Annotated in this window: 50 protein-coding genes and 1 pseudogene (1 of these 51 running past the window's edge); 9 read left to right on the top strand and 42 right to left on the bottom strand. The window is 58.0% G+C overall.

Translation table 11 applies throughout. The annotated features are described in order from the left end of the window. Positions 1–138: the 5' end (the start) of a helicase gene (locus ACW9IR_RS04480; RefSeq protein WP_039757355.1), read on the bottom strand. The gene continues 246 nt to the left of window position 1, outside the view; 138 of the gene's 384 nt are visible here — the first part of the coding sequence; its start codon is at positions 136–138; its stop codon lies off the left edge, out of view. A gap of 586 nt (positions 139–724) precedes the next feature. Between ACW9IR_RS04480 and ACW9IR_RS04475 the strand changes: the two genes are divergently transcribed. Beyond that, on the top strand, positions 725–1,096 hold the full coding sequence (locus ACW9IR_RS04475) for a DUF6124 family protein (RefSeq protein ID WP_034152070.1): 372 nt from the start codon (positions 725–727) through the stop codon (positions 1,094–1,096). Between the two features lie 62 nt (positions 1,097–1,158). On the opposite strand, the gene ACW9IR_RS04470 is transcribed toward ACW9IR_RS04475, so the two are convergent. The 38 genes and pseudogenes from ACW9IR_RS04470 to tssA all read right to left on the bottom strand — a co-directional run bounded on the left by ACW9IR_RS04470 (position 1,159) and on the right by tssA (position 46,059). Beyond that, entirely contained in the window at positions 1,159–2,178 is a 1,020-nt protein-coding gene (locus ACW9IR_RS04470) for a hypothetical protein (RefSeq protein ID WP_242207834.1), read from the bottom strand. 154 nt (positions 2,179–2,332) lie between these two features. Then, positions 2,333–3,304, bottom strand: coding sequence for a hypothetical protein (locus ACW9IR_RS04465; RefSeq protein WP_457461868.1), 972 nt, complete (start codon positions 3,302–3,304; stop codon positions 2,333–2,335). A gap of 71 nt (positions 3,305–3,375) precedes the next feature. Next, positions 3,376–4,131, bottom strand: coding sequence for a lysozyme inhibitor LprI family protein (locus ACW9IR_RS04460; RefSeq protein WP_457461866.1), 756 nt, complete (start codon positions 4,129–4,131; stop codon positions 3,376–3,378). Then, positions 4,128–4,976, bottom strand: coding sequence for a tetratricopeptide repeat protein (locus ACW9IR_RS04455; RefSeq protein ID WP_110718128.1), 849 nt, complete (start codon positions 4,974–4,976; stop codon positions 4,128–4,130). Before ACW9IR_RS04455 ends, ACW9IR_RS04460 begins: the two co-directional genes overlap by 4 nt. Then, positions 4,963–5,508: a hypothetical protein gene (locus ACW9IR_RS04450; protein ID WP_110718129.1), complete on the bottom strand. Its 546-nt coding sequence runs from the start codon at positions 5,506–5,508 to the stop codon at positions 4,963–4,965. Before ACW9IR_RS04450 ends, ACW9IR_RS04455 begins: the two co-directional genes overlap by 14 nt. A 4-nt stretch (positions 5,509–5,512) precedes the next feature. Further along, positions 5,513–5,968, bottom strand: coding sequence for a hypothetical protein (locus ACW9IR_RS04445; RefSeq protein WP_457461915.1), 456 nt, complete (start codon positions 5,966–5,968; stop codon positions 5,513–5,515). An 86-nt stretch (positions 5,969–6,054) separates the two neighbouring features. Next, positions 6,055–6,564, bottom strand: a complete 510-nt coding sequence (locus tag ACW9IR_RS04440; RefSeq protein ID WP_414894557.1) for a hypothetical protein — start codon at positions 6,562–6,564, stop codon at positions 6,055–6,057. Then, positions 6,561–9,011, bottom strand: coding sequence for an alpha/beta hydrolase (locus ACW9IR_RS04435; protein ID WP_457461863.1), 2,451 nt, complete (start codon positions 9,009–9,011; stop codon positions 6,561–6,563). Before ACW9IR_RS04435 ends, ACW9IR_RS04440 begins: the two co-directional genes overlap by 4 nt. Before the next feature lie 9 nt (positions 9,012–9,020). Next, complete coding sequence (locus ACW9IR_RS04430; protein WP_457461861.1) at positions 9,021–10,415, bottom strand: TIGR01777 family oxidoreductase; 1,395 nt, start codon at positions 10,413–10,415, stop codon at positions 9,021–9,023. 138 nt (positions 10,416–10,553) lie between these two features. Then, positions 10,554–11,921: a lysozyme inhibitor LprI family protein gene (locus tag ACW9IR_RS04425; protein ID WP_110718134.1), complete on the bottom strand. Its 1,368-nt coding sequence runs from the start codon at positions 11,919–11,921 to the stop codon at positions 10,554–10,556. Positions 11,922–12,021: 100 nt separating this feature from the next. Beyond that, positions 12,022–13,362, bottom strand: coding sequence for a T6SS immunity protein Tli4 family protein (locus ACW9IR_RS04420; protein ID WP_457461859.1), 1,341 nt, complete (start codon positions 13,360–13,362; stop codon positions 12,022–12,024). Between the two features lie 145 nt (positions 13,363–13,507). After that, positions 13,508–14,848, bottom strand: a complete 1,341-nt coding sequence (locus ACW9IR_RS04415; RefSeq protein WP_146033693.1) for a T6SS immunity protein Tli4 family protein — start codon at positions 14,846–14,848, stop codon at positions 13,508–13,510. A gap of 160 nt (positions 14,849–15,008) precedes the next feature. After that, positions 15,009–16,355 carry a T6SS immunity protein Tli4 family protein gene (locus tag ACW9IR_RS04410; protein WP_110718136.1) on the bottom strand — a complete coding sequence of 449 codons (1,347 nt, stop codon included), beginning with the start codon at positions 16,353–16,355 and terminating at the stop codon, positions 15,009–15,011. After that, the gene (locus ACW9IR_RS04405; protein WP_457461856.1) at positions 16,355–19,756 is read right to left on the bottom strand and encodes a hypothetical protein; all 3,402 of its coding nucleotides are present in this window, start codon (positions 19,754–19,756) and stop codon (positions 16,355–16,357) included. The genes ACW9IR_RS04410 and ACW9IR_RS04405 overlap by 1 nt, the downstream gene beginning before the upstream one ends. A gap of 458 nt (positions 19,757–20,214) precedes the next feature. After that, positions 20,215–22,233, bottom strand: a pseudogene (tssI, locus tag ACW9IR_RS04400) (type VI secretion system tip protein TssI/VgrG); the annotation flags it as partial. Between the two features lie 28 nt (positions 22,234–22,261). After that, positions 22,262–23,263, bottom strand: a complete 1,002-nt coding sequence (locus ACW9IR_RS04395; protein WP_457461854.1) for a serine/threonine-protein kinase — start codon at positions 23,261–23,263, stop codon at positions 22,262–22,264. After that, complete coding sequence (locus ACW9IR_RS04390) at positions 23,260–23,988, bottom strand: PP2C family protein-serine/threonine phosphatase (protein ID WP_038359322.1); 729 nt, start codon at positions 23,986–23,988, stop codon at positions 23,260–23,262. The genes ACW9IR_RS04395 and ACW9IR_RS04390 overlap by 4 nt, the downstream gene beginning before the upstream one ends. Next, entirely contained in the window at positions 23,988–27,527 is a 3,540-nt protein-coding gene (gene tssM / locus ACW9IR_RS04385; RefSeq protein WP_457461852.1) for a type VI secretion system membrane subunit TssM, read from the bottom strand. Before tssM ends, ACW9IR_RS04390 begins: the two co-directional genes overlap by 1 nt. Positions 27,528–27,540: 13 nt before the next feature. After that, complete coding sequence (gene icmH / locus ACW9IR_RS04380) at positions 27,541–28,416, bottom strand: type IVB secretion system protein IcmH/DotU (protein WP_016985783.1); 876 nt, start codon at positions 28,414–28,416, stop codon at positions 27,541–27,543. A gap of 5 nt (positions 28,417–28,421) precedes the next feature. Beyond that, positions 28,422–29,753, bottom strand: a complete 1,332-nt coding sequence (tssK, locus tag ACW9IR_RS04375) for a type VI secretion system baseplate subunit TssK (protein WP_007920300.1) — start codon at positions 29,751–29,753, stop codon at positions 28,422–28,424. Positions 29,754–29,755: 2 nt separating this feature from the next. Continuing rightward, a complete protein-coding gene (gene tssJ, locus ACW9IR_RS04370) occupies positions 29,756–30,256 on the bottom strand; it encodes a type VI secretion system lipoprotein TssJ (protein ID WP_007920299.1) in 501 nt (166 codons plus the stop codon). A 5-nt stretch (positions 30,257–30,261) separates the two neighbouring features. Then, positions 30,262–31,458 (bottom strand): type VI secretion system-associated FHA domain protein TagH, encoded by a 1,197-nt coding sequence (gene tagH / locus ACW9IR_RS04365; RefSeq protein ID WP_064116459.1) that lies wholly within the window; start codon positions 31,456–31,458, stop codon positions 30,262–30,264. Positions 31,459–31,476: 18 nt separating this feature from the next. Continuing rightward, complete coding sequence (locus ACW9IR_RS04360; RefSeq protein WP_007920296.1) at positions 31,477–31,617, bottom strand: hypothetical protein; 141 nt, start codon at positions 31,615–31,617, stop codon at positions 31,477–31,479. A gap of 93 nt (positions 31,618–31,710) precedes the next feature. Further along, entirely contained in the window at positions 31,711–33,231 is a 1,521-nt protein-coding gene (locus ACW9IR_RS04355) for a sigma-54 interaction domain-containing protein (protein ID WP_457461848.1), read from the bottom strand. Between the two features lie 10 nt (positions 33,232–33,241). Beyond that, positions 33,242–35,899, bottom strand: coding sequence for a type VI secretion system ATPase TssH (tssH, locus tag ACW9IR_RS04350; protein WP_457461846.1), 2,658 nt, complete (start codon positions 35,897–35,899; stop codon positions 33,242–33,244). 11 nt (positions 35,900–35,910) lie between these two features. Continuing rightward, positions 35,911–36,918 (bottom strand): type VI secretion system baseplate subunit TssG, encoded by a 1,008-nt coding sequence (tssG, locus tag ACW9IR_RS04345; RefSeq protein ID WP_457461844.1) that lies wholly within the window; start codon positions 36,916–36,918, stop codon positions 35,911–35,913. Continuing rightward, positions 36,882–38,669 carry a type VI secretion system baseplate subunit TssF gene (gene tssF / locus ACW9IR_RS04340; protein WP_007920286.1) on the bottom strand — a complete coding sequence of 596 codons (1,788 nt, stop codon included), beginning with the start codon at positions 38,667–38,669 and terminating at the stop codon, positions 36,882–36,884. Before tssF ends, tssG begins: the two co-directional genes overlap by 37 nt. A gap of 27 nt (positions 38,670–38,696) precedes the next feature. Continuing rightward, complete coding sequence (locus ACW9IR_RS04335) at positions 38,697–39,122, bottom strand: hypothetical protein (protein WP_110718143.1); 426 nt, start codon at positions 39,120–39,122, stop codon at positions 38,697–38,699. Continuing rightward, complete coding sequence (locus tag ACW9IR_RS04330) at positions 39,115–39,531, bottom strand: hypothetical protein (RefSeq protein ID WP_110718144.1); 417 nt, start codon at positions 39,529–39,531, stop codon at positions 39,115–39,117. Before ACW9IR_RS04330 ends, ACW9IR_RS04335 begins: the two co-directional genes overlap by 8 nt. Further along, positions 39,528–39,905, bottom strand: a complete 378-nt coding sequence (locus tag ACW9IR_RS04325; RefSeq protein ID WP_457461841.1) for a hypothetical protein — start codon at positions 39,903–39,905, stop codon at positions 39,528–39,530. Before ACW9IR_RS04325 ends, ACW9IR_RS04330 begins: the two co-directional genes overlap by 4 nt. A 22-nt stretch (positions 39,906–39,927) precedes the next feature. Continuing rightward, positions 39,928–40,335 carry a hypothetical protein gene (locus ACW9IR_RS04320; RefSeq protein ID WP_258014195.1) on the bottom strand — a complete coding sequence of 136 codons (408 nt, stop codon included), beginning with the start codon at positions 40,333–40,335 and terminating at the stop codon, positions 39,928–39,930. A 22-nt stretch (positions 40,336–40,357) separates the two neighbouring features. Beyond that, the gene (locus tag ACW9IR_RS04315; protein WP_102901484.1) at positions 40,358–40,702 is read right to left on the bottom strand and encodes a hypothetical protein; all 345 of its coding nucleotides are present in this window, start codon (positions 40,700–40,702) and stop codon (positions 40,358–40,360) included. Further along, the gene (locus ACW9IR_RS04310) at positions 40,692–41,516 is read right to left on the bottom strand and encodes a hypothetical protein (protein WP_095119780.1); all 825 of its coding nucleotides are present in this window, start codon (positions 41,514–41,516) and stop codon (positions 40,692–40,694) included. Before ACW9IR_RS04310 ends, ACW9IR_RS04315 begins: the two co-directional genes overlap by 11 nt. 14 nt (positions 41,517–41,530) lie before the next feature. Beyond that, positions 41,531–42,031 carry a PAAR domain-containing protein gene (locus ACW9IR_RS04305; RefSeq protein WP_095119779.1) on the bottom strand — a complete coding sequence of 167 codons (501 nt, stop codon included), beginning with the start codon at positions 42,029–42,031 and terminating at the stop codon, positions 41,531–41,533. An 11-nt stretch (positions 42,032–42,042) separates the two neighbouring features. Further along, positions 42,043–42,450 carry a type VI secretion system baseplate subunit TssE gene (tssE, locus tag ACW9IR_RS04300; RefSeq protein ID WP_007920274.1) on the bottom strand — a complete coding sequence of 136 codons (408 nt, stop codon included), beginning with the start codon at positions 42,448–42,450 and terminating at the stop codon, positions 42,043–42,045. Positions 42,451–42,459: 9 nt separating this feature from the next. Next, on the bottom strand, positions 42,460–43,935 hold the full coding sequence (tssC, locus tag ACW9IR_RS04295; protein ID WP_007920272.1) for a type VI secretion system contractile sheath large subunit: 1,476 nt from the start codon (positions 43,933–43,935) through the stop codon (positions 42,460–42,462). A 25-nt stretch (positions 43,936–43,960) separates the two neighbouring features. Continuing rightward, entirely contained in the window at positions 43,961–44,464 is a 504-nt protein-coding gene (gene tssB / locus ACW9IR_RS04290; protein ID WP_003229587.1) for a type VI secretion system contractile sheath small subunit, read from the bottom strand. A 32-nt stretch (positions 44,465–44,496) separates the two neighbouring features. Next, the gene (gene tssA / locus ACW9IR_RS04285) at positions 44,497–46,059 is read right to left on the bottom strand and encodes a type VI secretion system protein TssA (protein ID WP_038359349.1); all 1,563 of its coding nucleotides are present in this window, start codon (positions 46,057–46,059) and stop codon (positions 44,497–44,499) included. 716 nt (positions 46,060–46,775) lie between these two features. On the opposite strand from tssA, the gene ACW9IR_RS04280 reads away from it, so the two are divergent. The 6 genes from ACW9IR_RS04280 to ACW9IR_RS04255 all read left to right on the top strand — a co-directional run bounded on the left by ACW9IR_RS04280 (position 46,776) and on the right by ACW9IR_RS04255 (position 54,051). Then, on the top strand, positions 46,776–48,800 hold the full coding sequence (locus tag ACW9IR_RS04280; RefSeq protein ID WP_457461838.1) for a type VI secretion system Vgr family protein: 2,025 nt from the start codon (positions 46,776–46,778) through the stop codon (positions 48,798–48,800). Further along, positions 48,797–49,645 (top strand): DUF4123 domain-containing protein, encoded by an 849-nt coding sequence (locus ACW9IR_RS04275; RefSeq protein ID WP_102901490.1) that lies wholly within the window; start codon positions 48,797–48,799, stop codon positions 49,643–49,645. Before ACW9IR_RS04280 ends, ACW9IR_RS04275 begins: the two co-directional genes overlap by 4 nt. Further along, positions 49,642–50,433 (top strand): hypothetical protein, encoded by a 792-nt coding sequence (locus tag ACW9IR_RS04270; RefSeq protein ID WP_457461835.1) that lies wholly within the window; start codon positions 49,642–49,644, stop codon positions 50,431–50,433. Before ACW9IR_RS04275 ends, ACW9IR_RS04270 begins: the two co-directional genes overlap by 4 nt. Then, on the top strand, positions 50,430–51,266 hold the full coding sequence (locus ACW9IR_RS04265; protein ID WP_457461833.1) for a hypothetical protein: 837 nt from the start codon (positions 50,430–50,432) through the stop codon (positions 51,264–51,266). Before ACW9IR_RS04270 ends, ACW9IR_RS04265 begins: the two co-directional genes overlap by 4 nt. Continuing rightward, positions 51,263–53,599, top strand: coding sequence for a lipase family protein (locus ACW9IR_RS04260; RefSeq protein WP_457461831.1), 2,337 nt, complete (start codon positions 51,263–51,265; stop codon positions 53,597–53,599). The genes ACW9IR_RS04265 and ACW9IR_RS04260 overlap by 4 nt, the downstream gene beginning before the upstream one ends. 95 nt (positions 53,600–53,694) lie before the next feature. Next, positions 53,695–54,051: a hypothetical protein gene (locus tag ACW9IR_RS04255; protein WP_095119772.1), complete on the top strand. Its 357-nt coding sequence runs from the start codon at positions 53,695–53,697 to the stop codon at positions 54,049–54,051. 96 nt (positions 54,052–54,147) lie between these two features. On the opposite strand, the gene ACW9IR_RS04250 is transcribed toward ACW9IR_RS04255, so the two are convergent. The 3 genes from ACW9IR_RS04250 to ACW9IR_RS04240 all read right to left on the bottom strand — a co-directional run bounded on the left by ACW9IR_RS04250 (position 54,148) and on the right by ACW9IR_RS04240 (position 55,951). Continuing rightward, a complete protein-coding gene (locus ACW9IR_RS04250; RefSeq protein ID WP_003213368.1) occupies positions 54,148–54,423 on the bottom strand; it encodes an HU family DNA-binding protein in 276 nt (91 codons plus the stop codon). Between the two features lie 190 nt (positions 54,424–54,613). Beyond that, the gene (locus ACW9IR_RS04245; RefSeq protein WP_457461829.1) at positions 54,614–55,762 is read right to left on the bottom strand and encodes an NAD(P)/FAD-dependent oxidoreductase; all 1,149 of its coding nucleotides are present in this window, start codon (positions 55,760–55,762) and stop codon (positions 54,614–54,616) included. A gap of 21 nt (positions 55,763–55,783) precedes the next feature. Beyond that, a complete protein-coding gene (locus tag ACW9IR_RS04240; RefSeq protein ID WP_003437744.1) occupies positions 55,784–55,951 on the bottom strand; it encodes a rubredoxin in 168 nt (55 codons plus the stop codon). A gap of 201 nt (positions 55,952–56,152) precedes the next feature. Between ACW9IR_RS04240 and ACW9IR_RS04235 the strand changes: the two genes are divergently transcribed. Both ACW9IR_RS04235 and ubiA read left to right on the top strand, forming a co-directional pair. Continuing rightward, positions 56,153–56,713, top strand: a complete 561-nt coding sequence (locus ACW9IR_RS04235) for a chorismate--pyruvate lyase family protein (protein ID WP_102902464.1) — start codon at positions 56,153–56,155, stop codon at positions 56,711–56,713. Then, positions 56,713–57,603, top strand: a complete 891-nt coding sequence (gene ubiA, locus ACW9IR_RS04230; RefSeq protein ID WP_095119769.1) for a 4-hydroxybenzoate octaprenyltransferase — start codon at positions 56,713–56,715, stop codon at positions 57,601–57,603. Before ACW9IR_RS04235 ends, ubiA begins: the two co-directional genes overlap by 1 nt. The last annotated feature ends 68 nt before the right edge of the window (positions 57,604–57,671 follow it).

The raw sequence follows: 57,671 nt of genomic DNA, 5'->3' as shown, positions 1-57,671 counted from the left end.
CCGCGCCACCTTCCCGTCCAGCGTCTGCAGCTGAAACACCAGATCCTTGTCACCCAACTGCTGCTGGAACGCAGGATTTGTCCGGCTGGCCTTGCCCATCAACAAACCCATCATCCACAGAAGAAAACGAAATTTCATGCGCACAGCCTCAAAAGGAAAATGAACGGCCGAGGCAGTGTAAGGGATTCGGACGATAACGCCAGTATCTGACGCCTTTACAAGAGGATGCAGACCATTTCCCGCACGATGACCACCAAGTCACAATTCAGCGCTCGCCCACTGATCGTTCCCCCGCTCCGCGTGGGAATGCATCCCGAGACGCTCCGCGTCTCACCACTCACCTTTCCTACACCTGTTGAAACACATCCCTGTAGGAGCCGGCGAAGCCTGCGATCTTTTGATCTTTCGCCCCGCGAATCTATGGGAAATTTCCTGCAAAGTGCGGGGCTGTCCATGAACTAGGCGAGTTGGTGCGGTGGGGATAGGCTCTGTGGGTCGCCGCAAAATCGGTGATACGGACGTGCAAGTCCGGTTCAGGTGCACAATCGTTAGTGGCGTTTCGCCGAGCGTTTTCCTATGCTCCCGATCGTTATGGCGGCTGTGCGTCGGAGACCTTCGGGTCTGCCGGGTTCCTGGACCGGTCTTGCACACCTACGCACAGCTGCCACCTATTCGAAGTGCAAAGCGAATTGGTGTCGGCCCCATAACTTCAGGAAGCTGCACCATGATCAAACCAACACCCAATCCCCCAGAGAATCCAGACGTTTCGCCCTACGAAACCCTGGAATCAAAGAAATTCCACGAAGCCGCCGAGCGCGCCCTCGACCACCATTTCAAACCAGCCGTCGAACCACATCCCAAACGTGAGAACGGCCTCTTCAAACTCTCCCCCGGCACCGACGCCGAAGCCCTCATGGCCAACGCCTCCGAAGACCTGCTGTCCATCAGCGTCATCGCCTGTGACCTCGCCGACGACCTCCACGGCTCCCGCCGCTCGGTGGCACTGGCCCTGAGCAGAATGGCGGACGGGGTGAGATTGATGGTGGAAGGGACGCTCGACCAGATTGAAGTGCGAAGCGTGGCGGCCAAGCCGTAGCGAAGTTTGTGGATGAAAAAAGGGGACGTTAAGTCCCCTTTTCTAAATCTCGATAACAAAAACTAGCGAAAGTCCTCTGCGCTTTTTGGGCGCGTTTCCAACCCCTGGAGCGCCGCCCGGTTTATGTAGGCATTCCCTCCCTCACCGCAATACTGCCGGAACACCGCCTTGTCGTCCTTGAGCACCGTCAGATAACTCAGAAAGGCTTGATTAACGAGGTAGGTATAAGCACCGTTTTTGAACTTGATGATGTTCAAGTTCACGCTGCCTTCCGAAGCGTTCACGACAAAGAATTTGCCCTTGGGCGGCAAAGCCGTCTTCGGATAGACCATCTCTATTTTGCTCGGCACGCCGTAACGGTACTGAACAAAACCGGCCGTGGGCTTGTTGTTTCCCCGTGCACAAACGGAAACCGTCTTACCACCCTCCAACGGGCAACTGAAGTAAATGTCTTCGTCATCTGAACACAACGTTCCATCCTGCCCGCCCTTCAAAGGCGCTGTTTCTTGCGAGACGCGTTCTGGTATTTGAGTGACATCGGCGCAATTGGACAAACACACCAGCTTCGAAAGCTCCGGAACATCACTTTCAGTAAACAGGTACGTCGCTGAACCGTCACGGTTGCGGGCGTGGTACACGGGAACACTGACGGCCAGCCCCTTGGCAGACACCGGCACCTCGGTATTCCGACCCGAGACGACCCAGCCTTCGGCCTCCCCGCACAACTCCTCCAAAGCGACATCATTGAACGGATCTTTCGTGGGCACGGCGAACGGCTTGGCATCACCTCGGCAGTCGTAGCCATGCCAATAGGGCCCGGTGTTCATATCAATGTCGATCGAGAAAACATAAGCGCCGTCGAGCACCACTTTTCCGCTGTCGTAGGTGAATACCAGCCAGCGACGCGACTTCGCCTGTGAGGAGTTTTCCTCCTCCAGGATGTAGCGCTCGCCATCTCGATACAGCCAGAAAACACTCATCGCTCCGGCCGATACCGGCCTTTCGGAGAGACGTTGCCCGGACTTAGCGTCCACCAGAAAATCGTCTTTCAGCGCCAGCGCACAATCGCTGTCGGCGGCCATGCAAGACTCGAGTGACGGGAACATCGGCCCTGCCCCCACAGAGAAAGAACACAGCAATAACGCGATCAAGCCTAATCTTTTCAACTTGCTTCCCTGCTCATGATTTACGGATCTGATTGAACAGACTTCTTTCTTCAGCCCAGTTCTCTGCGTTTTAAAGCGAGTAATCCATCACTTCTCCCAACTGCCAGCATTGTCCACGGACAAACCGATACTCGAAGACGTAGTCGGTATCTGGCTTCTGCAGGATCGCGATCGCCTTGTCACCCCGCTGTTCCTTGACGGTCAACGTCAGGCCCTGGGCCTCTCGCTTTGCTTGATCCGGAATGACAGGAAACTTAAGTTGATCGCCGCTGAGACTGCGTTTTTCCATCTCAGGCTCAGGATCGCCGGCCACGGTCGTGGCCATTCTCAGCGGTCGTTGTACGAAGGCTTTTTGCACATCTGCGCGTTCGGAGAACGCTGAGAGGAACGCTGAAAAGTCGGTCGAAGGGCAAGCAACATTGGACGTATCAACCTCGGCTTTGAGTGGATTCTGGCCGATGTCCTGATGCAGTTTTGAATCCGCAATTATCTTTGCATCCAAGTCTGCCAAGCGCTTTTTAATGCTGGTCGCATCCTTGTAAGCACATTCGACCTTTACATCATCCGCCAGATTTAGACCGTCGAGGCAGTTCTCAAGCTCGGGATCTGGTGGGTCGCCGCTAAAAAACCGCAAGGCCAACTGATCGCCGTCCTTCACCAAAGGCAATTCCAGCACCGAATAGGAATCACCTTCGAATTGACTGTGCGAGACTTTTTGTTTTGTCAGAACAAACATGGACTTCCCCGCTTGCTCCGGGAATTTGCGCTCGAAGAAGAACACCGAGGCGATCTGCTCACCTTCGACTTTCCACACATAATTCAGCGAAGGCTTCACCGCATTCGTGGTGGTGTAGAAGATCTCGGCGTAAGGAACATGCCCTTCCCTCACCTGACCTTTGAGGTTGTTCTTCAAAAAGAACACGGTGATTTTTTGATCACCGAGCGAGGCAACTACAGGCGGATGCAGCTCACCGATGGTTTGTGGGTCACTCGCTATTGCCTGCTGAGCCAACAAGGCAACCACGAATCCGAGCGCACTCATACAACTTAAGAGCCTGGCCAATTCCACTCACTTCCCTGTTAATCAATCTTCAAATGTTTAGGCGGAGGGTTTTACGATGACTCAGGTGCGCCGCACTTCAGCTCTTTGATTTGCTCATTCTGGATCGGTATCACACAAGCGAGCCGCTTCTCTCTTTCCCCACGAAGCTCGAACAAGCTGAGCGTCAGGTGTAAACCATCAGTAGCGAACGCATGATCCTCAAACACCGCACTGGCATAGCCATCCCAAAACGACTTGCCCTCGAAACTGCAGAACCGCTTGGACGCCAGCACTCGCCAATTGCCATCGGGCGCGAGAAGCTGGACATTGAGGCAAGGGTTGCCAAACGTAGTGACGTAGCGAGCTACCACATCACCGAAACGTTGCGAGGCCGATGCAGAAACCTTGGCCACATCGACCACTTCACTCGGGCCGTCAGGCGCAATCGCATCCAGGTAGGCGGCACGCTCCAGACTCATTCTGGTGATGCACTTATTGAGTACTTGGGAATAAGCCTGCGAACCGGGTGCGACAGCCGTGGTTTCGAGGGGGCAGGTGGTGTCACGCAATTTGATCCAGGCACGTTGCGACTCTTTGGCAGCGGTCATATTTGTCTTGGTCAGTTCCGGTTCGGGGCTGGACTCAAACCGCGACATCAGTTTTTTGTAGCTGGCATTGAGTCGTGCGTCGGCATTCTTACGGTCGGCCTCCAAGCACTCATCGTATTGCCAGCTCACGTTGATGACTTTGCAGGTGTCCTCGGCATGCGCGATTGATGCGCACAGCGTTCCAAGAGGCAATGCGATAAAACGGACAATCCTGTTCAATTTTTCATTCCCTGATGTGCAGTTCGCTCAATCACTCTTTGCGGAATTTTCTGCGCCTTGCCGTCGGCGCTCATCGCGTCGCGGTACTCGCGGTAATAACGCTGCGCTTCTTCTTTCCGATCAAGGCGCCAGAGTGAATCGGCGATGTTCAACATCAGTACCGTGCGTTTACCAACGGCCTCAACGCCGCGATAAAACTTCAGCGCCAGCTCATCTCTACCGCCCTCGGCCAGATAAAAACCCAGGTCGTTGTACGCCTGAACATTTTGCGCCGGGGGATGGCACGCCATGTAGGACTCTGGACTCAAAAAAGGCAGGCTCGATTCGATGGAGTCAGCGCGGGACTGCGCAGCTTTGATGGTCGAGATATATTTCAACCAGTCCTTCGGGGACTCCGTTTCCAGGCTAGGTGCGCGGACTTCGCCATCTTCCGAAAACCACTGATTACCCACCCATTTGCCGAGACAAAAACGAGGGGAACGCTCGGCCAGCACGCAACCGGTTTCCATGGAGATCACATCGCAATGCTGTTGCGACACGAGTTTTTCTTCTTGATTCTCGTCCGACAACATGCCGAAGACCACCGGGTCGAGCAATAAGGTTTTCTTGTCAGGACTGAGCCAATCCGAGTGCCCATCAGCGCCAACATCGGCACTGAAGAGCGGGAAGGTTTTGCCGTTGGCGGTGAACCATGCGGTCGCCGAATCCACACCGGGCATCGTCCATTTTGTCGCTCTAAACGTCACGGTGTGTCCGTCGATGCCGACTATCGGTGGATCCTCGGCAAAGGCACTTGTGGCGGCAAGAAAGCTGCCGATCATCAACACCCACTTAAGGCTGGCCATAGACGATCCTCTTCACCGCCGGGCTTTCTGACATTAACTGTCTCTTCGTAACGCCATAGGCCTTGATCAGCTCGTCCCGAGATCCCTTCGAGCCAAAAGAGCGCTGGTTATTATCGAAGCTGTATTGCTCCAATCGCCCTGCTGTCGAGTAATACCCATGCCACTCCGCGCAAGCACCACAACCGCCATAGCCGCCTATCGAAACAAGACTGCCCTGGGTGCCCTCCACGCAATCCATCGCCACAACAACATTGCTCAACATTTTCGTCTTCGCACCGTCGGAAGTGAGTTGTGAAACTTTGCTGATATCGCGTCGAAGCACCTTGCTACCGATGTTGATGGTCTGGTCGGAGCAGACCGGGATGACGTGGGTTTGCGCACCATCCACCGTCACCGATCGGCAGGACGACACCAACACCACTTCAACACCGCCGCACTGCATGACATCGCGCTGGGTAAAGGCGTCCGAAGGCGCGGCGAAGGCTGGCAGAGAGAGCAGCAGCGAAAGGCTGCCCGCGAGAAGACGGTTCATCCACTCACTCCTCTTCCATCGGCGACGATTCCACGTCGGTCATGCTCAGCAGCCGGAATTCGTTTTTCACAAATTCGTAGTAACGGTCCCGGTTACCACTTTCCAAAGCATTCCCTTGGGCATCTTCTTCGCCGTCGAGCGTGATGCCGGACACGATAATCAAGCTGCTGTCGGGCTGGTAAACCATGCCGAACGTGCTGCCGTCGTAAGCATTCGGTAGACCGCCAACGACTTCCCCAGTCTGAGCGTCCAGCACTTCGCCGCAAATCGCGCTGCCGCCACAGCCGAGCCTGTGCAGGATGTAATGGCCGGCGAAGTTGACCTTGCCTTTCAGGGCTTGCACCCGTGCCTGATCCATCATTGGGCTGCTGTTTTCTTGCGGCACCAGCTTATGGTTGGGGCCGTTGAAAACTGGCGTGACGGTGTAATCCTTGAAGGTTGGATCGGCAGCGAATGCCATAGACGCGGCAGCCAATATCAAGCTGCCGAGAACAATCGAAAATCCTTTCACGTAGTAACTCCGTAAATGCCGTGGGGACCGTCGGCTTACTCAGCCTGCCCTTCGTAACGCTGTGTCTGCGGGTCGAATTGCCACAGATGTGGCCGGGTCATGGCCTTTTCACCCTTGTAGCGAATCCGCCCGCGCTTGTCCCTGATGTAGGAGTAGATCTCGATGTCCTTGAACTCACCTCCCCCCTTGGCTGGGCCGTCCAGAACTTTGACCCCGGCGAAGTAACCGCCGCCCGAATACCTCAAATAACCACGGCACTGGATCAGGAAGGCGAATGTGCTATCCATTGATGAGCCAATGCCGACGCGGGAATTGAAGATGAAGTCTTCGATGCCATCGCCATTTAGATCGCCGCGAAAAACCACGTGGCCCGGATCGATAGAAAATTCTTTTCCATCGAGACTGGAAAGTATGTCTTCCGGATGTTCACTGCTCTGCGACCATTGCGATAAGAAATATTTCGAGTCAGCTTCCTGATTGCAAACTTCTGCCGCCATAACAGCTATCGGCAACCAGCTCACACATAACACCAGCAATCGTTTCACTTCGCATCCTTCGAATTAATCAATTGCAACTCACCATCCCGATACAACACCTCACACCCCACCCACGCCGGATCAACCTGTGGCATCACCGCCGACGGCTTTCGCAACTCACGCAGCAACGTCGAGCCATGCGACAAGCGCCCACCCATCCGCGCAATCACCGCCCGCGCCGTTTGGTAATGCGCATGCCGCCCCGGATCGAGGGTGTCTTCGAGCAAAATATCCTTGCCCAGAATGCCCTGCACCTGCCCCGGATAAATCATGAACCCGGTGGCCTGCTCCGCACCTTCGCGACCGTCCTGCCAGAAGCTGCCGTCGCGGGTGCGCACGTCGGGATGCGGCGCGAACCAATGCTCGCGGTCCGCCAGCGGCATGGCGTGGTGCAGACGGAAGAAGATGCGCATCAGGTTGTCGCGATACCACTCGCGTACTTGCAGGTAGTAGCCGCGCAAGCCCGGCAGGCCGCTCGAATGGGCGAGGCGGATCAGACCTGGCCATTGCGGGAATGGTTGTAATGGCAGCTCACTCGACGCGGGTCGAGGGGTGGCCGGATCGGTTTCCCAAGGCAAGCGGTGAGGACTGTTTTCAAGGTTGTCGTAAGCGGTCGGCGGACGGCCCAGCCAATCGCCGCCGCTACTCGCCAGCGCCGTGGCGATGCACAGATTGCCTTGCACCACGAACACGTAAAACCGGGTGAACCAGTCCGCGAGTTGTTGGCCATCGGCAGCTTGGACGACGAGTTCGGCCAGTTCCCGATCAAAGCGCTGCAAGCCGTTTTCAAGGTTCAGCAAATGGCCGCGAGCCTTGCGTTGCATACGCCAAAACAACGGCAACGAACGCAACATCCTCAGTGGTTGCCACGGCAGATGTGGCGTCGCGCCGCCAACTTCACCAGCGTAGTTATCGGCGCTGATGCCCCAGTCGGCCAACCGGGCGAGAAACAGATCATTGTTGATGTAGGACGCGCCGCCGAACACCGCGGTGAACGGCTCGTTGTCCTGCAGCACCCGCGCATCCCAACGCGCCATGATCGCCGGAATACTCGCGGCGGCTCGGCGTTGGGCGTATTCCACCAACACGCTCGGTTGCGGCGGCAGGATCTCGGCGATGTTGGCGGCGGTCAGGTGTCGGCGCCAGCCGTAGTCGCTGATCGGTCGGTATTGCAGCAGCCACAATTGCGCACCGTCCCAGGCCCATTCGACGTCGCCGGGCACGTAGTGGAACACGCGCAGTACGTCTTGCAGAAAGCGCCAGAGCAGGTCTTCGGTCAAACCGTGGGACGGCGTGAACGTGCCGCTGCGCCAAGCATCGCCAAGCCGCGAAAGCGTTGCCCGCGAGGGGCTGACGCGACCGTCGGCGAGCGATTCGAGATGGCCTACAACCCATTCGAGCTCTACCGACAGATGCCGCACAAACGCGATCCCGGAAACCACCGGAGTGATGAAGCGCTGCACCACCACTTCCTCGACGCCTTCGGCCGTCAATTCAGCAATGCGTTTCGGCACATTGGCGGTCGGCTCGCGCAGATAGGTGGTGCTCAAACCGGCATTCGCGGAGTCGGCCTGATCTTCGCCATAACTGGAGGAGCGCACCGCCCAGGTCATATCAGGTTGGGCGGCGAGAAACGTCGGCAGACGCGGATCGCTGCAATCGTTGAGCGTCAGCGCTGCCGGTACCGCTTGCCGCGCCAGTTCAGCCAGGCGCAAACGCCCGCCCTTGGTGTGGGCGACAAACCCGCGCTCGCCCGACTCCAGCCACTCGGCGAATTCGGCGGGCGAGTCGATCCACGGGTAATGACCCCAACCAGATTTGAGGCTGATGGTCAGATCAGCGCGGGCGAGAATCGCCGACCACGCCGCCGCTTGCTCGATGCCGAGCACCGCGTCCTGATCGCCCCAAACCAGCTCGACCGGATCGGTGATCCACTCCAGCAGCGGCAGCGCAGTGTCGGCGCGAATCAGATCCCAGTGCGGCACGAACGCACGGCAGCGCGCATAGCCGGCGCCCATGCGCTGGTACTGCTCGGGCGTCCAAGTCTGGTTGGAAAACTTGCGCGCGAACAGCGTGGGTTTGTTCGACAGCAGCCAGTGGATGGTCTTGCGGATCGGCAGCGGTGACATCAGCGCCGGCAATCGACGCTGCCACAAAAACGCACCGACCGGCGCCAACAAAACGCTGCGGGAAAAGTGTCCGGGCCGACGCTGCAACGCATGCAATACAAGCAAAGCATTGACCCCGACTGCCATGATCGCGCTGCCCTTCTGCGTCATCGCCAACAAGGTCTGCGCGTAGTCCGCCAGATCCTCGCAGGTTGGCAGCGGATTGGCGCCGAAGCCCGGCAACTCCAGCGGCACCACGTCGTAGCGCTGAAAGTGCGGCAGCGCGTCGTCCCACCAATCGGCAGCGCTACCGTTGCCGGCTAGCAGGTACATCAACGGCTTGCTCATGAGCGATCCTCAGGTCAGATCGCGCAGAGCGGCGTCGAGGGTTGGATAGCGGAATGTGTAGCCAGCCTCGGTCAAACGCTGCGGCACCACGCGCTGACCGTCGAAGAACAGCTGCGCCATCTCCCCCGCCAATGCACGCACTGGCGCGGCGGGAATATGGAACCACACCGGACGCTTGAGGACCTTGCCGGCCTGCTCGGCGAACGCTGCCTGACTGACCGTTTCGGGCGCGACCATGTTGTAGGTGCCACGCAGAGTGTCGTCGTTGAAAGCCCGCGCGATCGCCTGAAGCACATCGTCGCAATGCACCCAGCTCATGATCTGCCGACCATCGCCCATGCGTCCGCCGAAACCCAGACGGAACGGCAGCAGCAACGGCGTCAACGCACCGCCGGGGCCGAACACCACGCCGAGGCGCAGCACCACCTGACGCACGCCAAACTCAGTGGCCGGTTGCGCGGCGGCTTCCCAACGCGCACAGAGTTCGGCCATGAAGCCGTCGCCCTTGCTGGCGTGTTCGTCGAGGCTTTCGCTGGCATCGCGTACGCCGTAGAAACCGATGGCCGAGGCTTGAATCCATAGCGTGGGTTTGTGCTTGGTGTTCTTCAGCCAGGTCATCAACGCTTCGGTGGTGCCGACTCGGCTGGCGAGCAGTTGCGCCTGACGCTTGGGAGTCCAGCGTGGGCCGGCGACAGGGGCGCCGGCGAAATTGATCACTACGTCGAAGGCTTCGTCGTGGCTAAGTTCGCTGAGCGAATGCACACAGCGGATGCGACCGTTGAATAGATTGGCCGCGGTCAACGGATCGCGCGTCAGTACGCTGAGCGAATGGCCCGCGTCGAGTAATTGATTGACCAAGGCTTCACCGATGAACCCGGTACCGCCAGTGATCAGCACGCGTTTGAAAGCGCTGCCGGCAAACGGGTTGGATTGGCTCGGAGTCTTTACTGCAGGAGACTTTCGGCGGTCATGCCGATAAAGCCAGAACAACGGCGGCAACAACACCAGCAATGCAAAGCCGTCGAGCCACAGGTGCGACCAGACCTGTTGTTGCGCAGACAGCCACATATCCTGCGGCGCCCATAACAGGATGCCGGCGCTCAACCAGCCCCAGACTCCCGGGGCTTTCAAGCGATTGCCCAAGTGCACCAACGCGAGCATGTACAGCGAATAACTTTGCAGCGTCGCGCCGAACAGCGCGAGCCACCAGACTTGTTGTTCGTGGCCGGCGGTGGGAACCGCATCAGCGCCCCAGAATGCGAGTTCGAGGGTGTGCAGATAGCCGTCGAGTAATCCGGAATGACCGGCCCAGGTCAGGGTGAGACCGGCGAGAATGTGCACGATTGCGGCGGCGTATAACCAGAGCACTAACGCGGGGCGAAGGGAGATAGAGGGGGCTGGCATTCCGTGTCCTGAGCGCATTCCTTGGGGGTGGGGAGTTTAAAGGAAAATCGCGGTCGTCAGATGCTCAAAAACTAAACGTTTTACCGGACGGATTCAGACTCAACGACTGCGAAAACGCATCAGACATGACCCGGCATTTCAGATGCAGTGACTGGCCTTGATAGGTTCAGCGCCCTGCGATCCCAATCGCCCCACGTTGAAGATGCCCAACTGATTACCTTTGTCAGCCGCCATCTGATAACAGGCTAACGCCCGGGACATATCCTTCGCTCCAAACTCGCCACCTTCAAAGGTCGAGGCCAGATAATTCATCGCATCAGCTGAGCCCATGGAAATAGCACGAATAACCTGCTCTTTTGCCTGCTCGGGATGGAGGCAAGGGCCGTTATAGTCAGTGGAGTTTCCTGAACAAAGAAACGTGGCATAGGCCAGCGCGCCACTTGGTATTTTCGAGGCCGCTTTGAACAACGCCTCTACCTTGCTCGTTTCCAACTGAGACGCCATTTGCGAAAGGCTCAGGCTTGCCGCCGACAGGCTCGCCTGCGCGTCACCCGACTCTGCAGCACAGACAAAATTTTCCAGCGACGCTTCAATCAACTCCACCGTCAGCGGGTATTGCTCAAGAAACCCTAGCCCGCCCAACGCTTCGGCACGCTGATAACAGAAGTTCTCAGCGCGGCTCATTCCCGGGTTCTCTGTTGCGACAAGATCCTTCTCACTGATCGACCAATCCTCAATCCCCTCAAGCACCCAGCACGCCTGACGAGAGAAGTTGAAGATTTTCACATTGCTGTTGCCTGCCCTTTTATCCACAACGTTGACGTGACTGTCGTCGACCTCTTCGATCTCGACTCCAGGTGTCTTGCCGGGCGTGATGGCGGCCATCAGCGGATAGTTGAAAGTAGCTCCACTGACTCCCGAGGTCGAAGGCTCAAAGGTACTTCGATCCTTTCCTGCTACCGGTTTCAACACCAGCGACTTGACCGTCATCGCAGTCAGACGGCGTTGTGATTCGCTGTTGGCGGAAAACGCTGTCAGGAACGGCGCGAACTCCTCCGAGGGGCAAGCGTCGCTGGTCGGTGCCGTCGAAGCGCTCTTATCGGATGCAAGCGCAGGGACAATCTTGTCCAGATACGCCGAGCGCTCGCGACTCATTCTAGCGATGCACGAGTTAACGGCGAACACATGCGCCGGCATCCCCGTCTCGATTTCGAATGCCTCCAAAGGGCAGTTCGCATCGCGCAATTTCAACCACGCACGTTGCGATTCTTTAACCTTCGCCGCGTACTCCGCACCCAACGCCGGATCTGCTCGATACTCAGACTCAAGTCGCGTCATTAGCTGCTTGTAGCTGACATTCAACTGCGCATCGGCAGCCTTCTTCGCCGCCTCCGAGCAGGGCACCATTTCCAGGCTTGAGGTGACATGGCTGCAATCGTCCTGCGCATAGGCCGCTGAAACTGGCAGTAGTAGCGCGGCTAGCAGGGTAAAAACAAAACGGTTCAATGTGTTCTTCCTTGAGTCATTCAGGTTTTGCGGGGGAGGCAGATTTACCCAAGTCTCCCTTACGGAAAATCTGCTCTATTTGCGCCCGCGGATTCTACTTTCACTTACCGGTCAGCTTGTCCATACCCGGTTGCAGGCGGAAGCTCTTCAGGATGTTGAGGAAGTCTTCCTTGCTCTGCTCAAAGGTTCTGACTTGTGTTGAAGCGTAATTCTCGGCCTTCAACACCATGCTCGGTTCATATCCCTTGTTGGCCAGACCTGCGGTCATGACGAATCGCTCTGTGGCCTCAGTTTCTTTGCCTTGCGGGTCCGTGGGCTTGTAATACTTGCCGCCCATGATTCCTGTGCGCGATCCGATTTGCACTTTTGAAGGGCCGAAGGTTTGAATGACGCCGGCACTTGGGAATGGGTTGCCCATGATCGGCGTGGTCAATACCGGGAGCAGATTAAGGGCTTTGCCGATGTCGTCACTCAAACTCAGGCTGTAAAGCAGGTTCGGATTGTCAGTGGGATGCCAGGCCATGGTGATCGAGTAGTGGGCTTTGCCATCATCGGCGATGAAGCCGAAGGGCAGGCAAAAGCCAGTCTCTTTGGGTATCTCAAATTCTGCGCGTGTGCGGAACCGGGCGAGCAGGTCACGGGCGGCGGGGAGTAGTTTTTCGAACGAACTTCTGTGTTCGGAATAGTCGCTTTGTTGGCCGAATGCGAAGCGATAGATTCGGTCGTCACGCCACAAGAGCACGATGAGTTTGTCGGGATAGCGAGCGCCGTAGGCGTCTGGCATGCCGAAGTCGAAGGCGGACTGCTCGGCGTAGAGTTCATCTGTTGGGTAGGTATCGAATTCTTTTTTGTAGGCTTCCAATTCAACTTCAAAATGTTTGTAGGGACGGTTTTCTCTTTTGAATTGACTTATAAAGTCCGCCAGCACAACGAGTTCGGTGCTTACTTTTCTGATTCTGGTTAATGTTTTGCGGAGATCGAGTCGTTGCTTTTGCAGTGATTTATATTTTGCGGGGGCCGAGCGAGATAAGTCACCTGTCATTATTTCTGAAATTTTGTCGATTTTGTTTTTTACTACACGTTCTTTTGCCACGGTTATGTCTGGGCGATGGCTGCTGACCAATTCGTTAAAGGTTTCTAAATCGGTTTTAGGTGAGACTTCAATGGTGACTAGACCGTATGCATCATTTGTTGGATCACTGCCGTAACTGAGCTGCTTGTCCGCCAAGCGTATATCCGGTGAATAAGTGGTGAAATCAGTGCCGGCAGTATAGGTCCATTGGTCGTTAAGCAGGTGCCACGTTAATTCTGGTTTTATGTCGAATACCGATCGCCCCAAGCACTCTGTTTGTGATTTAGACTCTCCAGTGCCGGCTTGCGCTACCAGTGAACTTATCAGCGCTGACGTAAATAAGGCATATAAGAAGTGAGTGGCATGCATCAGGGGCTTCCGTATCCAGTTGCTGATCGCTATTAACGGGACGTGTATAGCGTATTCGTTCGACGGCTAATTGCTGCGGTGCTGAGCAGATTATCCAAGTCGGACATTGAACAGATCTGCTCTATTGCGCACCGCAAGATTGCTTTCACTTACCGGTCAGCTTGTCCATGCCAGGTTGCAGGCGGAAGCTCTTTAGGATGTTGAGGAAGTCTTGCTTGCTCTGCTCAAAGGTTCTGACTTGTTTTGAAGCATAATTCTCGGCTTTCAATACTAGGCTAGGCTCCCAGCCTTTATTGGCCGTTCCGGCGGTTATGACAAAGCGTTCTGTGGAAGAGTTTTCATCGCCTTGTGGATCAGTGGGTCTGTAATACTTGCCACCCATAAGTCCTTCGCGCGAACCGATCTGCACCTTTGAAGGCCCGAAGGTTTGAATGACGCCGGCGCTTGGGAACGGGTTGGCCATGATCGGTGTGGTCAATATGGGCAGCAAGTCAAAAGCTTTGCCGATGTCATCACTCAAACTAAGGCTGTACAGCAAGTTCGGGTTGTCAGTGGGATGCCAGGCCATGGTAATTGAGTAGTGGGCTTTGCCATCATCGGCGATGAAGCCGAAAGGTAAGCAGAAGCCAGGCTCTTTGGGTATCTCAAATTCGGCGCGTGTGCGGAACCGTGCTAGCAGATCACGGGCGGCAGGAAGCAGTTTTTCGAACGAGCTTCTGTGTCTGGAATAGGCGCTCTGCTGGCCGAAGGCAAAACGATAGACGCGCTCGTCGCGCCATAGCAGGACGATGAGCTTGTGGGGGTGACGAGCGCCGTAGGCGTTTGGCATGCCGAATTCGAAAGAGGACTGTTCGGCATAGAGTTCGTCTGTTGGATAGCTGTCGAACTCTTTCTGGTAGGTTTCAAGTTCAAGTTCGAGTTTTTCAGTAGGTTTTTTTTGTTCTTTGAATTCAGCGATTAGGCCCGGTAATAAAACTCGCTCTATGGTTGCTCTACCCAACTTGTCAAATTTCTCCCTAAGCTCGTCTCTTTCATCCTCTAAGGATTTGTATTGATCAGGATCCGAGCGCGACAAGTCACCGGTCATGGCTACTGAAATTTCTTCTATTTTATTTTTTATAACTCGTTCTTTAGCCTCAACCACGCTTGGGCTATGTCTGTCGACCAATTTTTTAAATGTTTCGAAAGTAGTTTTTGGACTGACATCTATAGTGACGAGACTGTAAGCATCATTTGTTGGATCGCTGCCGTAATTAAGTTCTTTGTCCTCCAGTCTTATGTCCGGAGTGTAGGTGGCAAAATCGAGGCGATCGGTATAGTCCCACTGGTCGTTCAGTAAGTGCCATGATGTATCTTGATTGATATCAAATAGCGAGCGCCCTAGGCATTCTGTTTGTGATTTAGAGTCTACAGTGCCAGCTTGCGCTACCAGTGAGCTGATCAGCGCTGACGTAAATAAGGCATATGAGAAGTGAGTGGCGTACATCAGGGGCTTCCGTATCCAGTTGCTGATCGCCGTTAGCGTGGCTTGTAGAGTGTATTGGTAGATCATTCGCAAAACGTTCGACTACTAAGTTCCTGCAGAGCAGATTATCCAAGTTAGGCATTGAAAAAATCTGCTCTATTCACGCACCGCCAGATTGCTTTCACTTACCGGTCAGCTTGTCCATACCCGGTTGCAGGCGGAAGCTCTTCAGGATGTTGAGGAAGTCTTCCTTGCTCTGCTCAAAGGACCTGACTTGTGTCGAAGCGTAATTCTGGGCCTTTAACACCATGCTTGGCTCATAACCCTTGTTGGCCAGACCCGCGGTCATGACGAATCGTTCTGTGACCTCAGTTTCTCCGCCTTGCGGGTCCGTGGGCTTGTAATACTTGCCGCCCATGATTCCTGTGCGCGATCCGATCTGCACTTTTGAAGGACCGAAGGTTTGAATCTCGCCGGCACTTGGGAACGGGCTGCCCATTATCGGCGTGGTCAATACTGGGAGCAGATTAAGGGCTTTGCCGATGTCGTCACTCAAACTCAGGCTGTAGAGCAGGTTCGGATTGTCAGTGGGATGCCAGGCCATGGTGATCGAGTAGTGGGCTTTGCCATCATCGGCGATGAAGCCGAAGGGCAGGCAAAAGCCAGTCTCTTTGGGTATCTCAAATTCTGCGCGTGTACGGAACCGCGCGAGCAGGTCACGGGCGGCGGGGAGTAGTTTTTCGAACGAGCTTCTGTGTTCGGAATAGTCGCTTTGTTGGCCGAATGCGAAGCGGTAGATGTGCTCGTCACGCCACAGCAGCACGATGAGTTTGTCGGGGTGACGAACGCCAAAGGCATCTGGCATGCCGAAGTCGAAAGAGGACTGCTCGGCGTAGAGTTCGTCTGTAGGGTAGCTGTCGAATTCTTTTTGGTAGGCTTTCAGTTCTGCGACTAATTTATCAGTGGGACGACCCTGCTCTTCAAACTGATCTATTAGCGCTGGTAGTAGAACGAGCTCTGAACTTACTTTGTCGAGTCTCTCAAGTGACGCATTAAGGTCTTTATTTTTTTTGGAGAGCACTTGGTGTTTGGCCTGATTTGATTTCGATAATTCTTCAGTTATCTCTGAAGAAATTTCGTTGATCTCACCCTGTATTACTCGCTTTTTTGCTTCAAGTGAACCATGGCTGTGTCTACGAACAAGTTTATTGAACGTATCGATGGTGGTTTTTGGAGTGACATCTATAGTGACTAAATGAAATGCGTTGTCGGAAGGGTCGCTTCCATAGCTCAACTGCTTGTCTGCAAGATTAATGTCGGGAGAGTAACTGCCAAGGCCGGTGCCATCGGAGTAGTCCCATCGCTCATCAAGCAGGTGCCATGTAATATCTTCTCGAGTTTCAAATACGGTACGCCCGAGACATTCTGTTTTGCTCGAGTCAGATGAAGCCTTAGAAGCAGCTTGGGTGTTTTGAAAGCCCGTCATTAGGATTGTTAGAAATATGGGCCAAAAGTGAAAGTTGCGCATCAGGAGTTTTCCATCGTTTGTGTTTTGGCTGCAGATGCGATCAAGATTTTTCCGTGATTTTCACTTTGGATACTTGGCGTTATCTTGGCAAGAATAGTCATATTGAACCCAGAGTCATTATTTTCGTTTTTTGTCCAGTTGACCGGAAGAGCTGTGATAAAGCCAAGTATTTCTTCGGGCGCTTTGTCGGCGACTGGTTTTTTCCAGAATTCGCTTTCAAATGGCATAAACTCTCTTGCCCTGGCCATCGGGTTGGTAGTTTGTTTTGCGGTATTTTCTTTTTGTTTTATCCAGGTTGGCCAAATGGAATCGTAATTATTAGGGATGAAAGAGAAAGCTTTTTTGTACCGGGTTAAGTTTAGCAATGCCTGTTCTTGTATGCTCTCCCAAGTTTTTGGGGCGGCGGGTTCGTCAATCATTTTGCCTAAGAGTGTAGCTGGTTTGATTTTTACGTCCTGACCCTTCACGTCCAGAGCAAACAGCTTTCGCCATAATTTTTCTCGTAACTTTTTTACTTCAGGGCAAACAGGATGCTGTTTCTTGCCATCGACTGCTGCTGTGGCTGAGATATTGCCAGACACGATTACAGCTAATTCTGAATCTCGATCTCCCACTTGGCTGCGGTCATTGATGTTTGCGCTGCCAATAATAGCCACGCGGTCGTCAGCAATGAGTAATTTACTGTGGATATAAATCTGTTCAGTAACTGGCCGATCTAAATTTTCCCATGTGCGAAGGTTCAACAGCGTCAGATACTTCGACCACTTCATGGTTTCGTATACTTTAAGTTCGTTTGATTGCGCCTTGACAAACTCGATTGCTTTTTTCGCATGTTCTTCAGTGAACCCTCTATCCATCTGCTCCTTAATCGCCATCGCCCGCTGTACTCGTTTTATCAGGCTCTGCTCGCCCAGCGAAATGCTTTGCATCGTCAGGTGAACTTGGGTCATCAGGTTGATCGCGTTGAGCGGTCCTTCGGGGTGCACGGGAAGAACCATGTAGACATGAAAGTTCTCGCCCATTTCGATCGCGCGTTCAATTCGATCGGCCAGCGCTTCGCACAAGGGGTTTATCAGGGCGGTTTGTGGTGTTTGCAGGAGATTCAAGCTCTCGACGGTCGCCTGATTGGTCAAAACCTGCATGACGCCCTGAGTAAACGCCTCGGCCTCTTTGTTTCGTATCATCTCCGCCAATGCGAAATAATTGATTTTGTGAAGCTTCTTAGGGTCCTTTTCCACTTCGTCCAGTCGTAGCCGTTTCTTATAGGTTTCGTACCCTGGTAACCCTGAGATGCTCATCAAGCTTTGCATCGGTCCATCGACTACAGAAGGTGACTCCTTGGTTCCCTCGCCATACGCACTCTGAAAAAACTGGTTCTCAATGTAAATGAAATGCTGCGCCCCCGAGATCGCTTGCAGCATGGCCTGCATGCAATTTGCCTGAACGCCTGTCGGGGCGGAGGCTGGGGCTTTGGCGCCTGACTTGCTGGCGCCCTGGCGTTCTTCGGTTTGCATGCGCAGCGGAGCGCTTCGCAGTACTTGCATGCTCATTTTGCCCTTTGGTGCGACACGTTCGGGTTGCGCGAGGTAGTGCGGTTTGAACGGGACAGGCTCTAGGTTTTTGTCAGCGAACTTCAGCAGGCCTGCCAGAGCGCTCGGCATCTTTTGCACTTTGCCGTCGAAGCGCGCCTGCAGACTGTTCCAGCGATCAATGAAATTGCGCGACAGGTCATAAACCGAGCTGCCTTCCAGGCGCATGTGCACGTCATGCCAAGGCATGCGCGGTTGTTTGATGCTGTCGAGCATCATGCCGCCGGGTGGCAGCAGGCGGGTCGCGGGATCGGCCAGGTAGGAATAGGGCTGGCCCGTTTGAGCATCGCTCAATCGGTCGAGAACCGAGTGCAGGTAGAGGACAAAAGGGGTGGAGATCTGTTCGAATTCCGTCATCGCCTTGGCGGTGATAATCGGCGTTGGCGTGTTGTTGAGCCAGGCATAAAACGCGCCCAGCCCTGTTTGCTGGATCCACAGGCTGGTGAGTTCGCTGCCTTCGTTCAATAGCTGCTCGCTGATTTGACCGCCGGACTTAATGACTTGGCCAGCCCAGGCGGACAAGTCTTGTTGAAACTTGTCCGCCTGCGGAGCAGCGCGCTCTACCCAGGTCTGCACTTCACCCTTGAGGCGGGTGACCTGAGTTTGCAACTTGGCGCGACCCGGCTGAGTGACCGCGGTCACCGCAGGAATTTTCTGTTGCGCGCGCACCAGCCAGTTCTCGACGCGCTGCTGAATGGCCGAGGCTTGCTCCGGTTTGTTCAGCGCCACACCAATGGCCTCGCTGATGGATTTGGCTTCCTGGCGCAGTTCAGTCAGGGCACTGTCGGTTTTTTGCAGCGTCTGGACTTCATGATCAATGGTGCCGACGGCGCCATCGAGCGAGGTTTTCCATTGGCGCAAGCTTTTCTTCCAGCCTTCCAGGTTGTCTCCGGTCAACTGTTGCTGGATGAACTCGGCAATGTAGATCACACCGCCGGTAGAGTACGCAGCACCCGCACCGAGCAAGCGCAGGCCGTCCTTGCCCTTTTCGGCGAACCATTCGCCGGCGTCTTTCTTGGCTTCCCGCAGCACGTTGAACATCTTGTTATCTTTTGCCCATGCCAGCTTGCGCTGGGCCTTGCTCAAGACATCACCCTCCATCAAGGCTGCGCCGATCAACTCGACGGTGGTCATGTACGGGTATTGCTTGTGGGCTTCGATTTCCTTGATCGGCGGGATGCACGGGTTGTAAAACTCGTTGGCGGTTCGGCCTTCGGCGGCCAGACGAAAGTTGTTGTCATCGCGGCGCCCGTAGGCGAGGTCGATCCCACCGACGTAGGCGATTTCGTTGTCGATCACCACCATCTTCTGGTGATGGGAAAAGAACAGGCCAAGGGTGCCCATGTCGCTTTGCTGGATCGCCGGCAGGCACCAGACTTTTTTCTTCGCGAGACCGGCATTCAGAACAAACGCGGCCACCATGGTTTCCAGATCACCGGTATCAACGGCGGCCTTCGGCGACAGCCAAGGCATGAGGTAGATGTCCGGTGCCGCGCCTTTGTGCAGCGCATGGTGCAAGCAGTCCCACAGCCGGGTTTCGCCCTCCAGCCGCACTTCGTAGTTGATCTGCCAGCCGGAAATGAAGATGGATTTCTTAGCGTTTTTTATCGCATTGGCGACATCTTTGAAGTAGTCGCTACCGGTGGTGAAAAACTTCACTTCGTTGCCCGGGCGCTCAGGTGAGAACGCTTCGCCGTATTTGGCATTGCCTTTGATGAACCAGCCAGGAGCGGAAGTAGCGGTGTAGGCATCGCCTTCTTTTGAGTTGAGCTGGTTCAGTTGCTTGGGCTGAACGCCGTTCAAGTTGCTCATGCCTTAAATCCCTTTAATTTGTCGAAGAGTGCAATGCCGTCGGTCAGTGACAAGTTTTCGAAGGCGCTGAGTTTGTCTGTGCCGGCTTGTTCGTGACGGGCGTTGGAGTGGGGCTCGCTGCTGAAGTCCATACTTGCCAGTGCCAGCAGTTCACGCTGTTCTTCAGACCAGCCGGTGTCGGTATGTGCCTTGAGCGCAACGCATTGACCTGGATATACCAGCCAGAACATTTCCGGATTTTGTGGGTATTCGAGGGACAGCTTCTTCTGAACAGCATCGGTAAGGGTGACTTTGCCTTCGTCATCGGTTTCGCCTTTGGCGATGACGTCGCTTTCCGGCACGCGACCGATTTTTTTCCAGGTCGGCTCGCTCATTTTGATGATGCGCCACGGTGTGTTCGCCAATGCAAAGGCGCCGTCCCCCGGGCGGTCAGCCAGACGAATGTCAAAGCGCAGGTTCTTCGGCTCGACCGGCGGGACAGGCGTTCGGGCATTGCCCTGCGCGCGATCCATCAGGCTTCCGGCCTTGTCTTTATCCGCGAGCGCCGGTAGCACAGGCAGCAAGATAGCAATCCCCGAACCTGTTCCCGCAGCCCCGCCGGCGTTGATCTTTACCAGCGGCCCGACGACGGTGATGCCGCCGGCGTCGAGTTTGACAAAGCTGCCTCCCGCGTTGATCGTCAGTTCCGTTCCCGCCTCGATCACTATCTTGTCGCCAGACTTCAGGTGAATTTCTTGCCCGGCATAGGTCAACTGAGCGGTGCCCAGTTTGATGTGCTGGTTCTGGCTCACGCTAAGGTGGTCGTTGGCTTTGACTTCAATCTTGCGGTCGGCAATCGTGGTGCGGTGTTCTTCAGCCTTCAGCTCGGTATAGGTGTTCTTCACCACCGTGTCGTGACGTTCATTGCCGACCCGAATCTTCTGGTCGTGCTCAACGTTCTCATCCCAGTCACGCTGGGCATGAATGTAGATCTGCTCCGCACCTTTCTTGTCTTCAATACGCAGTTCGTTGTACCCACCACCACCCGGTGAGCTGAGCGTTTTGAACACGCTGCGCGTCTTGTTCGCCGGCAAGGCGTACGGCACCGGGTTTTCCTTGTGGTACAGGCAGCCGGTCACCAGCGGTTGGTCGGGGTCGCCTTCGAGGAAGGTGACGAGGACTTCCATGCCGATGCGCGGGATGGAGATGGCGCCGTAGCGGTCGCCGGCCCAGGAGCTGGAGACGCGCAGCCAGCAGCTGGTTTTGTCGTCGGCGAGGCCTTCGCGGTCCCAGTGGAACTGGACTTTGATGCGGCCGTATTGGTCGCAGTGGATTTCTTCGCCTTTCGGGCCGGTGACCATGGCGGTCTGGCTGCCGAGGACGCGGGGTTTCGGGTGTTCGAGGGCCGGGCGGTAGAACACGTCCCACGGGGTGGCGAGGAAGGTGTTGCGGTAGCCCTGGTGGAAATCGTCCTTGTTGTCGGTGGTGTCGCTGGTCACGCCTTCTTCGAGGACTTGCGGTTGCTTGCCTTCGTGGACGATTTCGGTGAGCAGCCACAGGTCATTCCACTCGCTGCGCGGGTGGTCGGACATGGCCATGAAGTGGCCGCTGACCAGTTTGGTCTGGTCGCCGCGACCTTCGGCCTGGCGGTAGTCGGCGCGGTGGCGTTCGAGGGCGCGCTGGCTGAGGAACTTGCCGCGCGCGCGGTCGATGAAGCGGCCGGGGTAGTCGTAGTCTTCGAGATCTGGCTCGGTGCTCTCGCCGTCCGGTTTGTAGGCCGCTTCCATTTGCAGGCGCGGTTTTTCGAAGTCGTAGTCGCGGCGCGTGGTGCGGCTGGTGCGGGTTTCCAGGCGCAGCTTGAAGCCTTTGATCACCGGTTCTTCGGCGACCATGCCGCTGCCTTGCACGTACGCGGTCGGCTGGCCGAGGTCGGGGAACACGGTCTGGTCGTCGCCGAACACCAGCAGGTGGGCTTTTTCGCTGTGCTGGAAGTGGTAGTGAATCCCCTCCTCCTCGCACAGGCGCTGGACGAAGTGCAGGTCGGTTTCGTCGTACTGCACGCAGTAGTCGCGATCCGGGCACGGCTGGCTGAGCTGGAAGCTGTAGGCGTTGCCCTTGATGCCGTGTTCTTCGAGGATCAGCGCGATGATTTTCGGCGCCGACATCTGCTGGTAGATGCGCTGATTGGTGCGGTGATGCAGGTATTGCAGTTGCGGCACCATCGACACTTTGTAGCGGGTCAGGCGCTTGCCGGCATCGCCTTGGGCGACGCGGTATATCTGCCCGTGGATGCCAGAGCCTTGCGGATCGAATGCGAGAAACGCCTGCTTGTGCAGCAGTTGTTCGAGGTCCAGATCAGGGTTTTCGCTGACCAGTTCGAGGTCGAAACGAAACGGCTGGCTGATGCCTTCGGTGCCGGTGAACGACAGTACTTGCAGGTCGCCGACGTAGTCTTCGACCTTGAGGCTGAAGTGGGTTTCGTTAGCTGGGTTGAACATAAAGTGCTCCCTGTTCGAATGTCATCCGTTACGCCCGAAGTCGCAGACGTTGCAGCCAGGACGAAGTGGCGCCCAAGGCGTCACGCAATTGTTGGGCAGTGATGGTGCGTGCTGCCGGGTCGAAGCTCAGCGCGCTTCGCAGCGCTGGCCAGCCGTGTTTCGGTAAGTTCGCCGGTGCTTGCAGTTCGCGCTCCAGGTGCTCGTCGCGGGCCTGGGTCGAGGGCAAGCGGCGGAACGGGTGTTTGCCGCCCGCCAGTTCATAGATCACGCAGGCCACGCCGTATACGTCCGCGCTGGCCGACAACGGTTGGCCCTCAAGCAGTTCGGGGGCGGCGTAGCCTGGGGTCCAGGCGTTGAAGCGTTCGCGGCTCAGGTGCGGCAGGCCGGGCATCACGCCCTCCTCTGCCTGACCGAGGCCGAAGTCGAAGAGGCGCAAGCCGTCTTCGCTGAGCATGACGTTGCTCGGTTTCATGTCACCGTGCAGCACGCCGCGACCGTGGGCGTAGGCCAACGTGTCGAGCAGCGGCAGGACGATGTCGCGCAGTTCGTGCCACGGCAGGCCGAGGGGCCGCTCGCAGAGCAATTTGTCCAGGGTCAGGCCACGCATGTATTCCATGGTGATGAAGGCCCGCTGGCAATCGGTGTCGACTTCAAAGGTGTGCGCACGCACGACGTTGTCGTGGCGCAGTCGTCGGGTCAGGGCGAACTCGCTGTAGAGCAAGGCACTGGCGTCCGGCGACTCGGCAAATTCTTCGCTGAGGATTTTCAGCGCGATGTAAGGGTCGGGATCGCCGAACTGTTCGTGCAGCAGATCCCGCGCCCGGTAAACGGCGCCCATGCCACCGGCCCCGAGCAGACGCTCGAGGTGGTAGCGACCGGCGAGTACATCCGGCAGTGCACCGATGCTGGCCTTGGTCGGCGCCAGCAAAGGCTCTGCCTTGTTTTGCTTGGCGAAGGCGAAGTAGGTCAGGTTGTTGGCCTGTTCTTCGCTCATCAGCAAGTCATCGACTGAGGATTCGATTTCAGTCATTGGCGGATCACCACGGCTGTCAGGTTGTCACGCGCGGCGCCACGCAGGGCGCCGTCGAACAAACGTTCCAGCGCCACGTGCGGCGCGCTGAGGCTGAGGGCGTTGCCGAGGGCATCGCTGCTCAGGCCCTGATACAAACCATCGCTGCAGAGCAAAAACGCATCGCCCGGATAGACCTCGAGTTCGAGGACATCCAGGGTCAGTTGTTCGGCGGCACCGACGGCTCGGGTCAACGCCTGAGCCGCCGGATGCGCCGCCGCTTGTTCGACGCTCATTTGCTGCTCGTCGATCAGTTGCTGTTGCAGCGAATGGTCCTTGGACAGCTGATACAGCCGCTGCCCGCGCCACATATAGCAACGGCTGTCGCCGGCCCAGATGCAGGCCGCGCGATTACCTTCCACCAGCAGCGCCACGACGGTGCTGCCCATGATGCTGTCGTGGCGTCCGGCGGTGACCGTCAACTCCTGCCCCAAGCGCCGGTTCAGCCAGTGCAGGCACTGGCGGATGGCTTTGAGGCGTTCGTCGAAGTCCTCGTGTTGCGGCAGTTCAGCCAGGCTGGCGACGATCAACTGGCTGGCGATGTCGCCACCCTGATGACCGCCCATGCCGTCCGCGACCACCCACAGCCCCTGCTGCGGCGAGTCGAGGAAAGCATCTTCGTTGCGCGCCCGCACCTTGCCCGGGTCGGTACGCGCCGCGCTGCGCCAGGCACTGGCCACCAGCATCAGAGCTGCACCGGCATACGGAAGGTGCGCAGCACGCCCATGTCGAACGGGTTCGGCGTGCGCTGGCTGGTCAGCAGGTAGTTAGCGCGCAGGCCACCTACATCGGCTTTCAGCACCAGCACGTCGCGACCGGTCAGGTACTCGGTCTGCATCAGGTCGAACAGACGGAACAGCGACCATGGGCCGGAGTTCTTCTCGATGCCGATCGGGCGCCCGGCCATTTTGTCCATGACCAGACTGGTGCGACCGTCTTCAGCATCGGTCGGCCATTTGAACGACATTGGCAGGATCGGACCGTGGCGGTATTCCATGGTCTTGTCGCCGAACTTGAACTCGGAACGGCTGACCGCTGGATCGAGGGTGTACGGCTCCAGTTTGAACTGCACAGTCGGTTCGGCCGGGTTGATCGAGAAGAAGCTCTGACGAATCGTCAGTGCCGCCGCCATCTGGTCGAGATACATCTTCGATACCGGCAGGCTGTGACCGTCGACGCTGCGCATGCGGTAGTTGCCCGGATCGCCGCTGACAAACGGACGCATGTAGCTGTCGAAGAAACGGTCGACGGTGCCTTGAGCGCGGAAGAACTCGCGGAAATCGCTGATCGCCACGTCGCTGGTGCTGCTGGCGCTGAACGGATAACGCTTGCTGATGGTTTTGCCATACACGCTGTACAGCTCGTTTTGATAACGACCGTTCAGGTATTGGTAAGCATCGTTGAGCACCAGACGCCACGAGTCTTCGGCCAGCACGTTGAACCACACGCTGAGCGGACGCGGCAGACGGCTGGACGCATTGCGCAGGTTGGTCAGCGCATCACGCTGGCCGCTCATGCGGGTTTTCGCCATTTCGAACGCGGCTTGTTCCGGCGTGCTGGAACGGGCCAGACCGGCCAGTTGCAGTTGCAGGTCGTTGAGCGCGCTCAGTGCAGGCGTCAGGTCCGCCGCCGGGCCGTTGTTGTCATCGAGCAAACGATGCAGCGGTTCGAAGCGGCGTTGCAGCGACTTCTTCGCGGTGTCCGGCAGGGTCTTCGCCACGTTCAGGGCCGAAGCCTTGTCCGCTGCGGCGGCGGCAAGTTTGCCAACCTTACCCAGTTTGCCTTTCTGCCCGGCCAGCGCATCAGCAGCGTCGCCAGCTTCTTCAACAGGATCAGCAGCGGCCTGGAAGCGGGTGTTCTCACGCACTTCGGTGAGCAATGCCAGCACCGGCGAATTCGCCGAGGTCAGGCCCGCCAGTTGCTCGGCGCCTTCACCGGCGTCGCTGATCGGCGGCAGGGCAACCTGGCCAACCGCTTCGCTCCAGTAGTTGGCGTAGTCGCGGAAGTACAGCTGCTCCAGTTCGACCATCAGGCGACGCAAGTCCATGTCGCTGATGCCCGCACCTTCGCCCAGCACCCAGTTGTCACGCAGGATGTCGGTAACCAGCGCCGAACCCTGTACCGAGAAATACTGCTGATAACCGGTTTGCGTGTAGAAGCCCGGGATCACGTATTCGGTGCCGATAAACAGCGAGCCTTGTGGGCCGAGGTGTTGGCTGAAGCGGTAGTCCGGCAGGTTGCGCGCCTGCTCGCGGAGCATGCGGTAAACCACCGTGGCCAGCGATTCGCTGCGCAAGACCTGACGCGCCTGAGTGACCAATTGGTCGTTCAGCGGGTAGATAAACGGCTGCTTCAGCAGACGCTCCAGATGCGTGCTCAGACCGTTCTGTACGGCGGTGTTGCCGGTGTAGCGCGTCGACCAGTCAGTGGCGACCCAGTCCTTGAGCCACGCGGCATCGCGACGATCCTTCATGTTCAACATCAGGTACGCGCGCAGGCTGTTGAGCAGGCGGTCGCGGTCCTTCATGTTGGCGCGGATCTGCCCTTCGAGCATGGTCGCAACCCGTGGCAGCAGCTGCTTTTCAAGCTCGCGCTCGTAAGCCTCTTTGACCACTGGATTGACGTCTTCGCCCTGATACAGACCACCACGTTCGTGATACGAAACGTCGCCCTTCTTCGGGAACACCTGGGTCGCGGCGTAGCTGCTGTCGAGGGTTTTCAGCACGCCCATGGCGTCATCACGCGGCGACAATGCCGTGCGTTGCTGCGTCCAGTTCTGCGCCAGATTGCGCAGGTTTTCCAGGCGCTCGTAGTTGGCCGAGAACCCGCCCGCCCAGAGCATGCCGAACAGTGCCAGTGCCGCCAGTGCGCCGACGTACAACGCACGCTGGCCCCAATGAATACGGCTGCGTTCGCGCTTGTCCAGACCGGCCAGATCGGACTCAGGGAAAATCACCTGGCTGAACAAGTGGTGGATGAACCGCGAACGACCGCTGCGCAGGGTCGGCAGCACACCGGCATTCAAGCCGAGGCTGGCACCGATGCCGGCGGTGGTCGAGTCCATCTCTTGAGTCAGGTGCGGTGCGCTAGTCAGGTAGAAACCACGCAGCTGCGTGGCACGCTGATAACGGTTGCCAGTGAACGCCATGTCGACGAACAGGCACAGACGCTCGCCGATCTGCCCGAGTTGATGCGGGAAGTCGAGGATGCGGCCACGGCGCTGAGTATCGCGCTCGGAGTGCATGCGCATGATCACTTGGCTGTTGAGGCGACGAAGCAGTTCTTCGAACTCGTTGCGCAGCACAGCGACGTCGGTGCCGACCTGATCCTTGCGGAAACTGGTGCCGAGCACCTGATCGCTTTCTTCGCGGGTCAGTTGATCGAAGAACTCGTCGAAGCCGAGCAGCTTGTCAGCCTTGCTCAGGACCAGATAGACCGGCACGTCGACGTGCAGTTTCTGATGCACGTCTTGCAGACGGCCGCGAATCTGGCGCGCGAGGGTGTCGATGTCCTGCTCACTGCCACCGAGCAGGGTTTCCACCGGAATGGTCACCAGCACGCCGTTCAAAGGACGCCCGCGACGACGCTTGCGCAGTAGCTCCAGCAATGTCGTCCAGGCGCCGCCGTCGACTTCCACATCCGGTTGCGTGGTGTAACGCCCGGCGGTGTCGATCAGCACACCGTGGTCGGCGAAGTACCAGTCGCAATGACGGGTGCCGAGGGTGTCGCGGGTCAGCTTGCGGTCGATCTTGTTGATCGGGAATTCCAGACCGGAAAAATCCAGCAGGCTGGTCTTGCCCGAGGCCTGCGGACCGATCAGCAGGTACCACGGCAAGTCACTGCGCCAGCGCTCGCTGCGGCCGCGATACAGGCTCGAGGTCTTCAGGGTTTTCAGCGCGTCTTTGAAGCGCGCCTTCAACTCTTTCTGTTCTTCGTCGATCAGCTCTTCGCGGCGAATGCGGTCCTGGCCGTCCTCGCTTTCTTCCTCGGCTTTCTTGCGGATACCCGAGCGCCAGCTGACGAAGACCATGGTCAGGCCCCAGATCAGGAACAGCACGGCAATGGTCAGCAAGCGAGAGGTCGAGCTCTCCCAGAACTTGTAGTCATCAACCGCCAACAACGGGCCGACGAACCACACCAGCAGCGCCACGAACAGCACCAGCAGCAAGGTCCAGACCCAGGTCTGGCGCAGGAAGGCGCCGACTTTCTTGAAAAACTTTTTCATCACACGTCCCTGTTTACGGCTGCGACTGCGGTTGCACCGCGGCCGGATCAAGCGGCTGATAAGGTTGCAGAACGGTGTCGCGCTGCTCGCCCAAGACCCAGGCGAAGCCCGAATACATCACCACCAGACAGACGAAAGTGAACAACACCACCATCCACGCCGGCACGATGCGCACCAGGTTACGACGCTGATCGTTCAAGCCTTCCCAGTGCGGCGACAACTCGCGCGGCACGTCGCCACGCAACTGACGGATCTGCCGATACAGAGCATCGCGGATGCCTTCAAGTTCGAGCATGCCGCGTGCCTGTACGCGGTACTTGCCCTCGAAACCGAGGGACAGGCACAGGTACATCAGCTCGAGCATCGGCAAGTGCTTGACCGGGTTCTTCGACAGTCGATCGAGCAACTGGAAGAACTTCTCGCCACCGAAGGTTTCGTTGTGGAAGCTGCTCAGCAGGCTCATCTGCGACCATTCGCTTTCGTTGCCCCACGGCGTGGTCACGACAGCTTCGTCGACCACGGTGCAGAGCACGTAACGCGCGGCCATCACCTGGCTGCTTTCGGCGCCGTTGTGCAGGGCGCGTACTTCAAACAATTTCAGCCCGGCAGTCAGACGCTCGTTGAGTGCGTACAAGTCTTCGCGGGTTTCGCTGTGCTTGAGGCGCACCACTTCCGAAAGCAGCTCGGACGAAGCAGCGACCAGCGAATTGAGGCTGATGTTGAACGCTTCGGCCGGGCGCAGGCGCGCGGCGTAGATCATGCGTTCTTCCAGTTGCTCGAAACGCGGCGGCGCGGCGAAGTCGGTCAGCGGACTCGATGCCGGTCCGTGGCCTTGACGATCGAGCAGGACGGTTTTGTCGTCCTGGTTGTAATCCGTTTCCTTGATCATGTCGGTCAGTTCCTGATGGCCCAGAATTTCAGTTCAAGCTCGGCGAATTCGCCGGACACGTGGAACGCGAAACCGCCGGAGCGCTCGAGTTGTGCCAGGTCTTCGGAACTGAGTTCGAGGATGAAATAGGTTTTGTTCGAATGGAACGCGATCTGCCGCGGGGCCACCGGCAACGGTTTGACCTTGATCCCCGGCAAGTGCAGGTTGACCAGTTGGCGGATACGCTCCACCGGTCCGACCTTGAGGTGCGCCGGCAAGCGGTGGCGCAGTTCTTCGGAGTCGCAGTTGGCACTGGCCGCCAGCACGAACGACGCCGAGCCAAGCAGTTTGTGGTCGTGCAACGGCGAGACGATGATGCCGTACTGACGCGCTTGCAGGATCAGTTCGATGGCGTGCTGTTCGAGCACCATCGACAGCACCTGACGAATCGCTTCCATCAGTTTGCGGAAGCTCCCACCCTGGTCAGCGTGGGAATAGCGGCTGTCCAGACGCGGGCGTTTGCTTTCGCCGGAGAAGGTCGCCAGATCGCCGAGCATGGTCAGCAGCGTGCGGTACAACTCTTCCGGGTGCACCTGCTCCAGACCGAGGTAGTGGCGCAGCAGCAATTCGGTACGGTTGATCAGTTGCAGCATCATGAAGTCACCGACTTCGGCACCGCCGACCTTGCCGTTGGAGCGAATCCGCTCGGCAATCGTGTCGCCACGGTGGTTGAGCATGCTGATGACTTCTTTCAGGCACGACAGCAGGTAGCTGGAGGCGTGAGCCTGAATGTAGGTCGGCACGAAATCCGGGTCGAGGCTGATCACACCGTCGGGCGTGGTGTCGAGCACGTCGCAGATCTTCAGCTTCACGTAGGCCTGATCGCTCTGCTGCTCGCCGAGCAACAGTTTGAAGTCCGGGCGACCGCAGCTGACCTGGCTGGCGGAATCGTCGCCGGCGTTGGAGTCGGCCACTTCGGCGTCGTACGCGGTGTAACGCGCGAGCACGTCGGACTGCTCCGGACGGCGCGACTCGATGTGGTTGCCGGTGACCAGCGGCAGCGCCAGGTAGATCGGCGTGTTGCCGGTGTTCGGCGGTACGTCCAGCGCCAGCGGCTCGGTGTTGCCACCGAGTTCGAACAGGCTGCCGTCCGGCAGAATCCCCGAGGCTTCACTGATCACCAGTTTGCCCATGTTAAGGAACTGCAAGTCGATCTCCAGATTGAGGAAACCCCAGGTGTAACCACCCAACAATTGCGTGCGGGTTTTCATCTGGTGATCGTAATAACGATCGTTGTGCTGGAAGTGCTGCGGACGCAGCAGCATGCCTTCCTGCCAAATGACTTTATGGGTATTCATGATCAGTCATCCGCCTTGGCGAGCACTTGATTGGTGTTGCGGATGCCGGTCTGATCCAGAGTCAAATCGACTTCGGTAACTTCCAGCGGAGTGATCTGAACGGTGTGGCGCCATTGGGTGTCGGGCAAGTCGCGGTAAGCGGCGAGAACGCCCACATAAAGGCTGCCCTCTTCCACCTTGAGCTTCATTTCCACGGTTTCACCCGGGCGCAGCTCGAGCTCTTCGCTGGCCACCAGATCCGGGTTGAGGGATTCCTTGGCGCGCTCGTAGAGGCTGAAGAAGTCAGCGTTCTCGAAGGTCACCGGGTGCTTGAGTTCGAACAGGCGCACGACGATCGGCGACGGCCGACCGTTGAGGTCCGGGTTGAGCTGATCGCTGCCGGTCAGCTTGAGGTTGATCTTGGTCACTTTCGAGTACGGCGACAGCGACGAACAACCGGCGAGCAGCACCAGCACGGTCAGCGCAGTCAGCGTCTTGAAAAAAGCGGTCGAGCGGCGAGACATGCGCATCATCCTTGGTGGTCGGTGTGGAGGGTGGAGATCAGGCGGATCTGTTCTTCGTAAGCCTGGGCGAAGTCGCGGGCCAGCAGACGCTCGCTCCAGTCATCGTCCTGACGCAGCGCCTGGTGATAACGGCCGAACGCTCTCCAGCGTCCGCCCGAGGTGGCGATCAACGGCTTGTTGTCGCGCTCGAAACGCAGGGTCAGTTGCTCCGGCGAGAAGTGCTCCAGCGTGCCGCGCACGGCGGCGCGGCTGGCGGTCAGCAGTGCCACTTGATGCGCCTGTAGATCGCGGAACGCGCGGGAGATGGCTTGCTCGGCCGGCAGATGGCCGGGCTTGCTCGGCTGCAACAGAATCTGCAGGGCTTCGCTCGGATCGACGGCGAATTTCAGCGGGTTCTTGTTGGTGCCTTGCACGGTGGTCTGGGCCAGACGCAATTCGTTTTTCAGCTCCGAGCGGGTACGCAGGCTCTGCTGCAATCCGCCGATGCTTTGGCGCAGCAAACGCGCAGCGTTCAGCGCCAGGGCTTCGCGTTCGTCGTGGCTGAGGCCTTTGACGTCGACACCCAGCGCTGCACCGAAGTGCTCCCAGAAACCTTCGCTCTGACGCTCAACGGCTTTCGGTGCCGGAGCGGGTTCAGGTTCGGCGGGCGCGGCAATCAGCTCCGGCACCATCAGGCTTTCCATGTCGATGCGCGCGTAGTCGGCACGCTGACGGGAGTCCTCAGGCTTGGTGTTCGGCGCCAGCAGTTCGTCGATTTCCGAATACACACGCTCTTGCTGCTCGAGAGCATTGAGCGGGTCGAGATCGAGGAACGCGTCGTCAGGAATGATGCTGCCGGCAGCGCGCGGGCGGCCGACTTCACCGTCGAAGGTCGCCGGGTCGCGCACCAGCCGCGCGCGAATTTCGAAGTCACCCAGCACGTAGGTGCTGCCGTGCTCGATGCGCACCGGTTCGCCTTTGTGCAGGCGTGCGCCGCTCTCGCCGTCCTGGACACCGTTGCTGCTGGTGTCGGTGAGGAAGAACGTGCCCTCGCGGTAGCTGACAATCGCGTGGTGATTGGACAGGTGACGCTTGCGGTCAGGGATGATCCAGTCGCAGTCCTCGCCCCGCCCGATCACGCCGCCGGCCTGTTTAAAGGTCTTCTGGCACAACTCGGTGGGCACGAACTGCTTGGTGTTCAGCATTTCGAAAACCAATTCCATGTTTGATGCTCCTTGCGGTCACTTGCCGCGATTGACCGCTTGCGGATCACCCAACGGGCGATAGTCGTTGTCGTTGAATTTGTAATTGCCGCTACAGCCGCCCAGGCCGCATAGAACGACGAGGGTCAGCAGGACAGCTTGCCAGTGACGAACAGACATCAGAGGGTCTCCAGGGGTAGACAAAGCACAAAGCGCCGACCCTTGCGGGCGGCGCTGAAATTGGTTTTTGCGAGGATTTCGATGACGTTTTGCCTACCCATCGAAATCTCCCAGATTGATGTTCAGACGGCCGAGCCGATACAGCAGCGTGCGTCGCGGCAGGCCCAGTTCGCGGGCGGCGAGGGTCTGGTTGCCGTCGTTCTTGCGCAGGCAATCGAGCAATAAAGTGCGTTCGACCTGCTCCAGACGTTCGCGCAAATTCAGGTGGCTGTTGTCTTCCGGCATTGCCTCCATGCGCAGGGAGAAATGCTCGGCGAGCAACTCGCCGCCTTCGCACAACAGCACCGCACGCTCGACCAAGGCCTTGAGTTCACGCACGTTGCCGGGGAAGTTGTAGCCGGACAGATGCTCCAGCGCCGCACTCGACCAACGCACCGGATCGCGTTGCAAATACGTGCAGGTCTTCTCGGCGAAGTGCTGGGCCAGTTCGAGGATGTCGCCTTCACGCTGACGCAGCGCCGGCAGCTCGATCGGGAATTGCGCGAGGCGGTAGTACAAGTCCTCGCGGAATTTGCCTTCGCTGACCAGCGTCGACAGATCGCGGTGGGTCGCGGCTATGATGCGCACGTCGATCTTGTGCGTGTCGTTGGAACCCAGCGGACGAATCTCGCCTTCCTGCAACACGCGCAAGATCTTCGCTTGCAGCGACAACGGCATGTCGCCGATTTCGTCGAGCAACAGCGTGCCGCCATTGGCCGCATCGAACAGGCCGGCGCGGTCGCGGTCGGCGCCGGTGAAGGCGCCTTTGCGATAGCCGAACAGTTCGCTTTCCAGCAAGTTTTCCGGGACCGCCGCGCAGTTCTGCACGATGAACGCCTGCGACCGACGCGGGCCGCAATCATGAATGGCCCGGGCGACGACTTCCTTGCCGGTGCCGGTTTCGCCGCGCAACAACACGGTGTACGGGCTGTGCAGGACTTTGCTGATCAGCGAATGGGTCTGGCGCATCGCCGTGCTTTTACCGATCAAGCCATAGCCACTGATGCTCGGCACGCTGCGTGCCACCGTGGTCGATTCCGCCAGCGGCTGACGCAGGCGTTGCAACAAATGCAATTGGCCAAGCACGAACGAGCCGAGCTGGCCAAGGGAATCAGCGAAGCCTTGCAGGTGGGTACGACGACGGCTGGCGCATAGCAGCAAACCTTCAACAGCTTTGTGCTGATTGACCAGCGGCACGCACAACAGCGACTGCCACGGCGAGGTCGCCGCCGGCAGAAAACTGGTTTCGTGCAGGCTGCCGCTCAAGTCGTCGAGGCACACCACGCGGTTCTGGCACAGGGCGAATTGCAGCAGTTGCTCACCGTTGTAATCCGCCGGCAGGCTCGCCGCTTCACGCGGTTGCAGGGCGCCGTCGAGGCATTCGGCGTTCATCCCCAGGCACGTGTGGGTGGCGTCGAGCAGATACAGCTGCGTCAATTCGCAACCGCTCAACTCGGCCAGACCGCGCACGAAGTCACCCAGCAACGCAGCACCGTCCGCCGCCCGCGACAGACTGGCGAACTGCGCCAGCAACGCTTCGGCATAGACCAGCGGCTGCGGCACCTGAGTGAACATCACACCCACCTCAGGCGAACTCGCAGGTCACGCTGGCTTCGCCGTCGAGCGTGGCGTGCACGCGCTTGAGGCTTTCGCCGGTGGCCATGGCGTCGAGCAAGCGGTCAGCCACCAGCGGCAACACGTGTTGATCGAGCAGATGGTCGATCAGACGCGCGCCGCTGTCGCTTTGCGTGCAACGCTCGGACAGGTGATCGACGAGGTTCTGGCACCAGCTGAAATCCAGCTGACGACGATTCAGGCGCTCGCCGAGACGACCGAGTTTGATCTCGATCAGCTCGCGCAGCACCGGGCCGCCAACCGGGTAGTACGGCACCACTTTCATCCGCGCCAGCAGCGCCGGTTTGAAGTGTTTGCTGAGTACCGGGCGGATGGTTTCTTCGAGGACTTCAGCGGTCGGGCGTGCGCCGTTCTCGCAAAGGTCGCTGATCTTGTCGCTGCCGAGGTTCGAGGTCATCAGGATCAACGTATTGCGGAAGTCGATCTCGCGACCCTCGCCGTCGTTGGCCACGCCTTTGTCGAAGATTTGGTAGAACAGGTTGAGCACATCCGGGTCAGCCTTTTCGACTTCATCGAGCAGCACCACCGAGTACGGTTTCTGGCGTACGGCTTCGGTGAGCATGCCGCCCTCGCCGTAACCGACGTAACCCGGTGGCGCGCCGATCAGGCGGGAAACGGTGTGCTTCTCCTGGAATTCGGACATGTTGATGGTGGTGATGAAACGATCACCGCCGTAGAGCAAGTCAGCGAGGGCCAACGCAGTTTCGGTTTTACCGACGCCGCTCGGGCCGACCAGCAGGAACACGCCCACTGGCGCGTCAGGTTTGTTCAGGCCGGCAGCGGTGGCGCGCATCGAGCGGTCCAATGCGTGCACGGCTTGTTCCTGACCACGGATGCGCGTGCGCAGGTCGGTGGCGAAACTGGCGACCTTGGCGTTGTGCTCGCGGGCCAGTTGCGCCAATGGCACGCCGGTCCAGGCGCTGATCACTTCGGCGACCAGACGCGGGCACACTTCGAAGCTGACCAGACGCTCTTTGACTTGAGCGGCGGTCAAGGCGCTGTGGGTTTCGTTGAGTTGGGCTTCCAGCGCTTCGACGCTCTGGCCTTCTTCGACTTCGGCGGCAACGGTTTCGATCACGGTGCCTTCGGCGTCTTCTTCAACGGTGACCACGGGTTCGACCGCTGCAGCTTCACGAGCCCTGGCCAGTTGCTGACGCAGTTCCAGCAGGCGCTCGGCCAGTTGCTTCTGCTCAGTCCACAGGGCTTCCAGCGCGACCATTTCAGTTTCGGCTTCGTCGAGACGCGCTTCCAGTGCCTCCAGCGCTTCGTGGTCGATCAGCAGACCGGCCTCGGCATCGCGGCGCAGGGCCTGACGCTGACGGCCACCTTCAGCCAGTTCGCCACGCAGGCGCTCAAGGCTTTCCGGAGCAGCGGCGAGGCTGATGCGTACGCGGGCGCAAGCGGTGTCGAGCACATCGACAGCTTTGTCCGGCAGTTGTCGACCGGCCAGATAACGCGCAGACAGTTCCGCTGCCGAGACCACCGCGTCATCCCGCAAGTAGATGCCGTGGCTCTTCTCGTAAACCTGGGCCAGACCGCGGAGGATGGTCACCGCTTCGCTGACGGTCGGTTCGTGCAGTTGCACCGGTTGGAAACGACGGGCCAGCGCCGGGTCCTTCTCGAAGTATTTCTTGTACTCGGCCCAAGTGGTCGCAGCGATGGTGCGCAGTTCGCCACGGGCCAGTGCCGGCTTCAGCAGGTTGGCCGCGTCGGAACCGCCCGCGTTGCCGCCCGCGCCGATCAGAGTATGAGCTTCGTCGATAAACAGAATGATCGGCTTCGGCGAGGCCTTGACTTCGTCGATCACGCCTTTTAGGCGACGTTCGAACTCACCTTTGACGCTGGCGCCGGCCTGCAGCAAGCCCATGTCCAGCGACAGCAGTTCAACGCCCTTGAGCACTTGCGGTACTTCACCGGCGGCGATGCGCGAAGCCAGACCTTCGACGATGGCGGTCTTGCCGACACCGGCCTCACCGACGACGATCGGGTTGTTCTTGCGGCGACGGGCGAGGATGTCGACCATCTGCCGGATCGCGCCATCACGGCACAGTACCGGGTCGAGTTTGCCGTCGCGGGCCTGTTGGGTCAGGTTGTGGGTGAAACGCTGCAACAGCGATTCGCCCTGTGCCGCTGGTTTGCCATTGGCCGCCGGTTGCTCTTTTTGCGACAGGGCAAATTCCTTCAGGCGATCGATATTCAGCTTGGCGAGCAGCGGCTGATAACGGCTGCCGGCGTAGCGCATCGGGTTGCGCAGCAGCGCAAGGATCAGCGCGGCGTCTTCGACCTGGGTCTGGCCCAGTTCGAGATTGGCCACCAGCAGCGCGTCTTGCAGCCACTGCACCAGTTCCGGGGCGAACACCGGGTTACGCGAAGCGCTGTGTTCGACGCGCGATTGCAGCGCGGCGCTGAGTTCACTGGCGTCGACGTCTGCATCCTGCAGTGCGCGCGACAACAAGCCATTCGGGCGCTCGAGCAGGCCGAGCATCAGATCTTCGACGAGGATCTTGCTGCCACCACGGGCCACGCAACGCTCGGCCGAACGTTCCAGATCACGACGGGTTTCGGCGTCCAGCGCCTGGATGAGTTGTTGCAGGTCTACGTTGATCATGGCTCACGTCCTTAATGAATTTTGCTGCCCAGGGTCACCACGCCGTCCGCTTTCTCGCGGCCCAGCCAACTGGTCCAACCGAGGCGACAGGCGTTCTGCTCACCGATGCGCAGTTCGCGGATTTCTTCCTGGCGCAACACCAGGCGGATGTCGTAATCGAGCGGGTCACGCAGGGTGAACCGCACCAGCGCGCAGAGCGGCTGGTAACCGAAACCGATCGGCAGGAATTCATGGAATCGCTGCCAGTCGAGTTCGGTGATGTGAATGCGGAATTTGCCGCTGCGGTCGCGCACGTGTTCGCCGAGCACAAGGTCTTCGCCGAGCACGCTGTTGGCGCGGCCCAAACGATTGCGCTGCTCTTCGAGAATTTCTACGCGGCGCTCGATGCACTGCTCGATGACCAGGTCTTCGTGCTTGAAGTAGTAACGCAGCACGGCTTCGATCAGCGCCGCCGAGTGCGCACGCAAGCTGAGCAGGCCGAGGTACGGCAGCAAGCGCTTCCAGTTGAGTTCCTTGGCCTTGCGGATCTCTTCGCCACCGAGGCCGATCAGGGCGAACAGCTGCGAGGAGAACGGGTCAATCGCGCCGCTCTGGAAGCTTGCGCGATAGCGATACTTGCGCCAGATCGGCAGCATCAGCCGTTGCAGGCGATGGTGGAACAGGTCGAGGAAATTGCGCGTCGGGTTGCCGTCCTCGCTGTCGCCCAGGGCTTGTTCGCCGTAGAACGCCGGCAACGGCGAACCCGAGCCGACCAGGCCAATCAGGTTGAAACGCATGCGCGCGCGCATCTGCCCGTGCTCTTCGAAAAACTCCACGCGATCGACGTCGCTGCGTGGAAAGCCCAGGCTCGGGTTGGCCTGAAACTCCACGTGGTCGTACAGATCGTCTTCGCTCAGGTGCGGGTGTGCCTCGCGCAGCCGGTCGATCACCAGCAGCACGGCCTGAAACAGCGAGTACTCGCGTATTACCTTGGTCAGCCCGCTTAAAGCAGGGGCTGCAGGCCCATACGTGGTGTCCATTGGTACACCTCTCCCTGTGTGCTTTTTACGCGCAGCTCATGGAATGAATTGAGACTGGCGTAAAGCGCGAAAAACTCGTTAAGAACCGAAGCGAAAACGAACAGGTCGCCTTCGCCGATATACCCTTCCGGGTCGATGGTCAGTTCGGTGCGCAAACCGCGCACCGGCAACCCACGGTGCAAGCGGTCGACGTGGTGATGCTTGATGTGCTTGAGGCCGCCGAGCAGGCGTTTGCTGACTTTCTCCGCGTGCTGGTCGTAGTAGCGCGGCAGGTCGTAGGTTTCGAGAATCACCTTCAACGCATTGACGTCGGCCAGCGACAGATAGTTAAGCGACATGTTGCTGATCAGCTTCCACAGGAAGTCACGGTTCAGCGGTGGCGCGAAACTGGAAGTCGCCGGGGTGATGTTGCGGAAACTGAGGAACTCCGGCGTCTCTTCGCAGGCCATGCAGATGTCGCCGAGCTTGAGCTTGCGCGGCAGGTTCTGGTTGGTGCAGATCAGCTCGATCGACAGGGTTTCGTGAGCTTCGGTGTGACGAATGCCGAAGCTCAGGTAGGTGTCGAGGCCGTCGTGCAGCAAGGACGAACGCTGGCGAATGCTGTAATGCGGACGGCTGTTGGGCACGTCGAAACTCGGGTCGTGCTCGAAGGATTCGAACGGCACGTACTCCTGATAACCGAGGCCGCCGGGCTTCCAGCCGGTCACGGTTTCGACCGAAAACACACCGCAGTTTTCCAGATCGTATTCCGCTGGCAGCAGCAGGTATTCGTCCTGCTTGCCGTCGAGGCGGATCGGCAGCGCGTCGTGGGCGAACAGGTTGGCAATCGGCGTGCAGAACAGCTTCACGTTATCCAGCGTCGGCCGCATGCGCATGATGCCGCTCTTGCGGATATCGAAGCGCAATTCGAGGCCGCGCATCTGCTTGAGGGTGTCTTCCGGCAGCGCGTTGATGATGTCCAGACCGTTGACGTCGACGAACAGGAATTTGTCCTGGAAGGCGAAGTATTCCTGCAGGTAGCGATAGCCGCGGAAGGTGTTCAGCGGATACGGGATCAACGCTTCTTCTTCGGCAAAGCCCACCGGTTTGACCCGATCACCGGGAATCTTGAACGCCATCGGCTTGCCGCTGACGCCATCGATCGGCTTGCCAGCGCCGTCGAGCGGGATCAGCTCGATACCTTCAAGGTTGCGCAGCAAGCTCAGATAAAGCATCTGGCTGATGTAGCGCTCACCGGCAAAGTGCAGACGCAGTTTGCTCAGCTCCAGCTCACCAAGGTGGCCGTCGGCGCTCATTTCCAGACGCAGGCTGAGCAGCGAGCCGTCGCCCTTCACCGAGTAATTCAGCGCGGCCAGATCCAGCGGCAGCACGTCAGTCGGGTAGCAGGTGCGGAAGCGGCAACGCACGTCTTCGATCGGCTTGCTTTCGATCGGCGTATCGCGCTCGACGCGCAATGCCGGCCCGGAACGCTTGAGCGGATCGAACTGCAAAATGCTGAACGCCGGCAGCGGACGCATGTAGTTCGGCCACAGCAATTGCATCAACGAATGGCTGAGCTCCGGCAGCTCGTCATCGAGCTTCTGGCGCAGACGCCCGGTGAGAAACGCAAAGCCCTCGAGCAACCGCTCCACGTCCGGATCCCGCCCGGCCTGCCCCAGATACGGCGCCAACGCCGGACTACGCTCGGCGAAACGGCGACCGAGTTGGCGCAGTGCGGTGAGTTCGCTTTGGTAGTAGTGGTTAAAGGACACGGGTTACCTGCCTGGTAGTGGAACTCATCAAAAAAATATCCTGTAGAGCGCGACCGTCACGCCGGCACAGACGTAACCGCCAATCAGGAGAAACGGCACAATCGAGATCCAGCCGTACGCCATGTAGGCATCACTGAGCTGACCGACGGCCAGACTGAGCAAGCCATACAGCATCCATGGCACGGCATAGAACGGGATGAACTTCACCGGCGCCCACCAAACCATCCGCAATGCCTGCTGCTCGTTGCGGCTCTGCGCCGATCGGGACATCCATAGCGAAAAACCCAAAAGCCCGGGAATTCCCCACCACAACAGGTACTGCCAATAAATCCCGGACGACTCGGGTGTTGAATACTCGCCATTCCACAGGTCATAGGAACTGATCGCCAACACCGCCAGCAATGGCCACCATAAGGCCGCCATGAAGAAGCTCAGTTGCGCACGACTAAGCATGAGCAGGGCTCGCAGGCGACGTCTGCCGCATCAGCGCAAGTCTTTCCCAACGCAGTTCAATCACCTGCGTGAGCAGAATCGCCAACAACGTGACTCCGCCTTGGGCCACGGTGTAGAACAGCGCACGTAGCGGGTTGTCCGGCACCATCATGAACAGAATCCAGGCAACCATCAGAGCGAGCAGACCGAGCTTGGCCCACAGGTTCGGGATGATCGCGGCCAGCGCGTTTATGCCAAAAAATATGTAGATGAACATGTAGTGGGCGATGCCAATCGCCACGCCACGGGTGGTGAATCCGCCGTTGAAAGCCTTGTAGGCCACAACCACTGCGTTATTCAGAAACACGTAGGCCACGCATCCCGCCGCGTGAATCGCCAGACAGAGTGCAAGACGCGCGTAGATATTCATCGCTGCGCCACTCCCTGTTTTTTCGACGTGATCGCCATCGCCGAATACACATAGAGTTCGACGCCGTCATAGCCGCCAATGGCTGCAGCGCTCAATGGGTAGCTGTCCCGTGTGCCGTATCGAACCCAACCCTCAGTCCACATTCCGCCATTCTCGTGGCGAATCTCGACGTAGTAGTCCGGCGCCTCGTTCCTGGTAACTTCAACGAATACCCCGCCATCCTCGGCGCCAACCCACAACGCGTTGGGATGAGCGAACAGCTTTGGTTCGGTCGAGCTTTCCATTCGCAACAGCAGCGCGAAGCCGACCAGAATCACCAGCAAACCAACCGAGCTGAGAAAAGCGACAAGACATTGCCAGGCTCTGAGTTTCATTGAGCCGACCCGAACATGTGCGTCATGGACAGAACGCCCCATCAGTAATGACCCATGAACGAACAGCTTTTTCTTCAGTTCTTTCGGTGCTTGCGACAGCCTTTCGCAACGTCTGCGCGTCGATGGTTTTGGTCGCCGTCGGGCTCTTGATCGACAGGCTGTACTGGTCGCTGATCTGACCGGCTACGTCCTCGCCGAACGATCTGTAGTTGGCGATAGTTCTGCGCTGATTTGGATTCAACACCAAGCGGCGGGCTTTATCGTCATAGTTGGAGTCATGCACCACGGACAATTCCAGAGGCACGCCACAGGTGTTCAGCAGGAAAACATTATTGCTGTAGACCTGCTGAGCGGCGTAGGTAGTCACTGGGATGAAAAACGTGAAAAACACTGCCCCCCCCGACATGGAAATCATCCTTGACTGTTTCATGAGCAGATCGATGCCTCGCTGATCATTTCTTCGTACCTTGTTTCGCACTGCACCATGTTTTGAAGTTCAGACGATCAAACCCCTGACAACCATTTGCTTTGGAAATAAAAATGTAAGGCGCAGCCGCGTCATAAGAAAAATAATAATAATTTTCCCCATCCTGACCGTAGATCCAATAGGAAGACGACCCTTGATTTATCTCATAAGGTTCAAAGGTGAGGATTGAAGATTCCGCAGGAATAAAATTAACGCCGTCCATTAACAGCATCAGCGAATTAGAGAAAATATTTGTCCACACGACAACCCCCACAGCCAAAATTCCGGCAGCAAGCGCAAGAGTGGTAGACGTCGAAAGTTTATCTTTCATAAAAATACAACCACGCCGTACCTGCTTTCGCTGCGTCTAACAACGTCATAGCATCGGTTGAATACTTTTCGGCAAGCGGCCCCGAACCGTTGTAGGAAGCAATCACCTTTTTCAGCTGGTCGGCGGTCAGCGCTCCAGAGTGACAGCGAGTCCCGGTAGCCCGGTCAACCAGTTCACGTAGATGGCCGGCGCAATAGTAGAGGTCTGCCTTCCAATCATCGCCCGGGATTCGCGTGTCCTGGTTCCAGCCAAAAATCCGGTACTGAACGTCTTCGGGCAAAGGTTTCTTGCAGTAATAGTTCTCTGTGTATTGAACGGACTTCTGCAATGTTGCCCTACTCATATTGGCAAAGCCGCTGGAGCCACCGGCCAACTTGTCCGGGACGGCATCGAAAGCCAAGTTATCAACAATCGCCAGTAGAGTGGTCAGCGACCGTTCGCCGAACTGCATGGTTTGAAGAAATTTACTGCCCTTAGGTCCATTCTCCTGCTGCAGAATAACCGCCAGCAAAATATGCGGGACGCCATAATATTCAGCCGCCTGCTTTATCCAGACACGAATTTCTGTATCAGAGAAACTTGCCTTAAGCATTTCTTTGGTTTTTGGCACGTACCACATAATTTGCAACGGAGAAGGCAGCTCGCCGGTATAGCTCGGGATGCTGTCGTAGCCAGCCAGCGTTGTGACTTCTTTTCCGTTACAGCGGCAAACCTGTAACTCTACCGGCGCAACCTCAGAGGTTTTTGTGCTCGCGGCCGCGCCAGCTGGCACATATTCCTGCCCATCCTTATTGATTTTTTCAGCCTCGGCCATGAACGAGTACTCCCTCAGCTCTCAATAAAAACTTCGATTTTTTCGGAAGCTGTATGGGCCTTCACGCGATGAGTCAGGCCCAACTCATTGGTGATTCCACTTTCGAGAGAACCATCCGCTCGACGGAGTAGGTATTTAGTATCGGCAAGCGGATTGCCCAGACCGTTCTTGAGCTGGAACTGAGCATCAAAGCCCGGAATGATCAAAGGCACTGGCGGCACAAACGCCACAGGCGAATGCGAGTTCCCGATGATCACCGTGCCAGAACCGGCGGTGACCTTGTTCCCATGCGAACCCACCGAACCGACCGTTGCAGCAGGTTTGCCGTTGATCAACACGGTCGTCGCAAGATCGCCGACCATCGCACCACCACACGCCGAGGCATCGCCTTGGCGGGCGGCCGCGAGGCCGTCGAAGAACACGTCGCCGGAACCGGCGGCGATCGGGTTTGTACCGTGGCCGGGAAGTGGGCAAGCGGTGGGGTCGGATACGCGTGCTGCTGGTTTGCCAGACATCGGGGATCTCCTTAGGTGACCTTCACTTGTCCGCTGCCATCCAGGCGCGCGGAAAAACTGACCTGACGCTTGAACCCTTCAACTTCCAGCAGGCCTTCGATGCTGAAGGCCAGGCGAAGTTGATCGTGGTCACGCGGCAGGGAAATGACACGCACGTTGCTCAGGCGCGGCTCGTAGGCTTCGATGAAGTTTTCGATGGCCAGACGGGCCTGACTCAGGGAGTCGTGCAGGCTCAGGCGCATGTCATTGAGATCGGGCAACCCGTAGTCGGCCAGCGTTTGCACGCTGCCGGCCCGGGTGCTGAGCATTTTGGCCAGATGGGCAGCCACTGACGCCATGGCACAAGCCTCAAGGCTGTTGCCCTTGCGTAGTTGCGCGTCGCCGTTGAGGCGTTCGAACAGGCTGCCGTATCCGTCCATGAGTCGCTCTTACTCTTTGTCCAGCTTGCCAACCAGCGACAGGGTGAAATCGGCACCCATGTACTTGAAGTGCGGACGCACGTTCAAGCTCACGCGGTACCAGCCCGGCTCGCCTTCAACGTCGCTGACGATCACTTGCGCAGCGCGCAGCGGACGACGGCCACGGACTTCGGCGCTCGGGTTTTCCTGGTCGGCGACGTACTGACGGATCCACTTGTTCAGTTCCAGCTCGAGGTCGGTACGTTCTTTCCACGAACCGAGTTGCTCGCGCTGCAGCACTTTCAAGTAGTGAGCCAGGCGGTTGACGATCATCATGTACGGCAGTTGGGTGCCGAGCTTGTAGTTCAGCTCTGCGGCCTTGCCTTCTGCGCTGATGCCGAAGAACTTCGGCTTCTGCACCGAGCTGGCGGAGAAGAACGCCGCGTTGTCGGAGCCTTTACGCATGGTCAGGGAGATGAAGCCTTCCTCGGCCAGTTCGTATTCACGACGGTCGGAAACCAGAACCTCGGTAGGAATCTTGGTTTCGATTTCGCCCATGCTTTCGAAGTGGTGCAACGGCAGGTCTTCAACTGCGCCGCCGCTCTGCGGGCCGATGATGTTCGGGCACCAGCGGAATTTGGCGAAGCTGTCGGTCAGCTTGGTGCCGAACGCGTAAGCAGTGTTGCCCCACAGGTAGTGCTCGTGGCTGTTGGCAACGGTTTCCTTGTACACGAACGATTTGACCGGGTTTTCTTCCGGATCGTACGGGTTACGCAGCAGGAAACGCGGCACGGTCAGGCCAACATAACGGGAGTCTTCCGAAGTACGGAAGCTCTGCCATTTGGCGAATTGCGGGCCTTCGAAGTGGTCTTTCAGATCTTTCAGATCCGGCAGGCCGGTGAAGCTTTCCAGACCGAAGAATTTCGGGCCGGCAGCAGCGATGAACGGCGCGTGCGACATGCACGAAACGCTGGCCACGTACTGCATCAGCTTCACGTCTGGCGAGCTTGGCGACATGTAGTAGTTAGCGATGATCGCGCCCACAGGCTGACCACCGAACTGGCCGTATTCAGCGGTGTAGATGTGCTTGTACAGGCCCGACTGCATGACTTCCGGCGAATCTTCGAAATCGTCCAGCAGGTCTTCTTTCGAGACGTTGAGGATTTCGATCTTGATGTTTTCGCGGAAGTTGGTGCGGTCGACCAGCAACTGCAGGCCACGCCACGACGATTCCAGAGCCTGGAAGTCCGGGTGGTGCAGGATCTCGTCCATCTGACGGCTGAGCTTGGCATCGATCTCGGCGATCATGCGGTCAACCATGGCCTTCTTGACCGGCTCACCGTTGTTCTGCGGCTTGAGCAGTTCTTCGATGAACGCCGACACGCCACGCTTGGCGATGTCGTAGGCTTCGTCGTCCGGAGTCAGACGGGTTTCGGCGATGATGCTGTCGAGAATGCTGTACTCGCCGTTGCCGGCGCTCTTCTCTTGTGCTGCGCTAGTGCTCATTGTGTTGGCTTCCTTGGCTGGAGTCTCAGGCGTCCGGGGCTGCGGCGTTCAGGCCCAGCTCACCGAGTACGCGACCGCGGGATTCGTCGTCGGCGAGCACGCCTTCGATCGCTTTACGGAACGCAGGTGCGTTACCCAGCGGGCCTTTGAGGGCCACCAGCGCATCGCGCAGTTCCATCAGTTTTTTCAGCTCAGGCACTTGCTCGACCAGGCTGGCCGGGTTGAAGTCCTTCATCGAATTGACGCGCAGTTGCACAGCCAGCTCGTCGGCCTCGCCATCTTCCTGCAGACGGTTCGGCACGCTCAGCGTCAGACCCAGTTCTTGCTTGGCCAACACTTCGTCGAAGGTCATCTTGTCGATGCTGATCGGCTTGCGATCTTCGATTTTGCGATCGTCCTTGCGGTGGGTGTAGTCACCGATTGCCAGCAGCTTCAGCGGCAGTTCAATCTCTTCCTGAGCACCGCCGGTGGCGGGTTTGAAGGTGACGTTGATGCGTTCCTTGGGGGCTACCGAGCCTTCTTTGGCCATGGCTTTTCTCCTTGCGGTTGTGGCCCTGGGGCCTATTCGAGTACCACTTCGAGGTCGAGGTGGCACAGCCTGCGATAAATCTCTTCCTTGCGTTCACGTACGGCATGGTTCTGCGGCAACAATTCGCAGCAGCTATGCAGTAGATGCAGCACTTCCAATGCAAGATCGGGCTCCCAGGCGTGCAGGCCTGAGTCCTGTAATGTCTGATCGAGGGTTTCCAGCTGGTTCTTGGCCAGTTCGTATTTCTTGGCCATGAAGCACAGCCGTGCGAGGGCGAACTGCCAGAAGAAGCGTTCGCGACCACCGTGGGCCGACTGCAAGCCTTGCTTGAGCGTCTGCACGGCAGGCTTCAGGCCTTCCTTGCGCAGCAGCGGCAGAACTTCTTCGAGGGCCTTTTCCCAGGCCGGCTGGGTTTCGACGTTTTCGCTTTCGACCTTGCGCGGCGCGCTGGCGCTTTGCAGGTGCGGCATGACGTTGGCGGCGATCCACGCCCGGGTGGACGGATCGGCAAACGGCGCGCCGTCATGGAAACGCAACTCGACAATGCCGGGCAGCCTTTGAACCAAAAGCGCGAAGTGGATTTCCACTTCGCGCATTGCCAACTCGGCGTTGAGGTTCTGGAGACACTCCCAGACCATCCTCTGGCCATCGAACCAGAACGGCGCCTTCGCCAGGCTCGCCTCCAGTTCCACCAGCAGGTCGGCGTATTTGCCCTGATCGAAACGGTCCTGATAGAGCTTGAGTTTTTCCAGCGGCAGGCCACGCAACACAGTGATCTGCTCGGCGTTGCGCTCCGGCACCGCGTCGATGGTCATCCACAGCAGCGTGCGATTGAGGCGCAGGGCGCGCAGGTCGGTGGCTTTCTGCTTGAGCCACCAGGCGCACAACGGACGGGCGCTTTCCTGTTGGGCGCGCAGGGCTTTGTGCGCCTCGCGCTCGTTGTCGATCGGTGCGCCGGGGGTGAGCAACTGGCTGGCAGCCTGCTTGACCTGCGCCACCGCCGCACCGACCACACCGGGGGCTGGCTGATTGTCAGCCGCGCGCTGGATCATGGTTTTCAGGCGACGGGAGATCGGCAGCAACAGCGGCGAGTCATCGCCCAAATGCTCAGCACACGCTGCTTCAAGACCGGACAGGTGCTCGGAGAGCTGCCGGAACATCGGCAACTGCTCTTTGATCGCAATGTTTTCGGTGATGACCTGCTCGAGACGCGGCACCAGCCAGCCGATGGCGGCGGCACGGGTGCGGGGTTTGAGCGGGTGGACGTCGGCCCAGTTATTTTCCGACAGATGGTGCAGCAGACCGAGGCCGGCCAGCAGCCCGGGGAAGGATTCACGCTGGTACAGCGACCAGGTCAGCCAGGCGCCGACACGCAAATCCTTGGATTGGGTACGCAGCAGATTTTCGCTGTTTTCGCGAATTTTCAGCCAGTCGATCTGCCCGCTTTCGTGCATCGACGAGGCTTTGGCCAGCTCGCTTTCCAGCGCCTCGAATTCGCTCGAAAAACGAACGTCTTCGCCCGCGAAATTCTCTTTGGAAACAGAGACTTTAGCGAGTTCGAGGTAATGGGCGGAAAGTTTGCTTGAGTAGGACATCCATGGCCTTTATTAAGGATTACAGTCAGGCGCCTATTGGAGTTACCGCGGCGCGGGACAGTATCGAAGAGCGGTGGTGCGACTCATCCAATTGAGATGTGCTCTTTCAAGTGGGCGCATCGTAATCACTATGATGGCCACTAGCAAGCATCTGATTAAACAACAAGACGAAGTGTTCATTGGGGTCTGTAGGAGATTGCCCTATATGTCACAAGGGAATCCCTGATAGTCATTTATATTCGCCACATTTCTCTCTCCCCAGCCAAAGCCCTGAGCCAGAGCGCTTCCGGGCGGCGAGACGACATCTTGCCGGACGCTCGTCCCATTACAGGGTGGCAAGCATGACAACTCTTGAAAAAAATAGAAGTAGGACACTTCCGAAAATGCATCAGCCTCTTTGAATAATTCAGCGAGGACAATGACGAACAGAAAAAGTGCCATCAATTTGATGGCAAAGTATTTTTGTGAAACTTTCACAGCCTCGTAAACACTGCACATTCGTGCTAACTCAATAAATACCGAAGTGGTCTCCTACAGCCCTTTCCTTCAATTCATACAGCGTTTTACAACCCAGAAGTCTCTGACAGATGACAGAGACACTTCTTACATCAATTTATTTCCCACACAGCTAGCGTGCCTTGGCAAATTTTTTTATGCGTGGCGATCAGGGAGGATCGAACACCGCGCAAAGACTCACTTTGCTTAAGGACAAGCCTATGTTCGGTACGGTCAATTGCGCACTGTTTACCCTGCAAATTCCTGCTTTTCGTCACGACTTCAAGGTGCTTTCGTTTAACGGCGTTGAAGCCATCAGTCAGCTGTATGCCATCCGTGTCGCACTGGTGAGCGAGCGGACTGATGTCGATCTGGAAGCGTTGCTAAGCCGACCTGCGTTCCTGCAATTCGGCGCCAATCAGGAAGGCATTCACGGGCGCATCGAAAACGTAATGCTGGCGGAGTCCGGCAAACGCCTGACTCGCTATGAGCTCACACTGGTGCCCGCGCTGCACTACCTGCAATTCAGTCGCGACCAACGGATTTTTCAGAACCTGACGGTGCCACAAATTGTTGCGCAGGTTCTGCAACGCCAGGGCATTCAGCCCGATGACTTCACCTTCAATGTCACCACCAGTCCGGTGCGTGAGTACTGTACGCAATACGGCGAAAGCGATTTCCGTTTTATCCAGCGCCTGTGCGCCGAGGACGGCATCGCGTGGCATCACCAGCACTCGGTCGACAGGCATTTGCTGGTGTTCAGCGACAGTCAGGTGTTTTTCCCAAAATTGGGAGCGACCGCTTTTCAGCCTGACAGCGGCATGGTTGCAGAACATCCGGTGGTCAATCACCTCACCATGGGCTTCAACACGCGCACCAGCACGGTCACCCGTCGCGACTATGACCTGAAACGCCCGAGCCTGTTGCTGGAGAGTCGCTTCACCGCCGAGTTCACGCCCGAACTTGAAGACTATCGCTATCCGCTGCTCATGACGTCTGAGAAACACGGCAAACGGCAGGTGCGCCATGCACTGGAGCGGCACCGCAGCGACTATCAATGGATTGAGGGCAAGAGCAATCAAGCGACATTGCGCAGCGGTCATCTTTTCGACCTGACCGAACATCCGCGACCGGACTGCAACGAGATGTGGTTGTTGTTGAACATTGCTCATGAAGGTAAGCAGCCCCAAGTGCTGGAAGAGGCTTTCAGCAGCGATGACAAAACGGCTGATGGCTTCACTCAAGGTTATCGCAACACTTTCAAGGCCATCCCGGCCGACGTGCTGTATCGCCCGCCGCTGCCAGCGCCAAGACCTGTGCTGGTTTGCCAGACCGCGCGAGTCACCGGGCCACCCGGAAGAGAGACGTTCTGCGACGAATACGGCAGGGTTCGCGTCGAGTTTCCATGGGACCGGGCAGAACTCGATAACGAGAAGAGCAGTTGCTGGATACGCGTTGCCTCCAGCTGGGCGGGGGAAGGTTTCGGTGCGATAACCATTCCGCGCATCGGCATGGAAGTGGTCGTGACCTTTCAGGAGGGTGATCCCGACCAACCACTGATCACCGGTTGCGTACCCAACAAGGTCAAATCCCCCGCCCACCCACTGCCGGCCAACGAGACCCGAACGGTGTTGCGCAGCCAGAGCTCTCCGCGCAATGGCGGATACAACGAACTGTCGATCGAAGACCGTGCAGGCCAGGAGAAAATCTACCTGCGGGCTCAGCGCGATCTGGAACAACTGATCCTTAACGACAGCCACAGCCTGATTACCCGCGACCGCTTCGAGCAAATTGGCAATGACAGCACCAGCCTGATCGAGGGCAAGACACTGCGCACCCACCACGGAGTGCGAAGTACGCAGATCAACGCCGATGATCTGCTGACCGTCAGTGGCATCAGCAGTCACTCGGTTGGAGCGCTGGTGATTCAGGCCGGCCAGCAGGCGCATGTCACCGCGAGCAGCGTGGTGATCGACGCCGGCATGAGCCTGACGCTGTCGGCGGGTGGGCACCACATCGTCATCAACGCCGGCGGGATTTTCAGCAGCGTGCCCATCGTCGAGGGCGGTGCGCCGTTGGCGGGCATCGCGCCACTCCAGCCGCTGCAGGCAGTGGGCGGCATCGCCCCTCCTGTCAGTGCCACACCGCTGTCGATCGTCAACAGTGCTCGCCAGCAAGCGGCGGATTATTGCCCGCTGTGCGAAGCCTGTGCGGCTGGGCAGTGCGGCCTGGGAGAAGTCGCATGAACCGGGTCGAACAATGGCTGCACGAACAGTCCCGCGCCGGACGTGATCTGTTTCTGATGCTCGACTCCGACGGTCAGAGCGAAGCACGCACCGCACTGGCCGCCGACCTCGGCACTGAGCAATTTCGTCATTTGTACGCGGGCACGGCGGCTGAGTCATTGGCGCAAACCGGTCCGCTGCTGCTTCGAATCGACACGGCACGCCACCCCGTCATCCAGACATTGCTCGCCACCCCCGAACGCCATTGGGGTTGGCTGGCCAGCGCCGAGCACGTAGATCTGGAGGATTTGGCAAACCATTGGCGCGACCGCGTGGTGACTGGCCAACGCCCCAATCTGGCGGTGTATCGCGTGCATGACAACCGCGTGCTCGGACGCGCGCTGGCGCATCTGCAACCCGAGCAATACGCAGCGTTGCTCGGGCCGGTCAGCAGCATCTGTTACTGGCATGCCGGGCAATGGAACGTCGCCGACAACCCGGCCCCCGGCGAACACCCGCTGCCCATCGACCCGCCATGGCTGCAGACGCCCATACCGGAGCTGATTTACGCAAACGTGCTGTTCGACAACGCCCGTCGCTATCTGGTGGGTGAGCACACTGAAGCGATGGCCAAGCTAGCGGAGCAACTCGACATGGATGACTGGCTGTGGGGACAGATTCAGCTGACGCGCCTGTGGGGCTGGCAGCAACCGGAGCAAGTGCACTTTTTGCTGGCCCAAAGTCTTCAGCTACCGGGGTATGTGCCGCCCAACTCATGGTTGCCCAAAACCGGAGAAGACTCGGCGGTGCACTTTGAGCGGGTGTATCAGCAGGTGCTGTATTGGCAGGAGAGCGGCCCCCTATGAGACGTGCATTTCAATATCTGGCACTTGGCAGTTGCACTGCATTGACCCTGGGTTGCTCTACGGTTGGTACGCCGAACACGTTTACCTTTGTCCCCGACTTTCCACCCAACTTCAAGTACGACCTGACGGCCACCTATGTGCCCACCAAAGATCAAACATGCTCGGTGCCGGGTGGAAAAGGTACTCAACTTGGGTTCAACAAAACCAACATGAAATACGAAAGCACCTCCGTAGTCCCGCTTTACAGAACCGTAAGCGACTGCCCGCTGGCGCTGAACCATGTGGAGATCAAGGTCATCGGTGTTTTTGGTCCGGAGCGAAGTGACAGCAGCTATGACTACGCCTCATTTGCCGTGCGTCCGGAGTTGCTGGAGCGACAAATGGGTACTTTCAGAGATGACGAGACAGCTGAGTTCTTCGGTGAGTGCATGTGGCTTTTTCGCACCGTCGGGCCGAAGCGTTACCTGATCAAACTGCTGACCTGCAAAAAAATGGATGCGCAGGGCAATGTCGGGCGAAGCCGTCCTTCCACGGCGTACACGCTGACTCAGCTAGCGGGGATAACCGTAAGGCTGAAGATCAAGTTGTCCGACGAGGAAGAGCCCTACATGGGTGACACATGGGTAAAGCAGCCAAATGGATGGAAGCGTTGCATGGGGAAAGGCTTCGAAGATCAACATGCTTTTTGTTACGGCAATCACAAGGACTTCAGCACCTTCAGGATGGTGGATGAACGGATCTGCACTATTTATCCGGGTTGCACTGAAAACAAGGACGAGACCCCATGACGGATCAAAAGACACCGCATTCGCAGGTGTATTACCCCCACTTCAAACGAGTCCTTCAATGTCTGGCATTGAACAGTTGCCTTGCTTTGACTCTGGGTTGTTCGGCTGTGGGCAAACCGAACACATTCACCTTTGTCCCCGACCTCCCACCTAACTTCAAGTACGAACTGAAAGCCATCTACCTGCCCCTCGAAGGAGAAACGTGCAGAGTCGCGGGAAAGCCGGATTTCTGGGTCAGCTTCAATAAACCCAATATGGAATACGTCAGCACTGCGGAAATTGAGCTGTACAAAACAGCGAGTAACTGCCCGCTGGTGCTGAACCATGTGGAGATCAAGGTCATCGGTGTTTTTGGTCCGGAGCGAAGTGACAGCAGCTATGACTACGCCTCATTTGCCGTGCGTCCGGAGTTGCTGGAGCGACAAATGGGTACTTTCAGAGATGACGAGACAGCTGAGTTCTTCGGTGAGTGCATGTGGCTTTTTCGCACCGTCGGGCCGAAGCGTTACCTGATCAAACTGCTGACCTGCAAAAAAATGGATGCGCAGGGCAATGTCGGGCGAAGCCGTCCTTCCACGGCGTACACGCTGACTCAGCTAGCGGGGATAACCGTAAGGCTGAAGATCAAGTTGTCCGACGAGGAAGAGCCCTACATGGGTGACACATGGGTAAAGCAGCCAAATGGATGGAAGCGTTGCATGGGGAAAGGCTTCGAAGATCAACATGCTTTTTGTTACGGCAATCACAAGGACTTCAGCACCTTCAGGATGGTGGACGAACGAATTTGCACCATCTACCCCGGCTGCACGGAAAACAAGGATGAGACCCCATGAGCATTGAACCGTTAGATCCAAACGTCGCAGAGTTTATGCAAGGCAGCATCCACGCCTGCCCAAGGCGCGGGCATTCGACGAGTTTTCAATTAGTGGACGAATTTGGTGATGGCAAACCCTACGCCGGGTTGACCTACGAAATCATTGATCACGAGGACACCGTTTACACGGGCAAACTGGACGCTAAGGGATCCGGAAATGTGAAAAACCATTTTTGTGGGCCCGTGGTACTTAAGCTCACTCATTCGTATCAAGGAAGAAATGATGATTACAGCGAGTTGATTCGCAGGAAACACTACCCCCTCCCCATCACTGAACTCCAAGTACGCGCCGAAAAAACCCGTTTTTTCCACAAAACAGGCGTACGTACCCAAGCCAACCCAGCAAAAGACCTCGCCGAAACCAATGCTTACTGCCAGATAGAAGTCAGCGAACTGGTAAACCACATTGCGCACTTGCCGCCTCTGGCCCTGCGGCGAGATCCACCGAACATGGTGGTGCATAAACTGATGCGCCCGGCGCCAAAATCCAGAAGCTTCGCCGTCGTCGATAGATCCGCGCTTGATGCCGGACTGAGCGTCCTCTTCAGTAAAGCGGATATGGCTACGGTCGAACTTGGATTCTTCCCACCGCCTCCCAAACCCGAGGGCATCGCCCTGTTGCCCAACAAACATCACGTGCTGGAAGTACGCCCGATGAGGGCACTACGGCCCATGCTGTCGACCGGCGACGAATTCTGCGCACTCAACCTCTATCAACTGTCATTGATGGCCACGCTGAGCTACACCGATTTCGGCCAAGAGCCGAACACCCAACCGGTGAGGACTGACAGCGTGACCTTCACCGTGCAACCCAGCAGCGGCCACTGGTTCGGCCATGCCCTGCCGCAGTTTGATGAACTGTGGAAAGTCGATGCCCTGCAAACGAAGAAGTTCTACCCCTTGTATGAGGAGGTGCCTTACTCGAACCGTCTGGAAGTGGTGCCGTTCGATCCATCGCTCTATCCCGAGGTAAACAGCCCCGACTTGGGTGATCAGCAGGAGCACCCGGCCAAACTGCACTTTTTCGATGATCGCGATAAAAACAACAGCACAGACACCCAAGCCTTCATCACCCATCACGACGAATTGATATTAATCAGCGTACGCGGAACCAGTGAAATAAAACCCGATGCGATGCGGGATGGGGATGCCTATCAGGTTCCTTTTGAAGAAGGAGAAGGCAAGGTGCACCGCGGATTCTACGGTGGTGCTCAAGCGGTTTACCCGTTTGTAGTGAGCTATTTGGAGCGATTCTACAGCGGCCAAAAACTGCTGATTACCGGGCACAGCCTGGGCGGGGCAATAGCACTTATTTTGTCGGAGATGCTGCGCCGGAATCAGCGCTATCTTCCGCAGATCGTTCTCTACACCTACGGCGCCCCTCGCGCCGGCGACACCACTTTCATCGACAGTGCCAAGGCGTTGATCCACCACCGCATCGTCAATCAGAACGACCCGGTTCCGAGCGTACCCGCCACTTGGATGAACACCTTCGCCAAACCAGAGCCGATGTATATCGCCAATGGAGCAGTGCTGGTTATTACCCCCGCCGCCGGTTTTGCCTTGCTTGTCTGGGGAATGACCAACTTCTTTGGTGACGATTACGGCCATCACGGGGCGCTGCGCCATTTCATGCCCGTAGTGTTTGGCAAGGAACACCAATCCTCCATTCTCTGGCAGCCGGGCTGCAGCATCATCAACGATCACGGCTGTGCCGAAGCCTTGCGAAATATCAATGGCTTGCCCAAGCGCGGCTCTTTTCTGAAGCAGCTCTTCGCGGCAGGCGATCACTCGATGGTCGGCAGCTACATCCCCGGCTGCTGGGCAAGCCTGCGCCGCTGGCAAGAGGCCCAGCAGCACAAACGCTCTTTGGTCACACCCCGGGAGTTCGAATGGGTCAGCGGCGCATTGGAAAATATCAGAAAGCAACTGCGTGCCGTTGAGCGCGAGATCCAGGCTCACCCCAGCGCCTATGTCCGTCACCAGGAAAGAAATCACAAAACCACGGTTCTCAACAATGAAATAGACAAAATCAAAATGACCCAGGCGCGCCTGGTCGACCTGCGCGGCCAGCGGGTCACCGAAGCCGACGTTTACGGCAGCTACGCCGACCAGCCCGAGTGGGTGCAGGAAAACCTGCTGCGCTGGAACGCTCACCCGGAAAACCTCGTTCAGGAACAACTGGCGATGATTCCGCCAGCCGCCGAAGACCACGATGCCGCTATTGCCGCAATGACCGGTGGGCATGCCGTTGGCGCGCCGTTTCAGCTGGATATTGATTCGATTGTGTAGTGGCTAAACAACGCGCGGGCAAACCTTGGCTATGCCAGAATCCAGTGCCAAAGAATTCGGCACCCTCTACAAAGGCTGGTAAGGAGCTTCACCTCATGGAATTGAAAGCCGTATTTTTCGTAGCACTTATGTGGCTGCCAACCACCCAAGCATCAGCGGACACCCCGTCACTGGACGGCCATTATTACCTGGTTGGCGCGATGGAAATGGGCGCTGAATTGCTGCTGCGCAAGGACGGCACCTTTGACGCGGGTGTGTCGTACGGCAGTGCCGACGGTTTTGCCAAAGGCAACTGGCAGGTGGACAAGGACATACTGACGCTGAAAAGTGCAACCAAGCCTGCTTCCGATAACGATTTGTCTGCCCTGTTCGAGGATCTGCAATTGACTATTGAGCCAAATTGCCTGGCCGTGGACTTCGGCAATGGCAAGGCCTGCTTCCGGCGTCAATAAGCCGATTTGCAGCCACAAAAAATGGGCACCCGACCGCAATCGGTGTGCCCATTTTTTATTACAGTGTTCCCCCGCTATTCAGGGGATCCGCCGCACTTATGGATTAACGCTGTCTTTCAACGATTTGCCTGGCTTGAACGCCACGGTGTTGCTGGCCTTGATTTTGACCGGTTCGCCGGTCTGCGGGTTTTTGCCGGTGCGGGCGCCGCGGTGGCGTTGCAGGAAGGTGCCGAAGCCGACCAGCGTGACGCTGTCCTTGCGGTGCAGAGCGCCGGTGATTTCTTCGAGAACGGCGTTGAGTACGCGGTTGGCCTGTTCTTTGGTCAGATCTGCTTTTTCAGCGATTGCAGCGGCGAGTTCTGGTTTACGCATTAGTGAAGCCCCTTTGACGGTTTTTTGTTGTTATGTCCGTGCTGTTCTCGTTGGAACAGCGCCCAAGGCGCCGCAGGCTCTACTCTGCGGCAGACGGGAGTGAGAATGGCACGCGGATACCGGCGGCGCCAGTCTCCCCGCGACCTTTGTAGGGGCAAAAGCGGGGTGATTCCGACAGAACGACCGGTATTTACGCCAGCAGGGCCGGAAGCTGTTTGTTCAGGGCGAGTTTTTCCATCACGGCTGCACCGGTCAGCGCGTAACCGAGCAATTGGCCGTCGGCGCTGTGGCACAGGGCTTTGACGTCAGCGCCCTGCCCTTCGACAGTCCAAACGCCCTCGCTGCCCCGTGGCGGTGGCGATACGACCAGCGGGCAGACCGGGGTTTTCACGGTGATCGGCATCGGGCCGTAGCTGACGGCGGTCGGGTTACCGGCGAGGGTTTGTGCCAGTGCTCGCGCACAGCTCATGAGGGGCATTACGTACAGCAGATTCAGCCCGTCGACCTCGGCGCAGTCGCCCAAGGCGTAGATATTGGCGTGGGAGGTTTTCAGGTGCCGGTCGACCACGACGCCGCGATTGACCTGTACGCCAGCGGCCGCCGCCAGATCGATGCGCGGACGCAGGCCAATGGCCGAGACCACCACATCGCAAGGAATGACCTGGCCGTCGGACAGATGCGCTTCGAGGCCGTCGGCGACTTTCTGCAATCGGGTCAGTACCGGGCCGAGATGAAATTTCGCACCGAGGCTTTCCAGTCCGGCCTGCACGGCAGCCGCAGCGGCCGGGTGCAGCAGCATCGGCATGACTTGCTCGCACGGCGCCACCAGTTGCACTTCGTAGCCGCCGAGGATCAGGTCGTTGGCGAATTCGCAGCCAATCAGACCAGCGCCCAGCAGCAAGACGCGGCGCTTACCGGCCGCTGCCGCACGGAAACGTGCGTAGTCTTCGAGATCATTGATCGGGAACACCAGATCCGCGCCATCGCCTTCGATGGGCACACGCACGGTTTCTGCACCCCAAGCGAGGATCAGGTCACGGTAGGCCACCGCTTCTTCACCGATCCACAGACGCTTGTGGCCGGCATCGATGCCGCTGATGCGCGTATGAGTGCGCACCTCGGCCTTCAACTGCTCGGCCATGGCGCCCGGTTCGGCCATGCTCAGGCCATCGGCGTCTTTGTTCTTGCCGAAACCGGTGGAGAGCATCGGCTTGGAGTAAGAGCGGCCGTCATCAGCCGTGATCAGCAGCAGCGGGGTTTCGCTGTCGAGTTTGCGAAACTCTCGGGCCAGGTTGTAGCCCGCAAGGCCAGTGCCAATGATGACGACAGGTGCGCTCATGCCTTACTCCTTTCGATTTGCTTAGTTGATTTCGATCATTTCGAAGTCCATCTTGCCGACGCCGCAGTCCGGGCACAGCCAGTCTTCCGGTACGTCTTGCCACAGGGTGCCCGGCGCGATGCCGTCATCCGGCCAGCCATCGGCTTCGTTGTAGATCAGGCCACAGACGATGCATTGCCACTTTTTCATTCAGGTACTTCCTCAGGGTTCAGGCTGGGTGCCGGCGCGGACGGTCGATGGGTGCTGCGCTGCCATCCGGCTCAGGGCGTTTTGTACTGATGGTGCCGGGCAGATGCAAGCCTGTTCGGCGCAACGGCGACCCGGATCAATCAATAGCGCAGCTCGCCATGGTAAGCTCGCCGCCTCATTTGCGGCCAATAATGACTCATTGTGCAACATTCAAATGCCTGCCCGACCCCGCTCTGGCTGACCCAAAGCCGACTGACGCCCCTCCCCGATTCGTTGACCCTCGACTGGTTGTTCGACGAAGGCTCGCTCACCCGCCGACTGACCCGGTTGTCCAATGACGGCTTCAGCGTCACGCCACTGTTTGAAGGCTGGGACACCCTGCGCGCTGACGAATGTGCCGCACTGGATCTGGCCGAGGGCAGCGAAGGCTGGGTGCGCGAGGTGTATTTGCGCGGCCACGGCGAGGCTTGGGTGTTCGCCCGTAGCGTCGCATCGCGCGCCGCTTTGCAGGGTGACGGCTTGCACATGGACGAACTGGGCAGCCGCTCGCTGGGCGAATTGCTGTTTTGCGATCAGGCCTTCCAGCGCCGCGCCCTCGAAGTTTGCCACTACCCTGAGGAATGGCTGCCGCCAGCCGCGAAAGCGCCCGAGCTGTGGGGCCGTCGTTCGCGCTTTGATCGTGGCGCGCTGAGCGTCCTGGTTGCGGAAATCTTCCTGCCGAGCCTGTGGACCGCCGCCCGCGCCCATCCGGAGAACTGCTGATGTATCAGAGCCTGCTCAAGTCCCTGAACCGCTTGAACCCGCGTGCCTGGGATTTCATTCAGTTGACCCGGATGGACAAGCCGATCGGCATTTACCTGCTGCTGTGGCCGACGCTGTGGGCGTTATGGATTGCCGGTAAAGGCTCGCCGTCGCTGGCCAATATCGTGATTTTCGTCCTCGGCGTGGTGCTGACCCGCGCCGGGGGCTGCGTGATCAACGACTGGGCCGATCGCAAGGTCGACGGCCACGTTAAACGCACCGCGCAACGGCCCTTGGCGGCAGGCAGGATCAGCTCGAAAGAAGCCTTGGTGTTCTTTGCGCTGTTGATGGGCGTGAGTTTTCTGCTGGTGCTGTGCACCAACGCACCGACCATTTGGCTGTCGCTGGGCGGTCTGGCGTTGGCGTTCACTTATCCGTTCATGAAGCGCTACACCTATTACCCACAAGTGGTGCTGGGTGCGGCGTTCTCATGGGGCATGCCGATGGCGTTCACTGCGGAGACGGGCGAGTTGCCGGCGGCGGCGTGGCTGTTGTGGATCGCCAATCTGCTGTGGACGGTGGGTTACGACACCTATTACGCGATGACTGATCGCGATGACGATTTGAAGATCGGCGTGAAGTCGACGGCGATTCTGTTTGGCGAAGCGGATCGAGTGATCATCCTGAGCTTGCAGGCGTTGTCGCTGGGTTGCCTGTTGCTGGCCGGTTCGAAGTTCGAGTTGGGGATGTGGTTCCATCTCGGCTTGCTGGTGGCTGCCGGGTGCTACGCGTGGGAATTCTGGTACACGCGGGATCGCGACCGCATGCGTTGCTTCAAGGCGTTTCTGCACAACCACTGGGCCGGGTTGGCGATTTTCGTCGGGATCGTGCTGGATTACGCGTTGCGCTAAACACCAATCAATGTAGGAGTGAGCCTGCTCGCGATAGCGGTGTGTCAGTTAACGAAAATGCTGACTGA

Source organism: Pseudomonas sp. SDT291_1_S447 (genome assembly GCF_054070155.1).
Note: the sequence above shows the minus strand (reverse complement) of the source record. Positions and strands in the feature narration are given on the sequence as shown.

Excerpts from the sequence above, each read along its gene's own strand:
- ACW9IR_RS04325 (WP_457461841.1), bottom strand. The coding sequence starts at position 39,905 with ATGAAACTCAGAGCCTGGCAATGTCTTGTCGCTTTTCTCAGCTCGGTT.
- ACW9IR_RS04305 (WP_095119779.1), bottom strand. The coding sequence starts at position 42,031 with ATGTCTGGCAAACCAGCAGCACGCGTATCCGACCCCACCGCTTGCCCA.
- tssE (WP_007920274.1), bottom strand. The coding sequence starts at position 42,450 with ATGGACGGATACGGCAGCCTGTTCGAACGCCTCAACGGCGACGCGCAA.
- tssH (WP_457461846.1), bottom strand. The coding sequence starts at position 35,899 with ATGATCAACGTAGACCTGCAACAACTCATCCAGGCGCTGGACGCCGAA.
- tssA (WP_038359349.1), bottom strand. The coding sequence starts at position 46,059 with ATGTCCTACTCAAGCAAACTTTCCGCCCATTACCTCGAACTCGCTAAA.
- ACW9IR_RS04260 (WP_457461831.1), top strand. The coding sequence starts at position 51,263 with ATGAGCATTGAACCGTTAGATCCAAACGTCGCAGAGTTTATGCAAGGC.
- tssK (WP_007920300.1), bottom strand. The coding sequence starts at position 29,753 with ATGAATACCCATAAAGTCATTTGGCAGGAAGGCATGCTGCTGCGTCCG.
- ACW9IR_RS04395 (WP_457461854.1), bottom strand. The coding sequence starts at position 23,263 with ATGACTGAAATCGAATCCTCAGTCGATGACTTGCTGATGAGCGAAGAA.
- ACW9IR_RS04270 (WP_457461835.1), top strand. The coding sequence starts at position 49,642 with ATGAGACGTGCATTTCAATATCTGGCACTTGGCAGTTGCACTGCATTG.
- ACW9IR_RS04405 (WP_457461856.1), bottom strand. The coding sequence starts at position 19,756 with ATGAGCAACTTGAACGGCGTTCAGCCCAAGCAACTGAACCAGCTCAAC.
- ACW9IR_RS04475 (WP_034152070.1), top strand. The coding sequence starts at position 725 with ATGATCAAACCAACACCCAATCCCCCAGAGAATCCAGACGTTTCGCCC.
- ACW9IR_RS04255 (WP_095119772.1), top strand. The coding sequence starts at position 53,695 with ATGGAATTGAAAGCCGTATTTTTCGTAGCACTTATGTGGCTGCCAACC.
- ACW9IR_RS04245 (WP_457461829.1), bottom strand. The coding sequence starts at position 55,762 with ATGAGCGCACCTGTCGTCATCATTGGCACTGGCCTTGCGGGCTACAAC.
- ACW9IR_RS04450 (WP_110718129.1), bottom strand. The coding sequence starts at position 5,508 with ATGAACCGTCTTCTCGCGGGCAGCCTTTCGCTGCTGCTCTCTCTGCCA.
- ACW9IR_RS04335 (WP_110718143.1), bottom strand. The coding sequence starts at position 39,122 with ATGCTTAGTCGTGCGCAACTGAGCTTCTTCATGGCGGCCTTATGGTGG.
- tagH (WP_064116459.1), bottom strand. The coding sequence starts at position 31,458 with ATGGAATTGGTTTTCGAAATGCTGAACACCAAGCAGTTCGTGCCCACC.
- ACW9IR_RS04410 (WP_110718136.1), bottom strand. The coding sequence starts at position 16,355 with ATGCGCAACTTTCACTTTTGGCCCATATTTCTAACAATCCTAATGACG.
- ACW9IR_RS04275 (WP_102901490.1), top strand. The coding sequence starts at position 48,797 with ATGAACCGGGTCGAACAATGGCTGCACGAACAGTCCCGCGCCGGACGT.
- ACW9IR_RS04240 (WP_003437744.1), bottom strand. The coding sequence starts at position 55,951 with ATGAAAAAGTGGCAATGCATCGTCTGTGGCCTGATCTACAACGAAGCC.
- tssG (WP_457461844.1), bottom strand. The coding sequence starts at position 36,918 with ATGGACACCACGTATGGGCCTGCAGCCCCTGCTTTAAGCGGGCTGACC.
- tssB (WP_003229587.1), bottom strand. The coding sequence starts at position 44,464 with ATGGCCAAAGAAGGCTCGGTAGCCCCCAAGGAACGCATCAACGTCACC.
- ACW9IR_RS04355 (WP_457461848.1), bottom strand. The coding sequence starts at position 33,231 with ATGTTCACTCAGGTGCCGCAGCCGCTGGTCTATGCCGAAGCGTTGCTG.
- ACW9IR_RS04315 (WP_102901484.1), bottom strand. The coding sequence starts at position 40,702 with ATGAAAGATAAACTTTCGACGTCTACCACTCTTGCGCTTGCTGCCGGA.
- ACW9IR_RS04420 (WP_457461859.1), bottom strand. The coding sequence starts at position 13,362 with ATGCATGCCACTCACTTCTTATATGCCTTATTTACGTCAGCGCTGATA.
- ubiA (WP_095119769.1), top strand. The coding sequence starts at position 56,713 with ATGTATCAGAGCCTGCTCAAGTCCCTGAACCGCTTGAACCCGCGTGCC.
- ACW9IR_RS04445 (WP_457461915.1), bottom strand. The coding sequence starts at position 5,968 with ATGGCATTCGCTGCCGATCCAACCTTCAAGGATTACACCGTCACGCCA.
- tssC (WP_007920272.1), bottom strand. The coding sequence starts at position 43,935 with ATGAGCACTAGCGCAGCACAAGAGAAGAGCGCCGGCAACGGCGAGTAC.
- ACW9IR_RS04415 (WP_146033693.1), bottom strand. The coding sequence starts at position 14,848 with ATGTACGCCACTCACTTCTCATATGCCTTATTTACGTCAGCGCTGATC.
- ACW9IR_RS04265 (WP_457461833.1), top strand. The coding sequence starts at position 50,430 with ATGACGGATCAAAAGACACCGCATTCGCAGGTGTATTACCCCCACTTC.
- ACW9IR_RS04390 (WP_038359322.1), bottom strand. The coding sequence starts at position 23,988 with ATGCTGGTGGCCAGTGCCTGGCGCAGCGCGGCGCGTACCGACCCGGGC.
- icmH (WP_016985783.1), bottom strand. The coding sequence starts at position 28,416 with ATGATCAAGGAAACGGATTACAACCAGGACGACAAAACCGTCCTGCTC.
- ACW9IR_RS04465 (WP_457461868.1), bottom strand. The coding sequence starts at position 3,304 with ATGAGTGCGCTCGGATTCGTGGTTGCCTTGTTGGCTCAGCAGGCAATA.
- ACW9IR_RS04330 (WP_110718144.1), bottom strand. The coding sequence starts at position 39,531 with ATGAATATCTACGCGCGTCTTGCACTCTGTCTGGCGATTCACGCGGCG.
- ACW9IR_RS04470 (WP_242207834.1), bottom strand. The coding sequence starts at position 2,178 with ATGGCCGCCGACAGCGATTGTGCGCTGGCGCTGAAAGACGATTTTCTG.
- ACW9IR_RS04320 (WP_258014195.1), bottom strand. The coding sequence starts at position 40,335 with ATGAAACAGTCAAGGATGATTTCCATGTCGGGGGGGGCAGTGTTTTTC.
- tssM (WP_457461852.1), bottom strand. The coding sequence starts at position 27,527 with ATGAAAAAGTTTTTCAAGAAAGTCGGCGCCTTCCTGCGCCAGACCTGG.
- ACW9IR_RS04250 (WP_003213368.1), bottom strand. The coding sequence starts at position 54,423 with ATGCGTAAACCAGAACTCGCCGCTGCAATCGCTGAAAAAGCAGATCTG.
- ACW9IR_RS04430 (WP_457461861.1), bottom strand. The coding sequence starts at position 10,415 with ATGCCAGCCCCCTCTATCTCCCTTCGCCCCGCGTTAGTGCTCTGGTTA.
- ACW9IR_RS04360 (WP_007920296.1), bottom strand. The coding sequence starts at position 31,617 with ATGTCTGTTCGTCACTGGCAAGCTGTCCTGCTGACCCTCGTCGTTCTA.
- ACW9IR_RS04310 (WP_095119780.1), bottom strand. The coding sequence starts at position 41,516 with ATGGCCGAGGCTGAAAAAATCAATAAGGATGGGCAGGAATATGTGCCA.
- ACW9IR_RS04280 (WP_457461838.1), top strand. The coding sequence starts at position 46,776 with ATGTTCGGTACGGTCAATTGCGCACTGTTTACCCTGCAAATTCCTGCT.
- ACW9IR_RS04435 (WP_457461863.1), bottom strand. The coding sequence starts at position 9,011 with ATGAGCAAGCCGTTGATGTACCTGCTAGCCGGCAACGGTAGCGCTGCC.
- ACW9IR_RS04455 (WP_110718128.1), bottom strand. The coding sequence starts at position 4,976 with ATGGCCAGCCTTAAGTGGGTGTTGATGATCGGCAGCTTTCTTGCCGCC.
- tssJ (WP_007920299.1), bottom strand. The coding sequence starts at position 30,256 with ATGTCTCGCCGCTCGACCGCTTTTTTCAAGACGCTGACTGCGCTGACC.